Consider the following 57,671-nt stretch of genomic DNA (forward strand, 5'->3'; position numbering starts at 1 on the left):
TTCATCACCGGCCCCGACGTCGTCAAGGCGGTCACCGGCGAGGAGATCACGCAGAACGGCCTGGGCGGCGCCGACGTCCACGCCGAGACCTCGGGTGTGGCGCACTTCGCCTACGACGACGAAGAGACCTGCATCGCCGAGGTCCGCTACCTGTTGTCGCTGCTGCCCCAGAACAACCGGACGACCCCGCCGCGGGTGCGCTGCTCTGACCCCGTCGACCGTCGTTGCGAGGTGCTGGCGGACTTGGTGCCGGCGGACGGACACCAGCCGTACGACATGACGAAGGTGATCGAGGAGATCGTCGACGACGGTGAGTACCTCGAGGTCCACGAGCGCTGGGCGCGCAACGTGGTCTGCGCGCTGGCCCGGCTGGACGGGGAGGTCGTCGGCATCGTCGCCAACCAGCCGCAGGCGCTGGCCGGGGTGCTGGACATCGAGGCCTCCGAGAAGGCCGCGCGGTTCGTGCAGTGGTGCGACTCCTTCAACGTGCCGCTCGTGACGCTGGTGGACGTTCCGGGCTTCCTGCCCGGCGTCGGCCAGGAGCAGGGCGGGATCATCCGGCACGGCGCGAAGCTGCTGTACGCGTACTGCAACGCGACCGTGCCGCGCGTCTCGCTGATCCTGCGCAAGGCCTACGGAGGTGCGTACATCGTCATGGACAGCCAGCCCATCGGCGCCGACCTGACGTATGCCTGGCCGACCAACGAGATCGCCGTGATGGGCGCGGAGGGCGCGGCCAACGTCGTCTTCCGGCGGCAGATCGCCGAGGCGGACGACCCCGAGGCCATGCGCCAGAAGGTGGTCAAGGAGTACCGGGCCGAGCTGATGCACCCGTACTACGCGGCCGAACGCGGCCTGGTCGACGACGTCATCGACCCCGCGGACACCCGCGAGGTCCTCGTCCGTGCCCTGGCGATGCTGCGGACCAAGCACGCCGACCTGCCCTCCCGCAAGCACGGCAACCCACCGCAGTGAACCGACGAACGACGGGACACACGGCAGGCGCCCCCGCCCGGGAGTGCCTGCCGTGTCCCGGCCCAGGAGACGATTGATGGTCAAGCAGGAGCGCGCGGCCCGCACCCGCCAGGCTCTGATCCGTGCCGGAGCCGAAGTGTTCGCGGAGGAGGGCTTCGCCCGCGCCTCGCTGACGACGATCAGCCGTCAGGCCGGGGTGAGCAACGGCGCGCTGCACTTCCACTTCGAGAACAAGCAGGCGCTGACGCAGGCCATCGTGGCTCAGGCACTGGAGGTCGTGCGCCAGATCGTGCGGGACGCCGGGGCGCGGGACGGCGGTCCGCTGGAGGAACTGGTGGCGGCCACGCACCAGTTGATGAGCCGGATCGGGGACGACGCCGTCGTCCGGGCCGGGTTCGAGCTGTCCGACGGCCCGGGCGGGGGAGAGGGTCCGGTGCTCCGGCGCGAATGGCAGCGCTGGGTCGAGGACGTGCTGCTGCGGGCCGGCGAGGACGGCTGGCTCGCCGAGGAGGTGTCGGCGGACGACGCCGCGACCGCCGTCGTGGCCGCCACGATCGGGTTCGAGGTGCTCAGCGGCACGGACAAGACGTGGCTGTCGGAGGAGAGGGTCACGCGGTTCTGGGATCTGCTGCTGCCCCGGCTGACGGGACGGGGCCCGCGGTCCTCCTGAAAACAGTCCGAGCGGTCGTGTTTTTGGGACCTTTGTGCGGTCGTGCAGGGGTGCAGTCGTCTCGTGCGGTTCCCTGGTCCCCTGCCCGGCGGATGAAAGGCCAGCTCAAGCGGCCATCGAGCGCCAGTGGAGTGAGCCGGGAGGAAAAAAACAGCGCGTATGGTTTGGTATTGACAAACCATCCGGCCCGTTTTTTACTGGGAGCCCAGTAGCGGGACAGGGGAGACGGCATGGACATCGCAGTACTGGGCGCATTGGACGTGAGGGAGAACGGGGTCTCGGTGACCCCGACGGCACCGAAGCCGCGCCAGGTGCTGGCGCTGCTCGCCCTGCACGCCGATCAGGTGGTGCCCGTCGCCACGCTGATCGAGGAACTCTGGGGCGAGCAGCCGCCGCGCAGCGCGCGCACCACGCTCCAGACCTACGTACTCCAGCTCCGGGAACTGATCTCGGCGGCCGTCGAGCACGACCCGGAAGGCGCCCCGGCGCGCACCGCCAAGGACGTGCTCGTCACCTCGCCGGGGGGCTACCTGCTCAACACCTCGGGCGGCGCCAGCGACGTCCGCGAGTTCGAGCGGCTGGCCGGCACGGGCTACCGGGCCATGGACGCCGGAGACTTCGCGGGCGCGGCCCGGCAGCTCCGGGACGCCCTCTCCCTGTGGACCGGCTCCGCGCTCGCCGACGTACAGACCGGCGCGCAGCTCGAGATGGAGACCCGGAGGCTGGAGGAGACCCGGCTGTGCGCACTCGACCAGCGCATCGAGGCCGACCTGCGGCTGGGCCGCCACCGTGAGCTGCTGGGCGAGCTGACCGTCCTGGTCAGCCGTCACCGCACCCACGAGAACCTGCACGGCCAGTTCATGCTGGCCCTGCACCGCTCCGGCCGCCGCAGCGAGGCCCTCGACGTCTACGCGCGGCTGCGCACCGCCCTGGTCCGGGAACTGGGCCTGGAGCCCTCCGCCGGGCTGCGCCGGATGCAGCGGTCGATCCTGATGGCCGGGCCCGAACCGACCCCCGTCGCCCCCGCCGGCGGCGAGCGGCTCAGCCGGGTCGGCTGAGCCGCAGTCCCGCGTAGACGCTCCGCAGGTGAGGAGGGGGCCCGCGATGCAGGCCAGGTCGGAAAGGACGCGGCGCAGGCTCGTCCGGGCAGGCGCCCACATGTTCGATCGCAACGGCTATGCCAGCGCCACACTGGGACAGATCGCGCAGGAGGCCGGACTGACGAAGGGGGCGCTGTACTTCCACTTCGCCTCCAAGGAAGGACTGGCCGACGCCGTCCAGGAACAGGGCCGGGCCCTGCTGCGCGACTTCGTGTCGGGCCGGCGGGAGTCCGGGGTGCCGCCGGTGCAGGCGCTGATCGACATGACGCACTGGCTGGCCCGGGTGCTCCACGAGGACCCGGTGATCCGCGCCAGCTTCCGGATCACCAACGAACGCACCGGGCGGCAGCCGCCCGTCACCGACTTCCACCAGGCGTGGATCACCGAGGTGCTGCGGCTCATCGACCGGGCACGCGAGGCCGGGGACCTGCGCGACCACATCTGCGCGGACGGCCCCGAGACGCTGCTGTCCGCGGCGGTGTGCGGCATCGGCGTGCTGGCCGGCACCGGTGTCTGCCGTCCGGAACTGCGCCGCAAGGTCGCGGCGTTGTGGGACCCGCTGCTGGCGGCCCTCGTACCGGCCGAGCACATCGAGCGCTACGACGTGCGCGCCTCGGCACTGACCGCCGGGCCCGCCGGGGCCGCCGGGGCCGCCTGAGCGGCGGGCGGATCCCTCCTGCGGACCAGACGCGGCCCCGCGGTTCATGCCGTCCGGCGATGGTCCGAGGCCCCACCCCTCTTCGATACTTCCGTCGTCGGCCGGCCGGGACGGACGGACCTTTGGAGTCAAGCCATGCCCCAACACAGCGAGACATCCCCGAACGAGGTGTCCGCCGACCTGATGACCGAACTCGTGGGAATGCTCGCCACCGTGCTGCGCCTGAAGGCCGAACGGATCGACGAGACACAGACGTTCCAGGCGCTGGGCCTCGACTCGCTGCTGACCGTCGAGTTCGTCGCCACCGTCAACGCCCGTTACGGCACGGCGGTCAAACCGGACGCGCTCTTCGACCACCCCACGCTGCTCGAACTGGCCCGGCACGTGGCCCGCGAGCGGGGCATGCCCGGCGACGCCCCCTTCGACGGGCCCGTCTCCCGCCCGGCCGTGCGCACGTCCCCGCCCGCCCCCGCCCGGGCACCCCTGCCCTCCGCGGGAGCGGTGCTCGACGTGCTGCGCGAGGAACTCGCCCGCATCCTGTGCTGCGACCCCTGGGACATCGACACCAAGGCCCCCTTCAACGTGCTGGGCGTGGACTCCATCCTGGGCGCGGAGTTCGTGGCGACGATCAACGACATCTACGGCCTGCGGGAGCGCGCCGTCACCCTCTACGACCACCCGGACCTGGCCGCCATGGCCGCCCACGTCGTCTCCGCCACGCCGGCGGGCACCGCGGCCCCCCGGCCCGCCCCGACCGTGCCCGGCCCGGCCCCGGCCGCCCGCGTGATGGGCATCGACGCGCTCCTCGACGCGGTGCGCGAGGACCGGATCTCCGTCGACGACGCGCTCGGCCTGCTGCGTCCTCGGTCCTGAACGGGCGGAAGAAGAATGGACGAACGCGAGATACTCACCCGCTTCAAGGCGGGCACGCTGGAACGTACGGAGGCCACCCGGCTGCTGGCCGGCGCGACGGCCCGGACACCGGCGACGGCCCCGGCACCGCAGGAGCAGCCGCACACCGCTCCGCCCCGCACCGACGGCCCTCCCGTGACGGACGGCCGGTACGCCGTCGTCGGCCTCGCCGGACGCTACCCCCTGGCCGACGACCCGCACGCCTTCTGGGAGAACCTGCGCAAGGGCCGCGACACCGCCCGCGGCGCGCCCTCGGGACGGCCCGGCGGATCCGTGCTCGCCCCGGGACAGCGCGGGCACTTCCTGGACGGCGTCGCGGAGTTCGACGCCGAGTTCTTCGGACTCACGCCCCGCGAAGGCGCCCTGCTCGACCCCCAGGAACGGCTGCTGCTGGAGACCGCCTGGGAGGCCCTGGAGGACGCCGGCTGCACCGGTGCCCGGCTGGACGCCCTGACCGGCCCCGGCGGCGTGCCGCGCGCGGTCGGGGTCTTCGTCGGCGTCAGCTCCGCGGACTACGCGCTGCTGGCCGCCGAGGCCTGGGGACGCGGCCGGCGCGAGATGCCCCGCAGCGGTCACGGCAGCCTGCCCGGCAGGCTCGCGGCGCTGCTCGGGCTGAGCGGGCCCGGGCAGGCCGTCGACACCGGCGCCTGCTCGGCCCTCACCGCCGTCCACCTCGCCGTCGAGTCGCTGGCGCGCGGCGAGTGCGCCGCGGCCGTCGCCGGCGGCGTCGAACTGCTGCTGCACGCCTCGCGGGCCGGTGACGGCGCCGGGGAAGGGGTGGGCGCGGTGGTGCTCAAGCGGCTCGACCGGGCGCTGCGCGACGGGGACCGGGTGCACGCCGTCGTCCGGGACACCTGGAGCGGCTTCCGGCGGACGGCACCGCAGCACGGCACGGCTGACGACGGCACCCGCGGGGCCGGTGGCTTCCGGCTGCGCGAGACCCGCGACACACTCGTCCGGCGCGTCGGGGACGCCGGCGCGGCCCTGGGCATCGCGGGCCTCACCGCCGCCGCGCTCCAGGCGGGGCACGGGGTGATCGCCCCCGCAACGGAAGGGGAGGAGCCCGTGCCGTGGCAGCGGGCCCGTGACGACCAGGGACGCGAAGTGCCGCGCGGCGCCACGGTCGAGGTGGACGACGGGCAGGGGCTCGCCGCCGGGGCGGTCGTCGAGGAGTTCCCGGGCGTGCCCGCCACGGCACCGGCCGACGCGGACGGCGGCGACCAGCTCGTCCTGCTGTCCGCGCCCACCCGCGCCCACCTCGTGGCCGACGCAGCCCGGCTGGCCGACTGGCTGCAGGCGCGCGGGGAGGACCCCGACGGCGCAGTACTCGCCGAGGCGGCGCGGCATCTGCGGACCGGGCGGGCCGCCCTGCCCTGCCGGATCGCGGTCCTCGCCGCCGACGTGCCCGAACTGGTCGCCGCGCTCAGGCGGTTCGCCGAGACCGGGACCACGGGCGGGAACCTGCGCCATGCCGACCTGCGCAACGGCGCCGATCCGCTGGGACTGGGCGAGGCCCCCGAGACCCGCGACTACCTGGCAGCGCTGTGGCGCAGCGGGCGGATCGAACAGCTCGTCCGGCTGTGGCTGAGCGGCGTCGACGCCGACTGGGCCGCGCTGGAGGGCCCGGCCGCGACGAGGGGAGCGGTGCCGCCGCCGTCGGCGTTCCTGCGGCGGACACTGTGGCTGGACCCGGTGGGGGAGCGGGCCGGATGAACGGTACGCCCACGGTGCCGCAGCACCCCGCGACCCCCGGGCCGGACGAGACGGTGAAGCTGTGGTTCTGCCCCAACGACGAACTGGCCCCCGGCATCGCCGCCACCCTCGCCGCGCACTGGCTGGACGAGCACGAGCAGGAGACCGCGGGCCGGTTCCTCTTCGAACGCGACCGGCGCCAGTACCTCGTCGCCCACACCCTCGTACGGCGGGTGCTGGCGCTGGAGAGCGGGGTGCCCGAGCCCGAGGCGGTGATCTGGCGATCCTCGCGCGGACGGCCGTTCCTGCAGAAACCGCCGGAGGGACTGCCCCGCGGTGGACGCGAGCTGGACTTCAACCTCTCCCACGCCCAGGGACACAACCTGCTCGGCGTGGTGCGGCGCCACCGCATCGGCGTCGACGTGGAACGACTCGACCGCGGCGACCAGGGCCTGGACACCATCGTGGAGACCTTCGCCGAGGAGGAACGCCACTGGGTGGCCGAGGCCGCGCCGGGCCGGCCCCGCGACCGGCGGGTGCTGCGGCTGTGGACCCTGAAGGAGGCGTACTCCAAGGCGCGGGGACTGGGCCTCGGACTCCCCTTCGACTCCTTCTCCTTCACGCTCGCCGAGGACCGCGGGGTGACCGGCTTCCGGCCGCCCGACAACGACCACGAACGCTGGTGGCGCTTCGTGGAGCTGGAGCCGGTGCCCGACGTGGTGGCCGCCGTCGCCGTGCTGGCCGGCCCCGAGGCGCCGCCCGCCCTCCAGCTCCACCACGGCTTCCCCTGGGGACGCGCCGCGCCGCGCCTGGTGCCGCTGCCCGAGCCCGTGTCCGTACTGGTCTGAGGGGTCCTCGCACGATGATCGCCCCGCCGCAGACCACGCAGAAGAAGGACCCATGACGACAAGCCCCGCCCCCGGCCCCTGGCTCCGGAACTTCCGTCCCGCCCCCGGCGCCCCGGTCCGGCTGGTGTGCCTGCCGCACGCCGGCGGATCGGCCGGGTTCTTCTACCCCGTCGCCCGGGAGCTGGCCCCGCGGGTGGAGGTGCTGGCCGTGCAGTACCCGGGCCGCCAGGACCGCCTGCGGGAACCGGCCGTTCCCGACATCGGGACGCTCGCCGAGCGGATCGCCGGCGAACTGGGCCCGTGGACGGACCGGCCCTACGCCCTGTTCGGGCACAGCATGGGGGCGATCGTCGCCTTCGAGACCGCGCGCCTGCTGCAGGAGGCCGGCCGCGCTCCCGTCGGGCTGTTCGTCTCCGGACGCCGCGCCCCCGCGCTGGACCACGCCGGTGACCGGCAGCCCGTCACCGACGCCGAAGTCCTCGCGGAAGTGAGGGAGTTGAACGGCACCGGGGACGTGCTGCTCGACGACGAGGCGACGCTGCAGCTGATCCTGCCCGCCCTGCGCTCCGACTACCAGGCGGTGCGCGACTACCGCTACCGGACCGGTCCGGCGCTCGCCTGCCCCGTCACCGCGTTCACCGGCGACCGCGATCCCAAGGCCGAACTCGGCCAGGTGCGGGCCTGGCGGCAGCACACCCGGTCCGCGTTCGAGGTGAACGTGCTGCCCGGCGGCCATTTCTTCCTCGTCGACCGGGCCGCCGAGGTGTGGGGCCTCGTCGAGGACCGCCTGACCGCCCTCAGCGGCGCGCCGGTGCCCGCTCCGCTTGGCGCCGGGCGAGGGTGAGGGTGGCGGCGGTGGTGCGGCCCAGCGCCTCACGGACGTGCCGGCGGGCGTCGGCGACGGTGGCACCCGCGCCGAGGACCGGCTCGACTGCCTCCTCGCGCAGGATCACGTCGTGCCGCGCGGTCACGGTGACACCCGTGGCGTCGGGGACGACGGTCCAGGCACCGGTGTGGGCGTCCATCAGGGCCGGGGTGACGGTCTGCTTGTGGACGATGCGCAGCGCGTCGGGGAAGCAGACGCGGATGGACTCGGTGGTGTGCACCGTCCCGTCGGCGGTGCGGGTGTCCATCGACATCACCTGCACGCCGGGGCTCTCCTCGGTCAGCTCCAGGCGGTCGACGTGCGGGATCAGCCGCGGCCAGGCCGCGGCGTCGTGCAGGAAGTCGTAGACCGCACCGGCCGGGCCCGCGATCCGCACCGAGTCCTCGAAGGAGAGCGTCCGTTCCGCCAGGCCCGGCCACCGCCGCGCCAGCTCACCGACCCGGCCCAGCTCCGCGCGGCTGTTGGTGTCCGTGGCCCGCTCCACCCATGCGACGTCCTCGGGGCGGTCGCCGCCGACCGTGAAGTCGTGCAGCAGGACCAGCCGGCACGCGTGCGCGCCCCGTTCCTCGACGATCCAGCTGCCGCCCATCCCCGTGAGCGGCGCGGCCGACACCTCCTGACGGAAATCGACGCGGCGCCCGGCCGGGTCCAGCCGGCGGCGCGACGTCCACGACTTGACCGTGCCGTTGGCGGTCGCCCACATCCGCAGCCGCTCGTGCGTGCCGTCCGACGCGAGCCGTTCCACGTGCACGTTCGGCGGGAAGACCAGCGGCCACCGCCGTGCGTCCGCGATCAGCCCGTACACGACCGCCGCGGGCGCGGCGATCTCCACCTCGTGCGCGGTGCGGTGCACCCGTTCGGCCGACACCTTCGCCACCTCTTTCTCTCGAAGGTTCCCTCAGAGGTCTCCTCCAAGGGGAAGGGCAGGTCACGCCCGGCACGCCGGGAGGCCGCCGTGGTACTCCGTCATCTCCCGGAACAGCGCCGGGACGTCCAGTGGGTCGCCGGGGGCCGCGCCCCGCTCCTCCGCGTAGGCGCGGTGCAGGTTGGGCACCAGCCGTTCGGCGTCCAGCAGCCCCGCGAAGGGGCCGGGGCCGGCGGCGCGGGCCAGCTCCAGCGGGCTCACGCCGTCCGCGACGCCCTGGCGGGCCAGGTCGCGCAGCCGGCGGAAGTACGCCTCGTCGGCGTCGAACAGCTCGGGTCCGCCGACCGGACCGTGACCGGGCACGACCACCAGCGGATCGAGGCGGCGCATGCGGTCCAGGGCGGCCAGGGAGCCGCCGACCGACCCCATCAGGCAGAACGGTGTGACCCCGGACATCACCACGTCGCCGGTGAACAGCACCCGCTGCTCGGGCAGCCACACCGCCGTGTCGTTCGTGGTGTGCGCGGCCGGGCCGAGGTGCAGCAGTTCCACCCGCACCCCGCCCGCGTGCACGGTGAGCGCGTCCCGGTAGGTGACCTCCGGCAGCGCGAGTTCGATGTCGCCCCAGCACACCTCGGGCCACAGGGACGTCAGATGCAGTCCCGCCGCCGCCATGTGGGAGCGGGTCCGCTCGTGCGCGAGGACCACGGCCTCCGGGAACAGGTGGTTGCCGAAGGTGTGGTCACCGTGGAAGTGAGTGTTGACCAGCGTGCGCGGCGGTGTGCCCGCGACGCGCAGTACCTCCGCGCGCAGCCGCCGCGCCCGCGCCTCGGTCGCCGCCGTGTCGACGAGCACGCTCGCGCCCCCGTCGCCCACGACCAGGCCCGCGTTGTTCAGGCACCAGCCGCCGTCGCCCTGCACGAAGGCGTACACCCCGTCGGCCACTTCCGCCGCCACGGCACCGGCGGCACCGGCGGACACCACCGTCATCCCGGCGCCCCGCTCAGGCGGCGGTGCGCTCGGACAGCGCCCGGTTGACCAGGTCGAGAAAGGCGCGCGGGGTGTCGGCCTCGTCGATGGCCTCCTCGTCCAGCAGCACGTCCCAGTCCCGCTCGATGCGCCCGGTCGTCTGCAGCACCGCCAGCGAGTCGTAGCCCAGATCGGCGAACGGCACGTCCAGCACGTCGCCGTCCAGGTCCACACCCTCCTCCTCGCCGGCGCACTCGCGCAGCAGGGCGATCAGGTCAGTGAGTTCGAGCCGGTTCACGTCGTCCCTCTTTTCTCGGTGTCCTTCGCGTACGGGCCGGGGGGTGGGGCTTCAGGCACGGACCACGGCGGCGGCGTTGAAGCCGCCGCGTCCGCGCGCCAGGACCAGTGCCGTGCGCAGGGCGACGCCCCGGCGCGGCGTGCCGGTCACCAGGTCCACGGGGCAGTCCTCGGCCGGCTGCCGGGTTCCGGTGGTGGGCGGGATCACCTGGTCCCGCAGCGCGAACAGGGCGGCGGCCAGGTCCAGCGCGGCACCGCCGGAGGCGAGCCGGCCGGTCATGCTCTTCGGCGCGGTCACCGGGACGCCGTACGCCCCGAACAACCCGGCGATCGCCCGGGCCTCGGCGCGGTCCGCCACCCGTTCCCCGGCGCCGTCGGCGAAGACGACGTCGACCTGGTCGGGCCGTACTCCGGCGTCCGCGAGGGCGAGTTCGGCCGCGGCGGCCAGACGGGAGCCGTCGCCCGCGGCGGGGTCCGGGTCGAAGGTGGCCGCGTACCCGGCGACCGTGCCGTACACCCGGGCGCCCCGGGCGCGGGCGGCGTCGGCGCTCTCCAGAACCAGCAGCGCACCGCCCTCGCCGGGGACGTAGCCGCTTGCCTGCGCCGAGAACGGCAGGAAGGCCCGGTCGGGGTCGTCGGCGAGGCTCATGCGGCCCTCCGCCAGGTGCGCGGCCCACGCCCACGGGCACAGCGCGGAGTCGACCGCGCCGGTCACCACCAGCGAGGCGCCCCGGCGCAACTGGCGGCGGGCCTGCCCGACGGCGTCGATACCGCCGGCCTGCTCGGACACCAGCACCCCGCTGGCCCCGCGCAGCCCGTGCCGGATGGAGATCTGCCCGCTGTTGACGGCGTAGAACCAGGCGAACGCCTGATAGGCGCTGACGTGCTGGCTGCCCTTGCTCCACAGGGCCTGCAGTTCGCGCTGGCCGAACTCGAAACCGCCCGCGGACGCCCCGGTGACCGCCCCCGCCGCGTACTCGGGCAGCTCGGCCGGGTCGACGCCGGCGTCCCGCAGCGCCTCCTCGGCGGCCGTCAGCGACAGCCGTGTCACCTGGTCGGTCTGCGGCAGCAGCCGGCTCGGCACGTGCTCCTCGGCGACGAAGCCCGGGACCTCACCGGCCAGCCGGGCCGGATAGCGGGAGGCGTCGAAGCGGGTCAGCGGACGGATGCCGCTCTCGCCGCGCAGCACGGCCGCCCACCAGGCGTCGGCGCCCAGCCCGTTGGGGGCGGCGACGCCGATGCCGGTGACCACGGCGTGGGTGGTGCCGGCGCTCGCGTCACGGGCGGCGGGGGCGAGGACGGGCGTGCCGGTCATGCGCGTACCCCCAGGTGCGGGCGGGTCAGGACCATGGCGCTCTGGAAACCGCCGAAGCCGCTGCCCACGGTCAGAACCGTGTCGGTGACCTGTTCGCGGGCGACGAGCGGGGTGTAGTCCAGGTCGCAGGCGGGGTCGGGTTCGTGCAGGTTGGCCGTGGGCGGCACGGTGCCGTGCTCGATGGCCAGGGCGCTGGCGGCCACCTCGAGGGAGCCGATCGCGCCGAGCGAGTGCCCGATCATCGACTTGATGGAGCTGACGGGCACCTCGTAGGCGCGGGCCCCGAGGCTCTGCTTGAACGCCGTCGTCTCGTGCCGGTCGTTCTGCTTGGTGCCCGAGCCGTGGGCGTTGACGTAGTCGACGGCGTCGGGGGCGAGACGGGCCTCGTCCAGGGCGGCGGTGATGGCCTCGGCCATCTCCCGGCCGTCGGAGCGCAGACCGGTCATGTGGTAGGCGTTGCTGCGGCTGGCGAAGCCCGCGATCTCCGCGTACACGTGCGCGCCGCGGCGGCGGGCCCGCTCCAGTTCCTCCAGGACCAGGACGGCCGACCCCTCGCCGAGCACGAACCCGTTGCGGGTGCGGTCGAAGGGCCGCGAGGCGGTCTCCGGTTCGTCGTTGCGGGGCGAGGTGGCCCGGATCGCGTCGAAGCAGGCCACGGTGATGGGGGAGACGGGGGCCTCGGTGGCGCCCGTGACCATGACGTCGGCGCTGCCCTCGCGGATCAGCTCCACCGCGTGCCCCACCGCGTCCAGGCCCGAGGTGCAGCCCGTGGACACCAGCGACACCGGGCCCTGGGCGCCGGTCGTGCGGGCGACCTCGGCGGCCAGCGAACTGGGCACGAAGTAGTCGAACAGATGGGGGACGGCCCGTTCGTGGTCGACGAGCCAGTGCGAGCCGTTGTCGCTGACCGCGGCGTACTCGACGTCCAGGCCGGTGGTGCAGCCGAGCGCGCTGCCGAGGGTGACCCCGGTGCGCAGCGGGTCGAGCGTGCCGTCCAGTCCGCTGTCGGCCAGGGCCTCGCGGGTGCTGACCACCGCGAACTGCGCGGCCCTGTCCAGGCGTTCGGCCTCATCGGGGGTGAAGCCGTGCGCGGCGGCGTCGAAGTCCACCTCCGCGGCGATCTTCGAACGGAACTGGGCGGGGTCGAACAGAGTGATGCCGCGGGTGGCCGTGCGGCCCGCGGTGAGCACCGACCAGAACTCCTTCGTGCCCACGCCCCCCGGGGCGACCACTCCGATCCCGGTGATCACGACCCGTCTCATCGGCTGTTCCTCACAGTTGCCCTCCAGGTCTCGCCACGTTCCGCTCAGCGTGGTCGAGGTGCCTGGAGGACGGCTCGAACCCGGTGCGCGCGAGCGCCACCGGCGCCGCTCAGCCCGTCTCCGGCAGGCGGGACACCAGCGCGTCGAACCGGCTCACCAGCGCCTCCTGACGGCTCACCAGCGCGTCGATGTGCTGTTGCAGGCGGGCGATCTCACTGCCCAGTTCCAGGGCGCCGGTCAGCGGCGTCGGCCCGTTCGGGAGGCCGGGGCCGGCGGGGACGGACAGGTCGGGGGCGTGGTTCAGGATCGCTTCCAGGCGGGCGCGCAGCACGGGGCCCGGCTCGATGCCGAGGGAGTCCACGAGCCGGCGCCGGGCGCGCTCGTAGACGCCGAGCGCCTCGGCCTGCCGGCCGCTGCGGTAGAGGGCGACCATCAGCAGGTCGTAGAAGCGTTCCCGCAACGGGTGGTCGGCCGTCAGCTTCTCCAGTTCGCCGGTGATCTCACCGTGCTGGGCGCAGCGCAGACTCGCCTCGTACAGGGTCTCCAGGGCGGTCAGGCGGTGCTCCTCCAGGTGGTCCGCCTCGCCCGCGCAGAGCGGGCCGTAGCGGCTGTCCTGCAGGGCCGGGCCGCGCCACAGTGCCAGGGCGCGGCGCAGCAGTCTGGCCGCGTGGCCGGGGTCGGTGGCGACCGCCGCGCGGCCTTTGGCGGACAGCCGGTGGAAGTGCTGGACGTCGGTGGTGGCACGGCCCAGGCTCAGCAGATAGCCGGTCGGCAGGGTGGTGATCCACTCGTGGCCGGCCGACGGCACGGGCTCGCGCGGCAGCAGCCGGCGCAGCCGGGCCACGTGGGCCTGCAGCGCGTTCGCCGCGTTCGACGGGGGCCGGTCGCCCCACAGCTCCTCGGTGAGCTGGTCCACGGACAGCAGCCGGCCCGCGTGCAGCACGAGCGCGGACAGCAGGACGCGCTGCTTGGGCCCGGGCGGCACGATGCCGGCACCGGTGCCGCCGTCCCGGATCTCCACCGGGCCCAGCAGCCGGAACTCGGTCCGCTCACCGCCGGACGGCAAGGCCGCCCCGGTGGTCTCGCCGCCCGGGGAGGCGGGGAGGTCCGGCGAGGCCGGGGCGAGGACCGTGACGCCGCCCGGCGTGCTCATCGCGGCACTGCTCGGTCCGGGAGCCGGTCGTACGAGGGACGGGGACCGGCGGTGCGGGCGGGCACGAGCGGGGACTGTTCCATGGTGACTCCGATGCTCGTCGGGTGCGGCGGCCGGAGAGGTCGCGGTGGCAGACGTTCCGGTTCGGCCGTGCACGACCGCGCGGTGGAGCGGGCCGCCCTTGCGACCATAGCCGTCCCGGGCGGGCGGCCACGGCGTGCGCGAGCCCCCCTCCAGCGTTCGTGCAAGCGTTCTCGAGCGGGCCGGTCCCAGGTCGAAAGCCCGCCTGTGGAAGGTCGCTCGAACGCGGGTGGAGATTCCGAGGGGTGCCACGCCAACGGGGCTAGCGTGCTGCACGGCCGACGGCTTTGAGCCACGAGTGGAACCACCCACTCAACCGGTACGGGGAGGGAAACTGTGGAGATACAGGTTCTGGGTCCGTTGAGCGCCGACGTCAACGGGATCTCGATCGTTCCGACGGCGGGCAAGCCGAGGCAACTCCTCGCTCTGCTCGCCTTCTACCCGGGCCGGGTCATGCCTGTGCCCACGCTCATGGAGGAGATCTGGGGCACGAACATGCCCCAGAGCGCCATGACGACGATGCAGACGTACATCCTGCAGCTCCGCCGCCGCCTCGGTACCGCCATGGGGCCCGACGTCCCCGGCACCGCCAAGGAGGTGCTGGCCACCCGGCACGGCGGGTATCTGCTGCAGATCCCTCCCGAGAGCGTCGACGTGCACCGGTACGAGCAGCTGGTGACGGCCGGCCAGACCGCGTTCGAGGACGGCGACGACGCGCGGGCGGCCGGGCTGTTCCGCGACGCGCTGGCCATGTGGCAGGGGACCGCGCTCGTCGACGTACGCGTGGGGCCGATCCTGGAGATCGAGGTCATGCGCCTGGAGGAGAGCCGCCTGGTGACCGTCGAGCGCCGCATCGACGCCGACCTGCGGCTCGGCCGGCACGCCGAACTCATCGCGGAGCTGACCGACCTGATCGCCCGCCACCCGCAGCACGAGGGCCTGCACTCGCAGGCCATGGTGGCGCTCTACCGCTCCGGCCGGCAGGCCACCGCGCTGGACGTCTACCGCCGGCTGCGCAAGCGGCTGATCGAGGACCTGGGCGTGGAGCCCTCGCCGCAGCTCCAGCGGCTGCACCAGGCGATGCTCACCGTCGACCCGGCGCTGGACGTGGTGTGCGGGCCGCGCCCCACCTCCACCTTCAACCTGTTCGCCGCCTGAACCCGAACGCGGCTCGAGGCCGAGGCGTGAGCCTCGGGGCGCGGGATCCGCTGCCGGGCGCGAGAAGAAGAGGGACGGCCCATGTCCGACGTACCGCTGCACTGCTTCGCGCACGCCGGAGCCGGCGTCACCTCGTTCCACGGCTGGCCGGCTCGCCTGGGCGCCGGAGTCCGGTCCGTGCCGCACCTGCTGCCGGGCCGCGAGCGCAGGCGCCGGGAACCCCGCGCGACGAGCCGCGAGGCGCTGCTGGCGGACCTGATGGACGACTTCCGCGACCTGTCCGGGCCGTACGTGCTCTACGGGCACAGCCTCGGCGGGCTGGTCGCCTACACCCTCACCCGGGCCCTGCACGAGGCCGGGCTGCCCGGTCCGGCCCTGCTCGCCGTGGGGGCCTGCCCGCCGCCCGACGCCGTCTCCGAACTCGCCGACGCCTGCCGGGAGTCCGACGAACGACTGCTGCGGCTGCTCGACGCCTGCGGAGCCGTACCGCAGGGGGTCGTGCCCGGCGACTTCTGGTACCGGTCCGTGATGCCGGTGCTGCGGGACGACCTGCTCCTCGCCGACAGTCTGCGCCGCGCCGCCCGCACCCCGTCGCCGGGCGGGCTGCCGGACGTGCCGGTGCTGGCTGTCGCCGGCTCCGCCGATCCGCTGGCGCCGCCCGCACAGCAGGCGCGGTGGCGGCACTGGACCGCGGGACCGGTGATGACCCGCACCCTGCCCGGCGACCACTTCTTCGTCCGCGAACCCGCACTGCCCCGGCTGCTCGGGCGGGCCTGCCGTGTCGTACGGCGCCTCGGCCGGGCCGCCCCGGTGCCCGGCGGGGCGCGCGGCTGACCCTTCTGCGGGCGGTCCTCGTCCGGTCGCAGCCGACTACAGGAGGACGCACATGACCGACCAGACGAAGACCGTGCCCGGGACGGGGCGGACGCGGGAGGTACACGCCGATGTCTGCGTGGTCGGGGCGGGCCCGGCCGGGCTCGCGCTGAGCCTGATGCTGCTGCGCTCCGGGGTCGGGGTGACCCTGCTGGAGCGGTCCACCGGGCTGCGCCGCGACTTCCACGGCGAGATCCTCCAGCCCGGCGGCCAGCGGATCCTCGACGACCTGGGCGTCCTCGATGCGGCCCGGGAGCACGGGGCGTGCGCGCTCGACGGATTCCAGGTGCTCCAGGACGAGCGACTGGTCCTCGACATCGACTACCGGCGCCTGCCGGCGCCGTACGACTGCCTGCTCGCGCTGCCCCAGCGGCACCTGCTGCACGAACTGCTCGCCGCCTGCCGTGCCCACCCCGGCTTCACCCTGCTGGAGGGCTACCGGCTCAGCGGGCTGCTGCGGGACGGCGGCCGGTGCACCGGCGCGGTGGCGCAGCGCGGCGGCGGGCGTACCGCCACCGTGCGGGCCCGGGTCGTCGTCGGCACCGACGGCCGCTACTCCCGCACCCGGATGCTGGCCGGCATCGACGCCGGACGGACCGAGGCCTTCGACCAGGACGTGGTGTGGTTCGCGCTGCCCGCGCCGGGCCGGGCCACCGGGCACGTACGGGTGCACCGCACCGCACGCGGCGCCCTCCTCGTCCACGACACCCACCCCGACCGGCTGCGCGTCGGCTGGACCCTGCCGCACCGCAGCTGGAACCGGGTCGCCGCCCTCGGCATCGACGTGATCCGCGCCGAACTGGCCGCCGCGCTGCCGGGATGCGCCGACCTCTTCCACGACCACCTGCGCTCGCTGACCGACCTGACGCTGCTCGACGTGTTCGCCACGCAGGCCGACCGGTGGGTGGACGACGGGCTGATGCTGGTCGGCGACAGCGCCCACACGCACGGGCCGATCGGCGCCCAGGGCATCAACCTCGCCCTGCAGGACGCCGCGGCCGCCCATCCCGTGCTGCTCGACGCCGTCCGCGCCGGCGACGCGAGCCGGGACCGGCTGCTGCCCTACGAGCAGCGGCGCAGGCCGGTCGCGGCGAGCGTGCACCGGATGCAGCGGGTGCAGGCCAAGGCGCTCCTCGGCCGGGGCGGCCCCGTCACCACCCGGCTGCGCTCCCACGCCGCCGCCCTGGTGACGCGCTCCCGGCTCGGGGAGCGCATCACCCGCAAGGTCGCCCACGGCACCGATCCGGTCGCCGTGCGCACCGACCTCTTCGACGCCGCGCCCGCCGGGCTCAGAACGACAGGTGATCGGGTGTGACCCGCCGCTCCAGGGTCAGCAGGGCGCCGGTGGCGTGGTCGTGCACCAGGACGTCCTCGACCACCGCGCTCGGGCCGATGACCGGCGTGGCGTGCCAGGGGTGGGTGACCGCGACCAGCGTGTAGTAGTGCGTGTGCAGGGTGCCGTCCGGGGCCGGGTCCACGCGCAGCATGTTGAACCAGTGGCGGCGGCGTACCGGCTCGGTGCCGAACTTCCGCTCGTGGGCGGCCCGCAGGCCCGCCGCGATCGCCGCGCGGCCGCGCAGCACCGGAGCGTGCGGCGAGGGCACGAAGACCCCGTCGGGGGTGAACGTCGCGGCGAACTCCTCCGCCCGCAGGTCGTCCAGCAGGACGACCTGACCGGCGTAGAACTGCTGCACCCGCGCGTACAGCACGGCCGGGTCGGTGAGCACGGCCGGGTCGGCGACAGGCGCTTCCATGGCGTAGGCCGTCATGGGGGACCTCCAGGTCTGGTCGGTTGCGCGAACAGGGGCGGGCGTCAGGCCAGATCGTCGCGGGTGACGATGCGGTGGCGGGTGAGCCAGGCGCCGTCGACGCGGACGAGGACGTCCTCCATCACGCACACCCGCAGCACCGTCGAGGGACCGCCGCGCTCGGTGGCGTACACCAGGGCGTAGCAGCGGGTACGCAGCTCCTCGCCGCGCCGGGACCGGATGTCGAGCATGCCTATCCAGTGCCGCAGCCGTCGCCCGTCGCCCTCCTGCTGGGCCTTGTTGCGCCGGACGTTCGCCGCGAGACCGGCGCGGCCCCGCACGGGCTCGGCGAGGGTGGGGACGTCGAAGTGGGCGTCCTGCGTGAAGGTGGCCGCCCAGCCGTCGGCGTCGTGTGCGTCGAAGAGCTGCATCTGGTGCGCGTAGAACTGCTGCACCTGCGCGTACAGGCCGCCGGCCTCCGCCGCCGGCAGGGCGGTCCCGAAGTCCGCGGTGGGTGTGTCGGTGAGCGTGTCGGTGGTCATGGGGCGGGGCCTCTCGTCGTCGTCTGCCCCCACTGTCCGCAGCACAGATCGAGCACTCTTCGAACCTTCCTCAAGCGCTTCGGCAGAACGTGGGTTCCGCAGAGCGGTGCACGCGCCGCCCCCGCCGAGCCCCGGAGGAGAACGAGCCGTGCCCGACTTCACCTACCCCGAGCTTCCGGTGGACGGGCTGCTGCGTACGGCAGCCGAGCGCCACCCGCACCGCCTCGCCCTGCGCACCGCCGACGAGGCCGTGACCTTCGCCGAACTGGCCGCCCGGGCCGACCGGATCGCCGCGTTCGTGCGGCAGGCCACCCACGGCCGGCCCGGCGCCCGGGTCGCCGTCGCCAACGTCCTCGACCCCGCCTTCGCCGCCGCCTACTACGGCGTCATCGGCGCCGGAGCCGCGGTGGTCCTGGTCAATCCGCTGATCGGTGAGGACGGGCTGCGGCACGTGTTCGCCGCGTCCGGCGCCGAGCTGGCGCTCGTCCCGGCGGCGACCGCGGGCCCGCTGGCGAAGATGCGGCGCCTGCTGCCGTCGCTCGGCACCATCGCGGTGACGGACGCCTCGAAGGCGCTGGTGCCCCCCGGCTGCGTGGCGCTGCACACCGTCCTGGAGACGGCGCCGGCCACCTGCGGCCGGCCGCCCGTCGACCTGGACACCGTCGCCTGCGTGCAGTTCACCACGGGCACCACCGGCCTCCCCAAGGGGGTGCGGCTCACCCACCGCAACGTGGTCGCCAACGCCCGGCAGACCGCGCTCGCTCACCGGCTGCAGAGCAACTCGGTCACCGTCAACCACCTGCCGCTGTACCACGTGATGCACCTCAACTCGGCTCTCTGCGCGGGTGCCTGCCAGGTGCTGTGCACCGACCCCGACCCGCTTGTCTCGCTGGCCGTGGCCGCCGGCACCGGCGCCACCCACTACTACGGGCTGCCCGCGCGGCTGCACCGCCTCGCCGCCGACGAACGGCTGCCCGCGACCCCGCTGGATTCCCGGGGCGGCTCCCGGCTCACCGCGGTGCTCTCCGGCGGCTCGGGGCTGCGCCCGGAGGCCGCCACCACCCTGCGCGACCTGCTGCGGGTGCCCGTGATCCAGGGTTACGGCATGGCCGAGCTGTCGCCGCTCACCCACTGCCAGCAGCCCGGCCTGGACCGGCCCGGCGCGGTCGGCGTCCCGGTGCCCGGCACCGAATGCCGCCTCGTCGACCTGACCACCCGCCGCCCGGTCGACGTCTGGTCCACCGGCGAGGTGCAGGTCAAAGGACCGCAGCTGATGGCCGGCTACCTCGGCGAGGACATCAGCGCCCGCACCGACGCGGACGGCTGGTACTCCACCGGCGACATCGGCTACGTCGACGACGACGGCGCCCTGTGGCTGGTGGACCGGGTCGGCGACATCTTCAAGTACGACAACGAGATCGTCTCGCCCAGCCGGATCGAACGGATCCTCGCCACCGACCCGCGGGTCGCCGACTGCCTGGTCGCCGACTGGCCCGACGAGACCCACGGCGGCCTCGTCTGGGCGGGCGTCGTGCTGCGCGACACCCCCGGCGACGTCCACGACGTCCACGACGTGCTCGACGTCCTCGACTCAATCGCCGCCCGTGCCAACGAGCACCTCGCGCCCTTCGAACGGATCCGTCTGACGGAGGCCCTCGACGCCGTGCCGCGCACCCCCACCGGCAAACCCGCCCGGCGCCTGGTGCGCCGTCGGCTCAAGCAGCAGGCCACCTGCTGACCTCACCGATCCCGCCCGTCCCGGGCCCACGTTCCTCAGGAGCAGACCATGGTGACCTTCGTCAACAAGCTGACCGTGCACGGCGACATCGACACCTTCCTCGCCGTCAAGGACCAGCTCACCTCCTACATGTCCGCCCAGCCCGGATACGTCAGCCACCTGACGCTGCGCCACGCCGGCGAGCCCAACGTCTTCCTCGAACTCGCCGTGTGGAAGGACGCCGGCGCCCACCGCAAGGCCGTGCGCAGCGAGGCGTTCCAGTCCCTGGTCAAGGGCCTGGGCCCGCTGGCCACGCCCGAGCCGGGCCTGTACGAGATCGTCGAGGAGAGCGTGTGATGCCCGACCTCGACCGGCCGCGGGCGATCGTCGTCGGCGCGGGCCCCGTCGGCCTGACCGCCGCGCACGAACTCGCCCGCAGGGGCGTGCGGGTACGGCTGGTCGACGCCGCACCCGGGCCCGCGCCGACCAGCCGGGCCGTGGCCGTGCACCCGCGCACCCTGGAGACGTTCGCGCAGATGGGCGTCGTCGACGACCTGCTCACGCGCGGGCGGCGCAACCGCGCCTTCACCATGTACTCCGGCGGTCGCCGCCTGGTGCGGCTGGAGGCCGACTACGCGACGATGCCGACCTCCTACCCGTACACGCTGATCGTCCCGCAGACCGAGACCGAGGCCGTGCTGCGTGAGGCCGTGGCCCGTCTCGGCGTCGGCATCGAGTGGGGCGTGCGGCTGACCGGGTTCGAGCAGGACGAGGACGGAGTGAGCGTCCACCTGAGCCGGGCCGACGGCACCCGGGAAAGCGTCCGGACCTCGTGGCTGGTCGGCTGCGACGGCGGCCACAGCACCGTGCGCAAACTGCTCGGCCTGGAGCTGGTCGGCGAGTCCAGCGAGACGTGGATGCTCGCCGACGCGCCGGTCGAGACCGACCTGCCGCCCGACACCATCTACTGGACCCACACCGGCGGGCACGCCCTGATGATGGTGCCCTACGCCCGCGACGGGCACTGGCGGCTGCTGGACACCGCGCCCGTGCCGGAGGGCGGCACCGCGCGGCTCGGGGCGAAGCTGTCCAAGGGGCTCGGCTGCGAGATCCGGGTCGGCGAGCCGGAGTGGACGTCCGTGTTCACCTTCCAGCAGCGGATGGTGGAGCGGATGCACGACGGCCGCGTCTTCGTGGCGGGGGACGCCGCCCACGTGCACAGCCCCGCCTCCGGGCAGGGCATGAACACCGGTGTGCAGGAGGCGTACAACCTCGCCTGGAAGCTCGCCCAGGTCGACCGGGGCCACGCCGGACGGGCCCTGCTCGACACCTACAGCGAGGAGCGGGTGCCGATCGGCGAGGCCCTGCTGGGCTCCACCCGCACCGCGACCTTCCTCGTGCAGCTGAAGAACCTGTTCGCGTCGGCCGCGCTGCCCGTCGTCTTCGGCGTCGTGCGCTCCGTGCCCGCGCTGCGCCGGGCCATCCAGCGCAAGGTCCTCGGCGGCATGTCCGGCCTGCGCATCGGGTACGCCGGCTCCTGTCTGACCACCGAAGCGGAGCGCCTGCACCTCGAGGGCACGGGCAACGCGGCGACGTCCGCGACCGTCCCGGCCCCCGCGCCCGCCCCCGGCCGGCGGGTCACGGAGGCCCGGGTGCACCACCGTTCCTCGCCGGGCTGCCGGTCCCTGCACGACGAACTGCGCGACCCGCGCTGGTCGCTGCTGTGCGCCGCGGGCGGCACCGGAGCGGACGACGGGCCCGTCGGCGTGGCCCTGACGGCCGCCGTCCAGTACGGCGAATGGCTGTCCGTGCGGACGGTGACCGGCACCCGCACCGACGGGCCCGCCCCGCTCGCCGACCCCGACGCCCGGCTGCGGTCCGCGCTCGGCCTCGCCCCGGGTTCCTGGCTGCTGGTGCGCCCCGACGGCTACGTCGCCGCGCGCGGGGACCGGCTCACCCGGGCCGCGCTGGACCGGGCCCTGGCCCCGCTCGGGCTCGACGCCCCGCTCGCCGGGGAGGCCGTGCGGGAACCGGGCGCCGCCCTGCCTCCCCTCCCCGTCCCTCCCCCGAAGGAGTACTGATCGTGACCGACAACCAGCCCTGCGCCCTGGTGACGGGCGGGACCAGCGGGATCGGCCTGGCGGTGGCCCGCGAGCTGGGCCGCGCCGGCCGCCGCGTCTTCCTGTGCGCGCGGGACGAGCAGCAGGTCAAGCAGACGGTCGAGGACCTGCGCGAGGAGGGCCTCACCGTCGACGGCATCGCGGCCGACGTCCGCGACCGGGAGGCGGTGGTCCGCCTGGTCGCCGCCGCCGTCGAGACGTACGGCCCCGTCGGCGTCCTGGTCAACAACGCCGGGCGCAGCGGCGGCGGGGTGACCGCCGAGCTGAGCGACGAGCTGTGGGACGACGTCATCGACACCAACCTCAACAGCGTCTTCCGCGTCACCCGGGAGGTGCTGAAGAACGGCGGTCTCGCCGGGGCCCCGGGCGGCCGGATCATCAACATCGCGTCCACCGCGGGCAAGCAGGGCGTCCTGCTCGGCGCCCCCTACAGCGCCTCCAAGCACGGCGTCGTCGGCTTCACCAAGGCCCTCGGCCGGGAACTCGCCCCGACCGGCGTCACCGTCAACGCCGTCTGCCCCGGCTACGTCGAGACGCCGATGGCGCAGCGCGTCCGCCAGGGGTACGCCGCCGCCTGGGACACCACCGAGGACCACGTGCAGGAGCAGTTCGAGGCCAAGATCCCCCTTGGCCGCTACTCCACCCCCGAGGAGGTCGCCGCCCTCGTCGGCTACCTCGCCTCCCCGCCCGCCGCCTCCGTCACGGCCCAGGCCCTCAATGTCTGCGGCGGACTGGGCAACTTCTGATCCCGCCTCATCCCCTGCCGAAGCACACAGAGAACACGAAGAGAAGAGGTACCGAAGGTGTCGGCTGAGCAGATGCACCGCACCTCGCACTCGGCCGAGGTGGACGCCCCCGCCGGTGTCGTCTACGGGCTGATCGCGGACGCGCGGCAGTGGCCGTTGTTCTTCCCGGAGAACGTGCACGTGGAGCGGCTGGAGTTCGACGGCACCGCCGAGCGGCTGCGGATGTGGGCGACGGCCGACGGCCGGGTCAGGTCGTGGATCTCCGAGCGGGCCCTGGACCCCGGGACGCGGTGCGTGGAGTTCCGGCAGACCCATCCGCAGCTCCCGGTGACGGCGATGCGCGGGCTGTGGATCGTCGAGGAACGGCCGGACCAGTCCAGCCTGCTGACGCTGCGGCACGACTACACCGTGCACGGCGCCGACGACGCGGCCTGGGTGGAGCAGGTCCTCGCCGTCAACGCCAAGGCGCAGATGGCGAGCCTTCGGTCGCTCGCCGAGCGGTGGCGGCTCTTCGACGACCTGGTGCTGTCCTTCGAGGACGCCGTGCGCATCCAGGCGCCGGCCGAGCACGTCTACGACTTCCTCCACCGGGTCGACCAGTGGCCGGCGCTGGTGCCGCACGTGGCACGGCTGGACCTGACGGAGGACGTCCCCGGGGTGCAGCTCATGGCGATGGACACCCGGACCGCGGACGGGGCCGTGCACACCACCGAGTCGGTGCGCATCTGCTTCCCGCACGCCGGGCGCATCGTCTACAAGCAGACCGCGACGCCCGTTCTGATGGAGGCGCACACGGGGGAGTGGAACATCCTTCCCGACGCGGAGGGGGTGACGGCCGTCGCGCAGCACAGCGTCGTGCTGCGGGAGGAGGCCGTGGAGCGGGTGCTGGGACCGGGCGCGGACCTCGCGCAGGCCCGCCGCTACGTGCGCGAGGCCCTCGGGCGCAACTCCACCGCCACCCTCCGGCTGGCCGGGGAGTACGCGGAGCGCCTGGCCCGGCAGGGGTGAAAGGAGCCGGACCCGACCTGAGCTGCCGCGCCCCCGCCCGGGGACGCGGCAGCTCTTTCGTCGCCCGGCCCGCGGCCGCAGGGACGGTCGGGGACCGCTCGGGGAAGCGTCGCCCTCCACCGGAGCGCCGCCGGAGAACCGGTCGAGAAAAAACCGACGATGCGGTCTGTTCTGCGGCTTCGCCGGAGCGGCGGACGCTCCCGCCCCGGATTCCTGGACGGGACGTCGAGCGCCGCTCCAGCGCACCGCGAGCCGCCGCCGTCAGCGTCGGGACCAGGAGGTACGGACCGGCACGAAGGAGCTGACCACCACCGCCATGACCACCATCGCCGAGACCGCACACACCACCGGCGCCGGGCGCTGGGAGGCGGACGCGCTGGCGCGCGCCGCACGGCTGGAGGGCCTGCTCGGCGACCCGTACGACCCCGCCAACCCGCACGGCCTGCGCGCCCTGTTCGCCGCCGACGACGCGCGCACGCCGCCCGCCGCCACCGAGGCACTGCTCGCCGAGACCGGCCTCGGCGCGGAGTTCGTGCCCGCCGAGTACGGCGGCCGGCTCACCCGCGCCGACCTGCTCGCCCGCGCCCTGCGCCCCGTCTTCCGACGCGACACCGCCCTCGGCTTCGGGTACGGCATCACCTCGCTGTTCGCCACCGGCGCGGTCTGGGCCGCCGGCACCGACCGGCAGCGCCGGGACCTCGCCGGGCTGCTGCTCGGCGGTGGCCGGGCGACGATCCTGCACCACGAACTCGCCCACGCCAACGCCATCCTGCGGGACGAGTTCACCGCCCGCCCGGCGCCCGGCGGCGGACACCGGCTCCACGGCCGCAAGGACGTGATCATCAACGCGGCGCGTGCCGGCGCCCAGGTCGTCTACGCCCGTACCGACCCCGCGCGCGGGCCGCGCAGCCACTCCGTCTTCCTCCTCGACCCCGCCGACGCCGCCCCCGGCACCATGCGGCACCTGCCGCGGACCGAGACCTCCGGGATGCGCGGGGCGCTGTTCTCCGGGCTGGAGTTCGACGGCCGTCCGCTGCCCGAGGACGCGCTCGTGGGCCGGCCCGGCGAGGGCGTCGCGCTCGCCCTGCGCACCTTCCAGGTCAACCGCAGCGTGATCTGCGGGGTCGTCACCGCGGCCGCCGACACCGTCCTGCACTCCGCTGTCCGGGCCGCGACCACCGGACGCAGCGGCCCGGTCGCCCGCCGCTGGCGCGCCCCGCTCACCGGGGTCTTCGCCGACTTGCTGGCCTGCGACAGCATGGCCACCGTCGCCCTGCGCGCACTGGGCCTGATGCCCGACCGGGCCCATGTGCCGGCCGCCGCCGTCAAGTACGTGGTGCCCGACCTGCTGCGGGAGAACCTGGAAGAGCTCGCCACCGTGCTGGGCGCCCGCGGCTACGACCACGGCAGCCCGGAGTACGGCGCCCTGAACAAGCTCGTGCGGGACCTGCCGGTCGCCGGGCTCGGCCACGCCGGCACAGCCGCCTGCCAGGCCGTGATCGTGCCGCAGCTGCGCACCCTCGCCGAGAGCGCCTGGTTCGCCGAGGACGAGCCGCCGCCCGAGCTGTTCCGCAGGGGCGCCGAACTCCCCCCGCTCGACTACCGGCTGCTGGGCATCGCCGGCGGCGGCGACTTCATGGCTGCCTCGCTCATCGGGTCGGCCGACCGGCTCGCTCCCGCCCGGGGCGTCGGCGGCCAGATCACCGCGCTCGCGGAGCTGGCCGAGGCGTTCGTCGCCGAACTGCGCGCGCTGCGCGAGACCTGCCGGCTGCTGCCGCCGTACGGCGTCTCCGCGCTCGGCGATCCCGCGGTGTGCGTGCTCAGCGACCGCTACAGCCTGATCGCCGCCGCCGCCGCGGTCCTCGGCGTCTGGGAGGGCCAGGACGGCTCCGACCCGTTCCTCGCCGACGCCGCGTGGGCGGTGCTGGCGCTGTCCAGGATCGGCGAGCGGCTCGGCATCCCGGTGCCCGCGCTGCCCGACGGCTGCGTCTCCCGCGTGCTGGACGAACTGATCCGCCGGTACCGGGCCGGCCTGAGCTGCGACCTGGACGCGACGCCGCTCGCCCGGTAGGGGCCGCACACCGAACAGGCAGGGGAGTGAGGGGACATGACGAACACGCGGGCCGGGGCGGCCCTGGCGTGCGTACCGTACGACGCCGGCCGCATCGGCGAGCCGGTCCACGTCAGCGGCCCGCAGGGGCCCTGGCACCGGGTGCGCGAGGACATGCGGACGCGGGGCAACGCCGTCGTCTGCACCACCTGGGGCGAATGGCTCACCAGCGCCGTCACCGACGCCTCGCTGCGCCAACTGCTCGGCCGGGACTGGACGCGCTACCGGCGCACCGCCGACCCCGTCGTGCGCTTCCGGTTCGTGGCGTCGCGCATGGCCACCAAGTTCACGGCCGCGGCGGCGCTCGGCACCGAGGCCGCCGAACTGGACCTGGCGTACAAGATCGGGGGACGGCCCTATCTGCGCGGGCTCGACCAGATCGACATCAGCCTCACCCACACCGACGACCTCATCGCCGTCGGCGTGAGCCGCAACGGGCGGATCGGCGTGGACGCCGAACCCGCCGGGCGGCGGATGCAGTTCGACCTGATGCAGACGCAGGTGTGCACGCCCGCCGAACGCGCCGACCTGCAACGGCTGCCGGAGGCCGAGCGGTCGGCCGGGCTGCTGCGGCTGTGGACGCTGAAGGAGGCGTACACCAAGGCCCTCGGGCAGGGGCTGCGGCTCGGCTTCTCCGAGTTCGGGTTCGACGCCGACGGCGCCGGGCTGCTGGCCCCGGACGGCACGCCCGCCGCCCGCGGCGAGTGGGCCTTCAGCACGCACCGGGTGCTCGGCCGCTACCTGATCAGTGTCGCCTGCCACGACGCCGGCCTGGACACCTCCGAGGACACGGCGCCGCGCACCATGCTCGACGAAGGCTTCATGGGTGCCGTCGCCGGCCTTCTCGCGGACCCCTCCGGCCGCTGAGCCCCGCCCGGGCTCGCACGCCGGCGGAGACGGCGTCCAGGACCGGTCGAGGGGCCGCGGCCCGGGCCCGGGCGCGCACTAGGGTGCCCGGGACGGTTCGGACCCCGCAGCGAGGAGGCCGTCGTGGCAGAGCCGGGTTTCCCGACGCGGGCACCCGTGCGGCGCACCGCCCTGCAGGTGCTGCCCGGAGGCGCACCCCACCGGCCCGCCCGCACGGACACCGGCCCGGTCCGCGTGTACGTGCTCGGCAGCGACCCGCTGGCCCGGGCCGGCATCGGCGTCCTCCTCGACGGCCGGCCCGCCCTGCGCGTGGTGGGCGACGGCGACGGCGCGGACCTCGACTCCGCGCGCCCGGACGTCGTGCTGTGTCACGGCACGGTGCCGGACGGCCCCGCCGCCCGCGGCTGCCCGCTGCTGGTCGTGGGCGGCACCGGCACGGCCCGTGACGGGGCCCGCGGCCACCTGCCCGCCACCGTCACCGCCGACCAGCTGGCCTCCGCGGTCGTGCTCGCCGCCGCCGGGTACAGCGTCGTACCGCAGCGGCGGCCCCGCCGCGAACCGGTGCGCGCCGTCTCCGACGCCGACCCGGCGACGCTCACCGAACGGGAACGGCAGGTGCTCGCGATGGTCGCGCGCGGGCTGTCCAACGCGGAGATCGCCGAGACGCTGACGCTGTCCGAGCACACCGTCAAGACGCACGTGCAGAACCTGCTGGGCAAACTGCGCCTGCGCAACCGCGTCCACGCGGTGATCTACGCCTTCGAGACGGGCCTGACCGCGCCCTGACCCGGCGGGGGCGTTTGAGGAGGGTTCGAAGGAGGCTCGATCCGCGCCGCGAAGACTGGCCGTACCTCACTTTCCGAGGACACGGACGGACGCGGAGGCCGAGAGCCATGACCGTCGAGCTGATGGACACCGCCACACTGCCCGGCCGGGAGTTCGCCGCCCTGTACGCGCAGGCGCAGCAGTTCTACACCCGCCAGATGCGGCTCCTCGACACGCACGACACCGAGCGCTGGGCGGGCACCTTCACCGAGGACGCCGTCCTCGAACTGCCCTCCCGGCCCGGCCCGGTGCCGGCCCGCGCCCAGCTCGCCCGCTACGTGCGCGCCGGGGCGGAACGCCAGCGGCGGGCCGGCGGCCGCCTGGACCACTGGGTCGGCAAGCTCGACGTGCGGCCCCGGGCCGACGGGTCGCTGCACACCCGCTGCTCGGCCCTGGCGTACGTCACCGCGCGCGACGGCGGTTCCCGGGTGCTGTCCGTGTGCGTCATGGAGGACGTCCTGGTCCGCACCGGCGGCGAGTGGCGCATCGCGCACCGCCGGGTGAGCCGCGACGACCTGGCCTGAACGGCCGTGCCGGCCTTGCCGCCCGAGGGCGGACCGGACGGATCGAGCGGCACGTCAGGGCCGTGTCAGGGGTTTGTGGAGGGCGGCGCGCATGCTGGTGCCAGCGCCTTCCGAGGAAGAGGAGGGGGCTTCGCCGGCGCGCGCCCCGGACTGCCGATGACCACCAGCCGCTTCGCACGTCTGCCACAGGGCGAGCCGATCGCCGTCGTCGTGGACCTCGGCCGCGGCCCGCTGCCCGTACTGGAGCTGCACGGGCCGGTCGAGACCGCCCGCGTCGAGGCCGCCCTCGACAGCATCGCCGCACGCCACCCGGACGCGCCCGCCTGGACCGCCGACCTCGTGAGCCGGGGGCCCGGCCGGCACACCCTGCGCCTGGTCGACGAGGCGGACGGCGAACGGGCCGAGTTCCCCCTCGGCGCACTCGCCGACCTGCTCACCCACCGAGGCCGCGGGCCCTTCGCCACCCGTCAGGTGGCCGCGACGCCGCTGCAGCGCGAACTCCTCGCCGGCGCCGACGCCCACCCCGGCCCGGGCCGCCAGGTCGAACAGGCCTCCTGGGACTGGTACGGGCCCCTCGACGTGGCCCGCTTCACGGCCGCCTGGCGGTCGGTGTCGGCCCACGAGTCCGTGCTGCGCACCGCCTTCGACGACCGGGCCGAACCGGGCCTGGTCGTCCACGAGGAGGCCGAGCCGGAGGTCGTACGGCTGCCGCACGGCAGCGCCGAGTGGGCGTCCGTCGTCGAGGCCGACCGGCGCCGCGGCATCGACCCGCGCCGCCCGGCCCCGCTGCGCGTCACCCTGCTCGGCGGCGGGCCGGCCCCGGACGCCGGGGCGCCGCCCGCCCGGGTGCTGATCACCTACCACCACGCGCTGCTCGACAGCTGGTCCGTGCGGCTCCTGGTGCACGCGTTCTACCGGGCCTACCTCGCCGGCGGGCGACTGCCGGGCGGGGAACGACGGCCCGACATGGGCGACTACGCCGCCTGGCTCGCCGCCCAGGACACCACGGCCGCCGAGGACTTCTTCAGCCGCGCCGACACCGGCGACGCGGTGTCCGTACCGCCGCTGTTCGCGGGCACCGGACACCGCGCCGAGGGCCGCTCCCGGCTGCGCCTGACCGAGGAGGAGACCGCGCGGCTCACTCACTGGGCCGCCGTCTGGGGCGGCAGCGAGTCCACCGCCCTGCAGGCCGTGTGGGCGCTGCTGCTGTACCGCGCCGGCCGGGCCGAAGGGCCCTCGCGGGTGCGCTTCGCCACCACGGCCACGGGCCGCGGCATCCTCTTCGAAGGGGTGGAGCGGACCCCCGGGGCGCTGGCCGGGCCGCTGCCGCGGTCCGTGCTCGTCGACCCGGACGCCACGGTGCCCCGGCTCATCGCCGCCCTGCGCGACCGCTGCCTGGACCAGGCCGCCCACGAATGGGTGACGGCGGGCCAGGTCCAGGCCTGGTCCCGCCGTCCGCACCCGCCCGCCGACACCCTGCTCACCTTCGAGGCGCCGCCGCGCGCCCTGACCGGGCTGGAGGCCGAACTCGCCGCCTGTGGCATCGCGGTGGAGCCGCCGCAGACCCTCGGTGCCTGCACCGCCTTTCCGGTCACGCTGATCGCCCACCACGACGTGGCGGGCCGCCTCACGCTCACCGCCTCCCACGACCAGGCGCGGCTGGCGGAGATCACCGACCTGCTCGCGCACGCCGCGCTGCTGCTGCGCGAACTCCCGCGCGGCGCCGGGCCGGACACCACCGTCGGCGAGGTCCTCGCCCTGCTGTCCGGCCTGGGCACCGCCGCCGCGTCCGCGCCGACCGGTCCCGGGGAGACCGGCGCCCCGCCGACCGTGCTGCGCCGGCCCGCCCGCGCGGACGCCGGCACCGTCGGCCTGCTGCAGGCGCCGGGCGTCTCCCGCGCCTTCTACGACCGGCTCGCCGCCGCCTACCCGGGCCCGGAGGAACTCCTTCTGCTCGACGCCGTCCCCGTGGGCGGACCCCGGGTCGAGGCCGCGGCACGCGCCGTGTACGACGTGCTCGGCTCCCGGCTGCGGCCGGGCGGCGGGCCGTCCCTCGCCGCGTTCTCCGGCGACGGCGTCGCCGCGTGCGCCGTGGCCCGGCTCGCCGCGGCGGACGGTCACCGGGCGCTCGCCGTCGTCCTGGACGCGGCCGGCACCGAACCCGACGACCTGGCCCGCACGCTCGCGTCGGCCGTCGCCCGCCGCTCCTGACCCGCACCCGTCGCACCCCGCACCCATCGCACCCCGACCACGAGCACCAGGGAAGTACCGGAACCGAGCACAGCCGGACGCCGAGGAGGCAGCCATGCCGGACCCCGAAACGCACACGGCGGCACACCCGGGCACCAAGGACGAGTTCGCCTCCCGGGCGAGAGCGGAGGCGCTGGCGATGACCGGCCAGGACACCGGCCAGGCCCACCGCCCGGCGGGCGAACTGGTGGCCGCCGCGCTGAAGGCGCACCGCACGCTGGTGCGGGGGCTCGGACGGAGCGTGCCGCTGACGGCCCTCGGGCCGGACGCCGGCGTGCGCGGCCTCACCGCGTTCCTCGCGGTGTACGCCGCCCGGCACCCGGCGCCCGGGGACGGCCCGTCAGAACAGGCCGGTGAACGCGGCGAAGACGTCGTCGAGTTCGTGAGTGTGCACGGTCAGCGCCTCGGGCGTGAGGGCCGCCGCGTCGAGGACCGCGAGGACGCCCCGCAGGGTCTCCGCACCGGCGTCGCCGGGGATCTCCAAGGTGAGCGTCTCCGGATCGCTGCGCGCCTCACCGAGGCCCGGGCCTGACCCGGCGACGAAGGCGGCACCGGCCCGTTCGAGGTCGAGCGCGTCGGCGAACCGCATGCGGATGAGAGCGTCGGGCGGAGCGTTCACGGGAGACTCCTTCGGTCGGGGGCACGGCCGGGGGCCGGGCCGGGGGATGGCCGGAGCCCCGGCGCTGCGGTCACAGCACCGGGGCCCCCGCACCGCGGTGTCGCCCGCCTCACGCGACCGAGGACGCTTCCTCCAGGGGCCGGCTGCGCCCCAGTTCCCGCTCGGCGCGCCGCAGCACGATCGAGTCGGCGATCTCCCCGCTGCGCACCGCGATGTTCGACAGCAGCGCCGACGACAGGCCGTGGGTGTGCTCGGTCCCGCCCTGCAGATAGACACCGCAGGCCAGTCCCGAGGAGGGGACGAGGCGGTAGTCGCGCTCCACCCGGTGCCTGCCGGTCGCGTCGCGCAGGAAGTGCCGGTCGAAGTCGCCGAGCAGGTGGGCCGGGTCCAGGCCGTCGTAGCCGCTGGCGAACACCAGCGCGTCGACGGCGAGTTCCTCCGTCCGCTCGTCGAGCACCGAGCGCAGCGTCACCTGCGTCTCGTTCTCGACGCGCTTGACCTCCGACACCCGGGTGAGGTTGCGGAAGTGCAGCCGCTGGACGCCGCGCACCTGCTCGTCGTACACCCGCTGGTACAGGGCCCGGATGACGTCGGCGTCGACCACCGAGTAGTTGGTGTTGCGGTGGTAGCGCCAGAACGCGTCCCGCCCCTGCTCGGTGCCGAAGTAGTACTCGTCCACCGCGCCGGGGTCGAAGACCTGGTTGGCGAAGGGGGTGTCGTCGGCGACGGAGTAGCCGTACGACGGGATGACCGCGCTGACCTCGGCGTGCGGCAGCGAGTCGTAGAGGAACCGGGTGATCTCGGCCGCGCTCTGGCCGGCGCCGACCACCGCCACGCTCCGCAGGTCCGCCGGGTCCTGCTCGCGGAACCTGCCGAGGAACTCCGAGCTGTGCCAGACCCGGTCGTCGGCCGTCACGCCCTCCGGCAGGCGCGGCACCAGGCCCGTGGAGACGACCACGTTGCGCGCGGTGACCGTGCTGGTCGCGCCGTCGCCGGTGCGCACCTCGATCTCCAGCAGCTCGGGCGTTCCCGAGCCGTCGGCGACGGGCCGGATCGAGGTGACCTCGGTGCCGTAGGTGACCCGGTCGCGGAATGCGGTGGCCGCCCACTCCAGGTACTGGTGGAATTCCTGGCGGGTCGGGAAGAAGTCCTGGTTGTTCACGAACTGCACGAGCCGGTTCTGGGCGTGCAGATAGGAGACGAAGCTGAACCGGGACATCGGGTTCCGGAAGGTCGCCAGGTCCTTGAGGAACGAAATCTGCATCGTCGTCGACGGCAGCAGCATGTTCCGATGCCAGCCGAATGTGGACTGGCGCTCGAAGAAATGGGATCTGACCGGCTGTTGCGGAGCGATCGCCCCATGCTCCTCCAGGGCGATCGCGAGCGACAGGTTGGACGGGCCGAACCCGATGCCGACCAGGTCGTAGATCTCTTGGTCACGCCTACCCGTTATGCCCATAGAAAACTCTCCCGATTGCGTCTGGAAAACTCGGCCGGTGGCCCGAGAGATCGTTCTGCAGTGTCACCCGGAGAGCATCTCAAAGGCAACTAGAAGATGGCCTGAAGAACGTTCGAGAGCTTCTCCGGAGGTGCTTGGCATTCGAAAGCGTTGTCCTGCCGGCGGGACATGGATATGGTCGGCGCGGATTCTCGAAATCGTACGGAAGAAGCCTTTACGAAAGGGGCTCCGGATGTTCGTTCCCGACTTCTACCGCGAACCGGGCAGCTCGTGGATGGTGGACCTGCTCCGTGAAAATCCGCTGGCGCTCGCCGTGTCCAACGGCACCTTTGAGGACGGTCCCTTCGCCACGCACCTGCCCGTCATCTTCGACCCCGAGACATCGGGCGCCTGGTCCGGCGACCTGCCGGGTGCCACGCTGCTGGGGCACATGAACCGGGCCAACCCGCACTGGGCGGCGCTGGAGAGCGGCTCAGTCCTGCTGCTGACCTTCACCGGCCCGCACTCCTATGTCTCGCCCACGGTGTACGGGACGACCCCGGCGGCCCCGACCTGGAACTTCACCGCGGTGCACGTCCGCGGCGTGGTGGAGAAGATCGAGTCGATCGAGGAGACGCTGGGCGTGGTGCAGGACACCGTGCGCGCCTTCGAGGGAATGTTCGGCGACGGCTGGGACATGACCGAGTCGCTCGGCTACTTCCGCAAGATCGCGCCCGCCGTGGGGGCCTTCCGGTTCACGGTGACCGGGGCCGAGGGCATGTACAAGCTCAGCCAGGAGCAGCCGGGCGAGGTGCGCGAGCGGGTGCGGGAGTCGTTCGGGCAGAGCGGATGCACGTACAAGCGCCAGACCGCCGAGCTGATGAGCCGGCTGCCGTGACGCGCCGCGGGCGCCGGGCGCCCGGCGCTCACGCGCCGACGGCCACGGGCCGGGTCCGCCCGGCGAGCCCCTCGGCGGCGGCGCCCGTGGCCGGCGCGGGCAGGACCTTGAGGCCCGCCGGCCCGGGAAGCTCCGCGCGCTCCTCGCGAGGGCCGAGGTCCTGAAGCGCGCTCGCGGCGGCGCTGTCCAGCGTGGCCGTCACCCACTGCTCGAAGTCGACGCCGAGCTGCTCCGCGGCTCTGTGCCACTGCTGAAGACGGCTGCCGCGCACCTCCAGGCGGCCGATCGGCTCGGCGGGCGCGCACGGCTGCTGCGCGCCGCGGCGCTCGGCGCGGACGGCACCGCGCAGCTGCTTGGTGGTCCACTGCCCCTGCTCGGCGCGGTCCAGCCACCGGTCCTGCTCCTCGACCGTCATGGAGGCCAGCTCGGCGTGGTGCTGGAAGCTCAGCGCGGCCCGGCGCCTGCTGAGGTCGAAACGCCGGGAGACCCAGGCGTAGTTGCGCAGGGTCTGGTACGACAGGCCGGCGGCGCGGATGCCGCGCTGGTACCGGTCGGTGTAGTGGTCCTTGCCGTAGACGAGCCAGTCGCCCAGCCACCAGGACGACGAGTCGAGGACGTCGGCGAGCTGCCGTCCCGCCCGTTCCCACTCCTCGTAGGCCATCCGGGCCGGCATCTGCAGGCCCACCTTGGTCGTCAGCACCTGGCCCCGGCGCGGCCCGGCCACCGCGGTACGCGGCTGCCGGGGCGGGAGAGCCGTTGCCGAGCCGCCGTGCGGCTGTGCGGTCTGACCGGCCTGACGCGCCATCATGCCTCCAGGAGAAAGGTGCACTCGACTGGCCAGAATTCTCGCCCGGCGGGCTGGAGCGGCACTCGAACGGTTGCACGCCGAACGTCTCTGTGGCATGGCGGGCCCCTACGGGCCGTCCCCCGGCCGGCCACCGGCCCCGGAACGCTGTCCCGTCGGCGGGACGCAGACGCGCCGAGCACGGCCCGGGCGTGCGGGACCGTGCTCGGCGCGCAGCGGCGTCCGGCCGGTTTCAAGCCGTCGTCAGCGCCTCCTCGAGGGTCTCGGACAGCGCGGCCCGGAAGCCGTCGACGAAGGTGTCCACCTCGCCGTCGGTCACGGTCAGCGGCGGGGCGAGCCGGATGACGTCCGGCGCCACCGCGTTCACCAGCAGGCCCCGGTCCTGCGCCGCCCGCTGCACCCGCGCCGCCACCTCGCCGTCGAGCACGACGCCCAGCAGCAGACCGGCGCCGCGGATCTCGCGCACCAACGGGTGGTCCGGCGCCCGCAGACCCCGCCGCAGCCGCTCGCCCGCGCGGGTCACGGCGTCGAGGAGACCCTCCTCCTCGACGGTGTCCAGGACGGCCAGGGCCGCCGCGCACACCACGGGGTTGCCGCTGAAGGTGGAGCCGTGCGTGCCGGGCGTGAGCAGCGTCGCCGCCGTGCCGAAGGCGAGCGTCGCGCCGATCGGCAGGCCGCCGCCCAGGCCCTTGGCGAGGGTGACGACATCCGCCTCGACGCCCTCGGCCTCGGCCGCGAACCAGCGCCCCGTGCGCCCGATGCCGGTCTGGATCTCGTCCAGCACGAGCAGGGTGCCGGTCGCCGCGGTGATCTCGCGGGCGGCCCGCAGATAGCCGGGCGGCGGCACGATCACGCCGTTCTCCCCCTGGACGGGCTCCAGCACCACCAGCGCGGTGCGCTCGGTGACGGCGGCACGCAGCGCCCCGGCGTCGCCGTACGGCACGTGCGTGACGTCGCCCGGCAGCGGCCGGAAGGGCTGCTGCTTGGCGGACTGGCCGGTGAGGGCCAGGGCGCCCATGGTGCGGCCGTGGAAGCCGCCGGTGGCCGCGACCATGTGCGGGCGTCCGGTCAGCCGGCCGATCTTGAAGGCGGCCTCGTTGGCCTCGGCGCCCGAGTTGGAGAAGTACACCCGCCCCTCGCGCCCGGCCAGCCGCAGCAGGCGTTCGGCCAGGCGCACGGTCGGTTCGGCGAGGAACAGGTTCGACACGTGCCCGAGCGAGGCGATCTGCTCACCGACGGCCCGGACGACCGCGGGGTGCGCGTGGCCGAGCGCGTTGACCGCGATGCCGCCGACGAAGTCGAGGTACGCGACGCCCTCCGCGTCCCACACCCGGGTGCCCTGTCCGCGCACCAGCGGCAGCCGGGGGGTGCCGAAGTTGTCCATCAGGGCGCCCTGCCAGCGGCGGGTCAGCGCCGCGTTGGCCCCGGCGGGGTCCGCGCCGCCGCTCATGCCGTCGCCCTCTCGGCACCGGCACCGGCGCCGATGCCGGCGTCGGCGTCCGGCACGACGACCGTGCCGGTGCCCTCGTCGGTGAACAGCTGCAGCAGCAGCGAGTGCTTGACCCGGCCGTCGACGACGCGGGCGCTGTGCACCCCGTTGTTCACGGCGTGCAGGCAGCCCTCCATCTTCGGGACCATCCCGGAGGCCAGGCCGGGCAGCAGCTTGGCCAGTTCGCCGGCGGTCAGGCGGGGGATCACCTCGTCGCTGTGCGGCCAGTTCCGGTACAGGCCCTCGACGTCGGTCAGGATCAGCAGCATCTCGGCGCCGAGCGCGGCGGCGACGGCCGCGGCGGCGGTGTCGGCGTTGACGTTGAACACCCCGCCCTCGGCGGCGTCCTTGTCGTCCTCGGGCCGGGCGATGGAGGAGATGACGGGGATGCGCCCGTTGTCGATGAGGTCCCGCACGATCCCGGCGTCGACCCGGGTGACCTCGCCGACGCGGCCGATGTCGACGGGCGTGCCGTCCTTGTGCGCGTAGCGCTTGACGGCGGTCATCAGGCGGGCGTCCTCGCCCGTGAGGCCCACCGCGTGCGCACCGTGCACGTTGAGCAGCCCGACCAGTTCGCGCTGCACCTGCCCGGCGAGCACCATGCGGACGACGTCCATGGCCTCGTCGGTGGTGACCCGCAGCCCGTTCTCGAACCGGGACTCCAGGCCCAGGCGGTCGAGCTGCGCGTTGATCTGCGGGCCGCCGCCGTGCACCACGACCGGATGCAGCCCCGCGTGCCGCAGATACAGCACGTCCATGGCGAAGGCCGTCTTCAGGTCGTCGTCGACCATGGCGTTGCCGCCGAACTTGATGACGACCGTCTTGCCGTGGTGGCGCGCCATCCAGGGCAGCGCCCCGACGAAGGAGTGGACCGGCGAGGGAGACGGTGAGGCGCTCATGAGGAGTACTCGCTGTTCTCGTGGACGTAGTCGGCGGTGAGGTCGTTGGTCCAGATGACGGCGGAGTCCGTGCCGGCGGCGAGGTCCACGGTGATGCGGACCGCGCGGCCCGACATGTCGACCAGCGCGCGGTCCTCGCCGACGCCGCCGTTCTTGCAGACCCACACGTCGTTGATGGCGACGCTCAGCCGGTCCGGATCGAAGGCGGCGGAGGTGGTGCCGACGGCGGACAGGACGCGGCCCCAGTTGGGGTCCTCACCGTGCACGGCGCACTTGAGGAGGTTGTTGCGGGCGACGGAGCGGCCCGCCTCGACGGCGTCGTCCTCGCCGGCGGCGCCCACGACCTCGATGCGGATCTCCTTGCTCGCGCCCTCGGCGTCGCCGACGAGCTGAGCGGCCAGATCGGCGCACACGCTCCGCACGGCCTGCGCGAACACCTCGTACCCCGGGGTGGTTCCGGAGGCGCCGGACGCCAGCAGCAGCACGGTGTCGTTGGTGGACATGCAGCCGTCGGAGTCGACCCGGTCGAAGGTGACCCGGGTGGCCTCCCGCAGCGCCCGGTCCAGCGCCTCGGACTCCACGTCGGCGTCGGTGGTGATCACCACCAGCATGGTGGCCAGGCCCGGGGCGAGCATCCCGGCGCCCTTGGCCATGCCGCCCACCGTCCAGCCGTCCCGGGTGACGGCGGCCGTCTTGTGCACGGTGTCGGTGGTCATGACGGCGCAGGCCGCGTCCTCGCCCCCCGACACCGACAGCCGGAGCACGGCCTCGTCGATGCCGGGCAGCAGCCGGTCCATGGGCAGCGGTACGCCGATGAGGCCGGTGGAGCAGACCGCCACGTCGGCGGCGTCCAGCCCGAGGCGCTCGGCGGCCCGTTCGGCGGTGGCGCACGTGTCCTGGAAGCCCTGCGGTCCCGTGCAGGCGTTGGCGCCGCCGGAGTTGAGCACGACCGCGCGCAGCGAGCCGTCCGCGAGGACCTGCCGCGACCACTGGACGGGCGCGGCCTGCACCCGGTTGGAGGTGAACACGCCCGCCGCCGCGCGGCGCGGGCCGGTGTTGACGACGAGGGCCAGGTCCCGGTCGCCGTTCTGCTTGATGCCGGCGGCGAGGCCCGCCGCCGTGAAGCCTCGTGCTGCTGTGACGCTCACGGTGCGACTCCGATCGTCGAGAGCCCCAGGTGCTCGGGGAGGCCCAGGGCGATGTTCATGCTCTGCACGGCCCCGCCCGCGGTGCCCTTGGTGAGGTTGTCGATGGCGCTGATCGCGATGATCCGCCCGAGAGCCGGGTCGAGAGCCACCTGGATCTGCGCGGTGTTCGATCCGTACACGGCCGCGGTGCTCGGCCACTGCCCCTCGGGCAGCAGCCGCGCGAACGGCTCGTCGGCCAGCGCCTTCTCGTACGCGGCCCGCACGTCGTCCGCACCGACCCCGGGCCGCGCCGCGGCGGAGCAGGTGGCGAGGATGCCGCGCGGCATGGGAGCCAGGGTCGGCGTGAAGGAGACGGCGACCCGGCGGCCCGCCACGGCGCCGAGGTGCTGCGCCATCTCGGGTGTGTGCCGGTGGCCGCCGCCCACGCCGTACGGCCGCATGGAGCCCATGACCTCGCTGCCCAGCAGGTCCGCCTTCGGCGTCTTCCCGGCGCCGGACGTGCCGGACGCCGCGACGACCACCGCCTCGGGCTCGGCCAGCCTGCCCGCGTACGCCGGGAACAGCGCCAGCAGCACCGCGGTCGGGTAGCAGCCCGGCACCGCGACGCGCCGGGAGCCGGCCAGCGCGGCGCGGGCGCCGGGCAGTTCGGGCAGGCCGTAGGGCCAGGTGCCCGCGTGCGGGGTGCCGTAGAAGGTCTCCCAGTCGGCCGCGTCCGCCAGACGGAAGTCCGCGCCGCAGTCGATGACGAGGGTCTCGTCGCCGAGTTGCTCCGCGACCGCCGCCGACCGGCCGTGCGGCAGGGCCAGGAAGACCACGTCGTGCCCGGCGAGGGCGTCGGCGGTGGTGGGCAGCACCTCCCGCCCGGCCAGCGGGGCCAGGTGCGGCTGCAGCGTGCCGAGCCGCCGGCCCGCGCTGGACTGGCCGGTCAGCGCACCGATCTCCACGCCGGGATGGGCCAGAAGCAGGCGCAGGAGCTCGCCTCCCGCATAGCCGCTGGCTCCGGCGACGGCTGCTCGCACTGTCATGAGACCTCCTGGGGGACAGGCATCGTTCTCACACGTCGTGAGGGTGGTGTCGCGGCGTCAGCCGGACGTCGTGTCGCAGAACTCGGCGTTCAGGGTGGGCAGGAGCTGGGAGACCTCCCAGTCGCCGTTGTAGTTGAACGTGAACTGGTGGCGGCCGTCCTCGGTGGTGGCGACGAACGTGAGTGAGCCGACGGTGCCTCCGTCGTGGTACCAGAGGGCCTTGCCGCAGCTCATCTCGAGCCGCTCGATGCCGAGCCCGTAGGACGAGATCGGCAGGTCGGGGTTGACGACGGTCGTCTTCAGTTCCGCGAGCTGCCGCGGCGCCAGCAGCTTGCCGCGCATCAGCGCCTGGTAGAAGCGGTTCAGGTCGCCGGTGCTGGAGATGATGTCGCCGTCGCCCCAGACCTGGGAGCCGTGGAACTCGGTGACGTCGTCGATCCGGTCCGGCTGCGTGTCGAAGAAGAGCTTGGAGTACCCGCGCCCGCTCGGCCGGGGCAGGCCGGTGCTCGCGCCGGGGTGGGACGTCGCCCGCAGCCCCAGCGGTTCGATGATGCGCTTGCGCACCTCGTTCTCGTACGAGGTGCCGCCGGCCTTCTCCACGATCAGCGCGGCCAGGAGGTCGTTGGTGTGGGAGAAGGCGTGCCGGGCGCCGGGCGCGAACTGCGGCGGGTGGGAGAGGGCCACCTCCAGGCGTGGCCCGGGCGTCAGGGTGTCGTAGCGGTGCTTCAGGAAGCCGTCGCCCAGGACGTACTTCTGGTAGTAGGCCGGCTCGGCGAGGTAGTCGAACAGGCCGCTGGTGTGGTTGAGGAGCTGCCGTACGGTGATCGCGCGCCCGTCGTTGCCGTTGCCCGTGACCACGCCGGGCAGGTGGCGCTCGACGGTGTCGTCCAGCGACAGCTTCTTCTCCGCCGCCATCTGCAGCAGGACCGTCGCCACGAAGGTGTTGGTGATGCTGCCGACGCGGAACCGGTCGCCCGCGCCGCGCGCCGCGCCCGTGCGCAGGTCGCCCACGCCCACCGCCGTCCGCCAGACCCCGTCGGCGTCCCGCGCCTCGGCGGCGACACCGGGGACCCCGGCCTCGACGGCCGCCTCGATGGCCTGCCGGGTCGCCTCGTGGCCGGCCGCCGGGGCTCCCGCGTCCTGCGCCGCCCCGGCGGGGCCCGTCAGGGCCGTGGCCGTGATCAGGACGGCTGCCAGACCGGCCAGGCCGGCTCTCGGCCTCATCCGTATCGTCATTTCCCCGCTCCCCGTTGCTGTGCATGGTCTGTCATTGGCTGACGCCGTAACTGTGCGGTCCGTCGGCGGCACCGTAGGCCGCCCGTGTCGGGCGCGGGTGGACGTACGCTCGGGCGCACGTGGGGCCGGCGGGCGCCGCCCTGCGCGACGTGCCCTATCCGGCGCCGACCCGCTCCACCGGCGAGCTGCCCGCGGTCAGCTCGGCGAAGCGGTGCAACAGGTGGTGCTGCTCCAGCTGGAGCTGTTCGATGCGGCGGTGCAGGCGGGTGATCTCCTCGTACAGGGGCAGCATCTCGGCGACGGCCGCCGGGCCGGCCGCCGCGTCCGCCGCCACGGGTGGCCCGCCGGCCGGAACGGGCCGCGTCGACGCGGTGAGGGACGGGTCGTGGCGCAGGATCGCCTGCCGCAGGCCGCGCAGCGCGGGGCCCGGCTCGACGCCGAGTTCGCGCACCATGCGGCCGCGCGCCCGCTCGTACACGCCCAGTGCCTCCGCCTGCCGGCCGCAGCGGTAGAAGGCGACCATCAACAGGTCGTAGAACCGCTCCCGCAGGGGGTGATCGGTGGTCAGCTCCACCAGCTCACCGGTGATCTCACCGTGGCGCCCGGTGCGCAGACAGGCGTCGTACATCGACTCCAGGGCCACCAGACGGTGTTCCTCCAGCTGGGCCGCCCGGCCCGCGCAGATGTCGCCGAGCACGCCGCCCTCCAGGGCCGGGCCGCGCCACAGCGACAGCGCCCGGCGCAGCAGCTCGCCGGCCCGCCCCGGGTCCTGGTGCAGCAGCCGGCGGCCCTGGTCGGCCAGGTGCTGGAAGCGCGCGGCGTCCGTGTCGACGCCGGTGCGCCCGAGGGCGTAGCCGCGCGCGGTGGTCACCAGCCACGAGTGCTCCGCGGGCGCGGCGGAGCCCCGGCCGGCGGGGCCGGACAGCAGGCGGCGCAGCCGGGCCACGTGGACGTGCAGCGCGTTGGCGGCGTCGGCGGGCGGTTGTTCGCCCCACAGTTCGTCGATGAGCCGGTGCGCCGAGACGTGCTGCCCGGCCATCACCACCAGCGTGGCCAGCAGCGCGCGCTGCTTGGCACCCGTGGGCAGGATCCGCAGGCCCGTCTGCTCGTCCCAGACGTCCACGACACCGAGGATGCGGAACTGCATGCTTTCCTCCCACGTCGGCCAGGGGGTCAGGCGGACCGCGCCGCGCCCGCCGCGTCGAGGGCCGTGGTCGCGTCCCGTTCGATCTGCCGCAGCAGCGGCCCGGGGTCGTCCTGGAAGTGGAAGTGGCCGCCGTCGAAGACCCGCAGGCCCAGGAAGCGCTCGGTGTGCTCCGCCCAGCCGGTCATCCGCGGCGGCGGGGCGGAGTGGTCCTCGCGGCCCGCGTACGCGGACAGCGCCACGGGCAGCGGAGCGGCGCCGGGCACCGGGCGCCAGGTGTCCACCAGCCGCAGGTCGGCCCGGATGATCGGGTCGAACAGCGCCCACAGCTCGGGGTCGGCGAAGATCGCGTCGGGCGTGCCGCCGAGCAGTCGCAGGCGCGTGCGCAGTTCCTCGTCGGACGGCTCGCGGTAGGCGGCGACCGGCCGTTCGGGCTGCGGCGCCGTACGCGCGGAGAGGCCGAGCCACACCGGCAGCGGCAGGCCCCGGTCGACGATCCGCCGGGTCATCTCGTACGTCACGAGGGCGCCCATGCTGTGCCCGAACAGGGCGTAGGGGCCCGTCAGATGGGGCTCGATGCCGCGCAGCAGGTGGTCGGCGAGAGCGCCGGCGTCCGGGATCTGCGGCTGGTCGAGCAGCAGGCCGTGGCCCGGGGCATCGAGCAGCCGCACGTCCCAGGTGTCCGGGAGAGCGGCCGGCCAGGTGCGGTACAGCAGGTGCGAACCCCCCGCGTGGTGCATGACGAACAGGCGCAGGGCGGGTCGGGTGCTGTCCATCGCTCTCCCTCGGCTCGGGCCACGCGTCCTCGCACCCTAGGGCGCGGGGCGCGGCCGGCGGGGCGCGGGCACCGGGCGTCCCCGACCGCGGCTGCGGCGGTTCTCGAGCGGTCCTCCGGCGGCGCGGCGCGGACCTGCGGCGGCGCACCCGGGACGCCGCGCCGCCTCCAGCGGATGTCGAGCGGATCTCGAACCGGCCCCGCCACGGTGAGCGGGTCGGCAACCGGCAAGACGGGACGCCAAGCCCGTACGACGGTCGCGGCCCCGCCCACAAGGCCCCGGGCCACGCGCCACCGCTCGAACCGGGGCGGGCCCGCGCGTACGGGCTGAGCGGCTGCCCCGCGTTCCCATCCCGGAACGCGGGGCAGCCGCTGTCGTCTTCCGGCCGCCTGCGCGGGCCGCCCGTGTGGGAAAAGGGCGGCATGCTGGCACAGGAGCCCGGCGAAGTACAGGCGATCCGGGCGGCTGCGGCCCCGGTCGGACGGCCTGTCGCCGAGGGCCCGTCCGGCCTTGAAGCGCCGATGGCCGAGTCCCTACGGTGACGTGGCAACGCCGGGGCCGCCCCCGATGTCCGATGTCCCGTCGACCGGACAGCCGAGTGTCCCGTCGACCGGACACGCCGGCCGGCGGCCCCCTGCCCGGTGCCGTCCCGCACCGGTCCGGCGACATCCCATCCCGAGTCACACCATGACGGTTAAGGACGGTGCCCAGGTGAGCACGAACCCCTTCGACGACGAGAACGGCCGCTTCAACGTCGTGGTCAACGACGAGGAGCAGCACTCCCTGTGGCCGGCGTTCGCCGAGGTGCCCGCCGGCTGGCGGGTCGTCTTCGGCGAGGCGGCCAGGTCCGAGTGCCTGGAGTACGTCGAGCAGAACTGGACCGACCTGCGCCCCAAGAGCCTGCGGGAGGCCATGGCGGCGGACTGACGCCGCGGCGCGGGCCCGCACGTTCCAGGCAAGCACTCTGAGTGGGGAGATGAAGGTTGTGAGGGGCGCTGTGAAAACCGCGAGCGCGGGGCCTGCGGCAGGCGGCGGTGAGCCCGCGCAGCGCGATGTGGTCCTGTCCTTCGTGGGGTCCCAGGCCACGGTGCGGAAGTCGGGAATGGTCTTCCCGGAGAACCTGCCGGAGCGGTCCTGGGAGCGGATCGGCAGCAATCTGCGCGAGTTGGTGAACTCCTCCGCGTGGTGGCTCGCCGACTGGCTGATCTACGGGGAGACCACCTACGGCTGGCGGCGGTACAAGGAGGCCATCGAGCGGACCGGGCTGGACTACCAGACCCTGCGCAACTACGCGTGGGTGGCCCGGCGGTTCGAGCACCACCGCAGGCGCGACGGCCTCAGCTTCGCCCACCACGCCGAGGTGACCCGCCTGTCGCCGCCGGAGCAGGACTACTGGCTGCGCAAGGCCGAACAGCAGAAGTGGTCGCGCAACGAGCTGCGCCGGGCGGTCCGCGCCAGCCTGGCCGTGCAGAGCGACACCGCCGAGGTCCCCGCGGGCGGCGCCGACGAGCAGCGGGAGGTGCCGCGGCTGGCCGAGTCGGCCGCCGAGAAGCGGCGGCAGAAGGTCACCACGCTCACCATCGAGCTGTCCGCGGACCAGCTCGAGCACTACTCGAAGGCGGCTGCCGCGCACGGCATGCCCGTCGACAAGTGGGTGGCCCGGATGCTCGAGACCGCCGATCTCCCCGCCGCCGAACGGCGCACCGCCTAGCGGCGTCCCGCCCGGCGCCCCGCGCCCGGCGGCCCGCCCCACCGGACACCTCTCACATCGGAGCCAGTTGATGATCCTTCAGGGAAAGCGGGTCGCCCTGCCCTCCGCGCCCGTCGTCCACAAGCAGTTCGAGTCGCACGTGGCGGCCACCCCCGACGCCGTCGCCGTCGTCCACGCCGGCCGGCAGCTGACGTACGCGGAGCTGGACGCGAAGGCGAACCGTTTCGCGCACTTTCTCCTCGCCCGCGGACACGGCCGGGGCGCGAAGGTCGGCGTCTGCCTCGACTACTCGCCCGACATGCTCGTCGCCATCCTCGGCACGCTGAAGGCGGGCGCGGCCTACGTGCCGTTCGACCCCGCCTACCCGGCGGCGCGCCTGCAGTTGCTGCTGGGCCAGGTCCCCGGCCTCGCCCTGATCGCGGTCTCCCCGGCGACCGCCCGGATGGTCGAGTCGGCGGGCGTCGAGACCGTCGACCTGGAACAGCTCGCCGGCCACCTGGCGGACCTGCCGGCCACCGCGCCCGACACCGACGTCACCGGGGACGACGTGTGCTACGCCGTCTTCACCTCCGGGTCGACCGGGACGCCGAAGCTGACGGCGGTGCGGCACGAGGGCTGGTTCAACCTCATGAACTGGCTGAAGATCGAGTACGGCCTGCACAGCGGCTCGCACAACCTGGTCGTCAGCGCCTTCGGCTTCGACCTCTCCCAGCGCGCCCTGATGACGCCGCTGTTCTGCGGCGCCACCCAGTACCTCCTGGCCAGCCGCAACTTCGACGCCATGATGGCCTACCGCGTCCTGACCGAGCACGACATCCGCGTGGTGCACTGCGCCTCCAGCACCCTGTACGTGCTCGTGGACTGGGAGACCGCCCGCGGCGGCGACGCCCTCACCCGGCTCGACTACGTCCTGTTCGGCGGCGAAGCGCTCAAGGCCGAACGGCTCACCGACTGGGCGCGGCGCGAGGGCAACACCTGCACCCTCCTGCACCAGTACGGCGTCGCCGAGTGCACGGACGTCGCGACCTCCTACGACCTCGCCGGCCACCGCCCCGGGGAGCAGGACGTCCCGCCCGTCGGCCGGCCCGCCTACAACACCGACATCCACCTCCTCGACGAGGACCTGCGCCACGTCGCGCCGGGCGAGCAGGGCGAGATCTGCATCGCCGGCGCCGGCGTCGGCGCGGGCTACCTCAACGCGGGCCCCGAGAACCGGAAGTTCACCACCGTCGAGGCCGGCGGCGAACAGGTCGGGATCTACCGCACGGGCGACCGCGGCTATGTGACCGAGGCCGGCGACCTCGTCGTCCTCGGCCGGATCGACGCCCAGGTCAAGGTGCGCGGCATGCGCATCGACCCCACCGACATCGAGCGCGCCCTCGCCCGGCTGGACGGCGTCCGGGAGGCCGCCGTGGTGGTCACCCCCACCGACGCCGGCGACGCCGAGCTGACCGCGTTCCTCGTCCCCGCCGGGGACGACCTCGACACGGACGACGTGCGCGCCCGTCTGCTGCGGACGCTGCCGCGGAACATGGTGCCCGCCCGCTTCCTGACCATCGCCCGGCTCCCGCTCAGCCCGCACGGAAAGGTCGACCGCGCGGCGCTGGCCGATGCCCGCCGCGAGCAGTACGCCGGCAGCGGCACGGCGGCCTGACCGGCGACCGGCGACGACAACCGAGAGGACAGCGATGATTGCCGACCGCGTGCGTGCCATCTGGTGCCGGGAGTTCCAGCGCGACGACATCTCCGTCGACGACGACTTCTTCGCCCTGGGCGGCCAGTCCCTGGTCATGGTGAGGATCCAGGGCGCCTACATCGAGGAACTGGGCGTGGAGGTCCCGATGGACCAGTTGTTCCTCAACCCGACGGTGGCGTCCATCTCCGCGTACATCGAATCCCAGGCTGCGACGACCGCGCCGTAGCCGCCCCGTGTCGAAAAACTACTGGTAAGAGAGGCGCGCCATGTACGACGTCATTGTCATAGGTGCCCGTTGTGCGGGATCGCCGACGGCCATGCTGTTCGCGCAGCAGGGCTACCGCGTCCTGCTCCTGGAGAAAGCGCGCTTCCCGCAGGACACGCTCTCCTCGCACTACCTGCACATGCAGGGCGTGGCGTTGCTCAACCGGTGGGGACTGCTCGACCGGATCCGCGAGTCGGGCGCCCAGCCGATCACCCACCAGATCTACCAGGGGCCCGACGTCCGCATCGAGGGCTTCTCCCTGCCCATCGACGGCCTGACGACCACCTACGCGCCGCGTCGGTACGTGCTCGACCCGATCCTCGCCGAGGGCGCGGTGGCGGCCGGCGTGGAGTTCCGCCAGGGCTGCGCGGTCAAGGACCTGGTGTGGGAGGACGACCGGGTCGTCGGAGTGCGGTACACGACGCCCGGCGGCACCGAGGCGACGGACCGGGCCCGCCTGGTCGTCGGCGCGGACGGCATGCGCTCACTGGTGGCCCGCAAGGCCGGCGCCGAGAACGTCATCGAGCACCCGCGCATGACCACCACCTACTACAGCTACTGGTCGGGGGTCCCCGCCGACTTCGAGCTGTACGAGCGTCCGGGCCGCTGGATCGGCGTGCTGCCCACCAACGACGACCTGACGCTGCTCATGGCGTACTTCCCGCAGGCCGACTACAACCAGGTCCGCAAGAACGTCGAACCCGCCTACCTCGACGCGTTCCGCACCACGGCCCCCGAGCTGTACGAGCGGATGCAGTCGGGCAAGCGCGAGGAGCAGCTCTACGGCACGGGCCACCAGGAGAACTACTTCCGCAAGGCCTACGGCCCCGGCTGGGTGCTGGTCGGCGACGCCGTGAACCACAAGGACTCCATCACTGCCCGCGGCATCACCGAGGCCTTCGTGCAGGCCCAGTCCCTCACCGACCTCATCGGGGACCGGCTGCACGAGGACGCCGCGCTCGGTACGGCGCTCAGGCGCTACGAGAACGAGCTGGGCAACGAGGCCCTCAACCACTACCAGGGCGCGCTCAACGTCGCCGAACTGAAGCCCGAGGGACGCACGGAGATGCTCCGCAAGCTGGTCGGACACCAGGAGCACATCAACCGGTACTTCTCGACGCTGTCCGGGGCCATTTCCATCGACGACTTCTACAACGACGAACTCCTGACCCTCCTCGACCAGAGCTGAGCGACGACCCCGCTTGTCTGGTTCGCCGATTTTGGAGACACAATGATCCCGTTGTCGTTCGCGCAGCGCCGGCTGTGGTTCGTGGACCGGTTCGAAGGCCCCTCGCCGACCTACAACGGCGCGTTCGCCCTGCGGCTGACCGGTGAGCTGGACGTGGACGCCCTCACTGCGGCGCTCCGCGACGTCATCGACAGGCACGAGGTCCTCCGCACGGTGATCGTCGAGGGCGACGACGGCGTCCCGCACCAGCAGGTGCTGACGACCGGGGAGAAGCCGTTCGACCTGCCCGTCGTCGAGGCCGCCGAGGCCGGGCGGGCGGCAGCCGTCGAGGAGGTGGCCACCGAGACCTTCGACCTGGCCGCCGACGTACCGATCCGCGCCCGGCTGGTGCGCAGCGCACCGCAGGACCACACCCTCGTCGTCGTCGCGCACCACATCGCCGTGGACGGCGAGTCCTTCGGGCCGCTCTTCAGCGACCTCACCACGGCCTACGCGGCGCGCAGGGAGGGCCGGGCCCCGGCATGGGAGCCGCTGCCGGTGCAGTACGCGGACTACACGCTGTGGCAGCTCGACCTGCTGGGCGACGAGTCCGACCCGGAGAGCCTGGCGGCCCGGCAGCTGGAGTACTGGCGCGAGGCGCTGGCCGACCTGCCGCAGCCGCTGCCCCTGCCGACGGACCGCCCGCGCCCGAGGGTGATGAACCCCGACGGCGACCGGATCCCCTTCTCCCTCGACCCCGGCCTGCTGGAGGCCGTGGAGAAGCTGGCCGCCGAGCTGGACACCACGGTGTCGATGGTCATGCACTCGGCGCTCGCGGTGCTCCTGCAGCACCTCGGCTGCGGCGACGACGTGCCCATCGGCGCGCCGATCACCGACCGCACCGACGAGGACCTGCGCGACCTGGTCGGGTTCTTCGTCAACACCTGGGTGCTGCGCGTCGACCTGAGCGGCACCCCCACCTTCCGCGAGCTGCTCCAGCGGGTGCGGGAGCGGTCCCTGGCCGCCTACGACAACCAGGACATGCCGTTCGAGCGGCTGGTGGAGCTGCTCAACCCGCACCGCTCCACCGCCTACAACCCGTTCTTCCAGGTCATGCTCTCCTGGCAGCCTCCCGTGCCGCCGCTGCAACTGCCCGGCCTCGGCGTCCACGTCGAGCGGCTGGAGACCGGCACCGCCAAGTTCGACCTCTTCTTCGACCTGCTGCCCAACAGCGCCGGCGGGGCCGACTGCCGACTGGAGTACGCCACCGGCCTCTTCGACCGGGAGACCGCCGAGAGCATCGCCGAACGGTTCGTCCGCGTCCTGGGCCGGCTCGTGGCCGACCCCGAGCGCGCCGTCGCCACCGTCGACGTCCTCGACCCGGCCGAGCGGGACCACTGGCTCACCCGGGCCGCCGACACCGCGGCCGAGCTGCCCGAACTGACGGTCCCCGAGCTGTTCGAGCGGCAGGCCGCCGCCACGCCCGGCGCCCCGGCGCTCGTGTGCGACGGCCGGGCCCTGACCTACCGGGAGCTGGACGAGCGGGCGAACGGTGTCGCCTGGGAGCTGATCCGGCGCGGAGCCGGCCCCGAGGACCTGGTGGTCCTCGCGCTGCCGCGCACCGAGGACCTCGTCGCCGGCCTGCTCGGCATCCTCAAGTCCGGCGCCGGATACGTGCCGATGGACCCGCAGTACCTCAGCGGACGGGCACAGACCGTGCTGTCCGAGGCCCGCCCGCGGTTCGCGGTCACCGACACCGCGACCTGGCGGGAGCTGCCGCCGAGCGACATCACACCGGTCGTTCTCGACGACCGCGCCCAATGGAACACCCCCGCCGGGGCCCCCGACGACACCGCCCGGACCGCGCCACTGGGCCCGGACAACCTGGCGTACGTGATGTACACCTCCGGCTCCACCGGCAAGCCGAAGGGCGCGGCGATCACCCACCGCAACGTCGTCAACGGCGTGCGGGAACTGGTCCGCGTCCTCGACACCCCGCCCGGCTGGCGGATGCCGGCCGGCACCTCGGTCAACTTCGACGTGTCGGTCTTCGAGCTGCTGACCACCCTGACCACCGGGGGCACGGCCGAGATCCTCCCGAACGCGCTGGCGCTCGGAGAACGGGACCGCATCGACGGCCACATCGTCAGCGGCGTGCCCTCGGTGCTGGGGGAACTGGTCGGCCACCTGGACAAGGCGGCCGACGTGCGCACCGTCGTCTTCGCCGGCGACGTGCTCCCGGCCCGGCTGGTCCGGCAGGTCCGCGAGGCCCTGCCCGGCGCCCGGATCGTCAACTCCTACGGCCAGAGCGAGAGCTTCTACGCCACCACCTACTCCCTCGCCCCCGACGAGGAGTGGCCCGACGGCGACGTCGCTCCCATCGGAACCCCGCTGGGCAACATGCGCGCCTACGTCCTCGGCCCGGGCCTCGCCCCCGCACCGCAGGGCGTGGTCGGCGAGCTGTACGTGGCCGGGGCCTGCGTGGGCCGCGGCTACCACGGCCGGCCGGGCCTGACCGCCGAACGCTACGTACCGAGCCCCTTCGGCCCGGCCGGCGAGCGGATGTACCGCACCGGCGACCTGGCCCGCTGGAACGCGCGCGGCCGGCTCGAGTGCGTCGGCCGCGGCGACGGCCAGGTGAAGGTGCGTGGCTTCCGTATCGAGACGGCCGAGGTCGAGGCGGTCATCGCCGGGCACCCCGGCATCAGCGAGGCCGTCGTGATCGGCCGGGAGCTGCCCTCGGGCGGCAAGCAGCTCGTCGCGTACGTGGTGCACACCGGCGAGGGAGCCGTCGGCGACGACGGCGTCGGCGGCATCGGCGACGTCGACGTGCAGTCCGGGGCCTCCGCCGCCGAGCTGCGCAAGTTCACCGCGGCACGGCTGCCCGACTACATGGTGCCGTCGGCGTTCGTCGCCCTCGGCAGGCTGCCGCTCGGGCCGACCGGCAAGCTGGACCGCTCGGCACTGCCCGAGCCGGAGTTCCTCGGCGAGACCTACCGCGAGCCCCGCACCGAGGCCGAGAAGATCATCACGGGCGCCTACGCGGACGTCCTCGGCGTGGACCGGGTCGGCGCCGACGACGACTTCTTCGCGGTCGGCGGGGACAGCCTGCGCTCCATCCAGGTGGTGGCGCGGGCCCGCGCCAAGGGCCTGGAGCTGACCACCCGGGAGATCTTCGAGTGCCGCACGGCGGCCCGGCTGGCCGAGGTGGCCGCCGACCGACGCGACCGGGCGCCCGTGCTCGCCGAACTCGACGGCGGCGGCGTCGGCCCGATGCCGCTGCAGCCGGTGGCCCGGCAGGTGTTCGAGCACGGCGGCGGCACCGACCGGTTCGCCATGTCGATGGTGCTGGAACTGCCCGAGGGCATCGATGCCGACGGCCTCGCCGCGACCCTGGACGCCGTACTCGAACGGCACGACCTGCTGCGCGCCCGGCTGGTGCGCGGCGACGAGCCCGCCCTCCTCGTAGGGGAGCCCGGCACCGTCCGCGCCGCGGACCTGATCCGCCGGGTCGACTGCGACGGCCGCTGGGACGAGCCGGCCGCGCTCGATGCGGCCAGGGCGGAACTGGACGACGCCGTCGGGCGCCTGGCCCCCGAGTCCGGCACCATGGCGGACTTCGTCTGGTTCGCCCCCGGCACCGGCCGGGGCCGACTGCTGGTGGTGCTGCACCACCTGGTCGTGGACGGCGTCTCCTGGCGCATCCTCATGTCGGACCTCGCCGAGGCCTGGCAGCAGGTCCGCTCCGGCAGGGCACCCGAGCTGCCGGCGGTCGGCACGTCGGCCCGGCGCTGGGCGTCGGCGCTGGAGGACGAGGCGTACTCCCCGGAGCGGGAGGCGGAACTGGCCCACTGGCAGAACGTACTGGAGCAGTCCGACCCGCCGCTGGGCACGCGGCCGTTCGACCCGGAGGTGGACGTCTGGTCCACGGTCGACACCGTGCGCGTGGAGCTGCCCGCCGACGTCACCGAGGCGGTGCTGAGCACCCTGCCCACGGCGTTCCGGGGCACCGGCACCGACGTGCTGCTCGCCGCGCTCGCCCTGGCGATGAACCGGTGGCGCGGCGCGGACGCCTCGACCCTGGTCCGCCTGGAGGGCCACGGCCGCGAGGAGGACGCCGTCCCCGGCGCCGACCTCTCCCGCACCATCGGCTGGTTCACCAGCATGTACCCGGCCCGCGTCGACGTCCGGGACGTGGACCTGGCCGACGTGCTGGCGGGCGGTGCCGCCGCCGGCCGGGCCGTCAAGCTGGTCAAGGAGCAGCTGCGCGCGGTCCCCGGCAAGGGCATCGGGTACGGGCTGCTGCGCTGGCTGAACGAGGAGACCGGCGAACAGCTCGCCGACTGCCCGGTGCCGCAGATCGGCTTCAACTACCTCGGCCGGATCTCCGACTCCGACGTCCCCGAGCACCTGCGCGCCGAGGGATGGGGACCGGCGTCCTGGTCCGCGGAGCTGATCGCCCTGCCCGACCCGGACCTGCCGGCCCTGTCCGCGCTGGAGGTCAACTCGGTCGCCACCGACACCCCCGAGGGCCCCCGGCTGCAGGCGGCCTTCATGTTCCCCACCGGCGTCCTCTCCCGCGAGCGGACCACGGAACTGGCCGAGCTGTGGACCGAGGTGCTGCGGGGCATGGCCGCGTACGCCGCGCGCCCCGGCATCGGAGGGCTCACCCCCGCCGACGCCCCGCTGGTCCCGGTGCGGCAGTACGAGATCGAGGCGTGGGAGGAGCGGTACGGCCGGCTGACCGAGGTGTGGCCGCAGGCCCCCGGACAGTCGGGCATCCAGTTCCAGGCCGCGCTCGCCGAGGGATCGTTCGACGTCTACCACATGCAGTTCGCGCTGCACCTGTCCGGGCACGTCGACCCCGACCGCATGCGGGCCGCCGGGCAGACGCTGCTGGAGCGGTACCCGAACCTGCGCGCCGCGTTCCTCACCACCGACGAGGGCGACCCGGTGCAGGTCGTGCCGGAGCACGTCGACATCCCCTGGCGGCACCTGGACCTGACCGGCCTGAGCGAGGCCGAGCAGGACGCGGCGCTCGACCGTGCCCTGGCCGACGACCGGGCCGACCAGCTCGACCCCGCCCGGCCGCCGCTGATCCGCCTGGCGCTGCTGACCTGCGGGCCGCAGCGGGCCAAGCTCATCGTCACCGCGCACCACACCCTGTTCGACGGCTGGTCCTCGCCGATGGTGATCACGGACCTGATCCGGCTGTACTCCGGCACCCAGGAGCTGACGCCGGTCCGCAACTACGGCGACTACCTGGCCTGGCTGTCCACGCAGGACCAGACGGTCTCCGAGGCGCGGTGGAAGGCCGAGCTGGACGGGTTCGACCAGCCGACCCTCGTCGCCCCGAACGCCGCCCTGAAGGGCACGGCGTCCGCCCTCGGCCGGGTCGAGGTACCGCTGTCGATCGACAAGGGCCGCGAACTCGCCCGCCGCGCCGCCGAGCTGGGCGTCACCCTGAACACGCTGCTGCAGGGCGCGTGGGCGATCCTGCTGTCGCAGCTCACCGGGCAGCACGACGTGGTCTTCGGCGCCGCCGTCAACGGCCGTCCGGCCGACCTGGTCGGCTCCGACGAGATGGTCGGCCTGTTCATCAACACCCTGCCGACCCGCGTCGTCTGCGGCGCCGACCACACCATGGGCGAGGTCATCACCGACCTTCAGGACCGGCAGACCGCCCTGCTCGACCACCACCACTACGGACTGGCCGACATCCAGCGCAGCGTCGGACTGCCCGCCCTGTTCGACACGCTGATCGTGTTCGAGAACTACCCGATCGACCGCGAAGGCATGGTCGAGGCCAACACCTCGGCGGGCTTCACCATCGACGGCATCCGCCCCTTCGCGGGCTCGCACTACCCGCTCACCCTCAACTCCTCAGACCCCTACCTGCGACTCTCCCTCGACTACCAGAACAACCTCTACGACCGCGAGGCGGCCGAGGAGATCGCCGCCCGGCTCGTGCGGGTCCTCGACCAGCTCCTCGCCGACCCGGCCACGCGCCTCGGCGACATCGACGTCCTCGGCGAGCAGGAGCGCGACTGGCTGTTGCGCGAGGTGAACGACACCGCCGAGCCGGCCCTGGACGCGGGCGGCCTGATGGAGGCGGTGCGCCGGCAGGCGGAGGCCACCCCCGAGGCCCTCGCCGTCGCCGCCGAGGACACCTCGCTCACGTACGCGGAACTGGAGGAGCGCGCCAACCGGCTGGCGCACTGGCTGATCGACCGCGACGTCCGGCCCGAGTCGCTGGTGGCCGTGCGGCTGCCGCGGTCCGCGCAGCTCGTCGTCGCGCTGCTGGCGGTGCTGAAGACCGGCGCCACCTACGTCCCGATCGACCCGGACCACCCGCGCTCCCGGATCGATCACATCCTCGAGGACGCCCGCCCCGCGCTCGTGCTCGACGCCGACACGCTCGCCGGGGCCGACTGCTCGGGCCACCCGGCCACGGCGCCCGCCGTGACCGTCCGCCCGGACAACGCGGCGTACGTCATCTACACCTCGGGCTCGACGGGCAAGCCCAAGGGTGTGTCGGTCACCCACCGGGGACTCGCCAACTTCCTGGCCACCATGCGGCGGCGGTTCCCGCTGGCCCCCTCCGACCGGCTGCTCGCCGTGACGACGGTCTCGTTCGATATCGCGGGACTGGAGCTGTACCTGCCGCTGATCTCCGGGGCGGCGGTGGTGCTGGCGGGCAAGGAGACCGTCTCCCAGCCCTCGGCCGTGCGGGAGGTGATGCGCCGTCACCAGGTGACCGTCGTCCAGGCGACACCGGCGTTCTGGCAGATCCTGCTGATGGAGGAGCCCGACGGCGCCACGGGCCTGCGGATCCTGGTCGGCGGGGAGGCCCTGCCGCCGCAGCTTGCCGAGGCCCTCGCCGGACAGGCGGCCGAGGTGGCCAACGTCTACGGCCCGACCGAGACGACGATCTGGTCCACCAGCGCCCCGGTCGAGACCGGAGGCGTCCCCTCCATCGGGACGCCGATCGGCAACACCCAGGTGTACGTGCTCGACGCCCGGCTGCAGCCCGTCCCGCGCGGGGTGCGGGGCGAGCTGTACATCGCCGGCGACGGCCTGGCCCGCGGCTACCAGGGCCGGCCGGACCTCACCGTGGGCCGGTTCGTGGCCTGCCCGTTCGGCGCGCCCGGCACGCGGATGTACCGCACCGGTGACCTGGTGCGCTGGCGCGAGGACGGCCGGCTGGAGTACATCGGGCGCACCGACTTCCAGGTGAAGATCCGGGGCTTCCGCATCGAGCTGGGCGAGATCGAGCACGTCCTGGCCGAGCACCCCGCCGTGGCGCAGGCGGTCGCCCTGGTACGGGAGGACCGCCCCGGCGACCAGCGGCTGGTCGCGTACGTGGTGCCGGCCGGCAAGGCCCACCCGGACGGGCTCGACCTCGCGCCCCTGGCGGAACTGCTGCGCCGGCGCCTGCCGGAGTACATGGTGCCGTCGGCGATCGTGCCGCTCGCCGAGTTCCCGACCAACCCGAGCGGAAAGCTCGACCGCGGCGCGCTGCCCGCCCCCGACCAGGGCAGGGCCGAGCCCGGACGACGGCCCCGCAACGCCACCGAGGAAGCCCTGTGCCGCCTCTTCGCCGACCTGCTCGGCAGGGAGGAGATCGGCATCGACGACGACTTCTTCGGCAACGGCGGCCACTCCCTGCTGGCCACCCGGCTCAGCGGGCGCATCCGCAACCAGTTCGGCGTCGACTCCAAGGTCACGATGGTGTTCCGCAACCCGACCGTCGCTCAACTGGCGGCGCGTATCGAGGAACTGACCGCGGACGATTCCCGGCCGCGCAAGAAGAACCGCCCCCAGCTGCGCCAGATGACCGTGTAGGAGTTTGCGCCGATGATTCCGCTGTCGTTCGCCCAACGCCGGCTGTGGTTCCTCCACCGTCTGGAAGGCCCGTCCGCGACCTACAACATCCCCTTCGTGCTGCGTCTGGAAGGGCCGCTGGACACGGCGGCCCTGGCCGCGGCCGTGACGGATGTCGTGACCCGGCACGAAACGCTGCGCACCCTCGTCGCCGAGAACGCCGACGGCACGCCCGAGCAGCGGATCCTGCCCCCGCAGGAGGCGGCCGTCCCGTTCCGGGTGCTCGACGTGGCGGCGGGCGCGGTGGACGCCGCGCTGGGCGAGGTGCTGCGCGAGGGGTTCGACCTGGAGACGGAGCTGCCGCTGCGCACCACCGTCTTCCGGGTCTCCCCGCAGGAGCACGTCGTCGCGTTCGTGTTCCACCACATCGCGGTGGACGGCGCCTCCATGGCGCCGTTCCTCGAGGGGCTGGTGTCGGCGTACGCGGCCCGTCACCGGGGCGGTGCCCCGCAGTGGGCGCCGCTGCCCGTGCAGTACAAGGACTACACGCTGTGGCAGCGGGAGGTGCTGGGCGACGAGGCGGACCCGGAGTCGGTGGCCGCGGCGCAGATCGACTACTGGCGCCAGGAGCTGGAGGGGGTGCCGCAGCCGGTCCAGCTCCCCCTGGACCGGCCCCGCCCGACGATGTCCGACCACCGCGGCGGACACGTTTCCTTCGAGCTGGAACCCGAGCTGCTCACCGGGCTGGGGAGGCTGGCCGCCGAGCGCGGTGCCACGCCGCCGATGGCGGCCCAGGCCGCGTTGGCGGTGCTGCTGCACAAGCTGGGCGGCGGCACCGACCTGACGATCGGCAGCCCCATCGAGGGGCGCGCCGACGAGCAGCTCGACGATCTGATCGGGTTCTTCGTCAACACCTGGGTGCTGCGCGCCGACCTGTCGGGCAACCCGTCGTTCGGCGAGCTGCTGGAGCAGGTGCGGGACAAGGCCCTCGCCGCCTACGACAACCAGGACATCCCGTTCGAGCGCCTGGTGGAGCTGCTGGGCCCGGAACGCGCCACCTCCTACCAGCCGCTGTTCCAGGTCATGCTGGCCTGGCAGTTCGTGTGGCCGCCCATCGAGATGCCGGGGCTGCGGGCGACGCCCGTCGCGGCGGATACCGGGACCGCCAAGTTCGACCTGTTCCTCAACGTCGTCCCGCACGCGGACGGGGGCGCCTACGGGCGGCTGGAGTACGCGACGGGACTGTTCGACCCCGCCACGGCCCGGGCGATCGTCGACCGCTTCGTGCGCGTGCTGCGCCAGGTGGTCGCCGACCCCGGGGCACCGCTGGCCTCCGTGGACGTCCTCACCGACGCCGAACGGGACCTGCTGAGGCGGGTCAACGACACGGCGGGCCCGGTGCGGGGATCCACGGTGCCGGAGCTGGTCGCCGCCCAGGCGGCCCGTACCCCCGACGCGACCGCTGTGGTGTCCGCGGACACCACACTGACGTACCGGGAACTGGACGACCGCGCCGGCCGGCTCGCCGCGGTGCTGCGGGAGCACGGCGTCGGACCGGACGTCCTGGTCGCCGTGGCCCTGCCGCGCTCCGCCGACCTGGTGACCGGGATGCTCGCCGTGCTCAAGGCCGGCGGCGCCTACCTGCCGGTCGACCCCGGCTACCCGTCCTCGCGGATCGGCCTGCTGCTCGACACCGCCCGTCCCGCGTTGGTGCTGACCGGCGGTGAGGCGGCGGCCGGCGTGGCCGGCTGCCCGGCGCCGGTGCTCCGCCTGGAGGGCCTGAGCCTCGACGGCCCCGGCCCCGAGGCCCCCGGCGTCCGCGTCTCGGCGGACGACCTGGCCTACGTGATGTTCACCTCCGGCTCGACCGGCACCCCCAAGGGCGTCGCCGTCACGCACGGCGCCGTCGTCAACGGTGTGCGGGACCTGCGCCGCACCGTCGGCGTCGAGGCGGGGTCCCGGATGCTCGCCGCGACGTCGGTGAACTTCGACGTCTCCGTCTTCGAGATCTTCACGGCCCTCACCACCGGGGCGACCGTGGAGGTCGTCCGCGACGTGCTCGAACTCGCCGAACGCGGCTCCTGGTCGGGCACCACCGTCAGCGCCGTCCCCACGGTCTTCTCCGCGCTGCTCGACCAGCTCGCCGCCGGCCCCGGCGGCGGACTCGACGTGGAGACCGTCGTCTTCGCCGGCGAGGCCCTCACCGCCGACCTGGTGCGCAAGGTGCGCGACGCCCTGCCCGGCGTCCGCGTCGTCAACGCCTACGGGCAGACCGAGAGCTTCTACGCCACCACCCACACCCTCCCCGCGCAGCCGGACGGGACCGGCGCCGTCCCCGTCGGACGGCCCCTGGCCAACATGCGCGCCCACGTCCTCGGGCCGGATCTCGCCCCGGTGCCGCCCGGCGTCATCGGCGAGCTGTACGTCGCCGGCCGGCTCGCCCGCGGCTACCACCGGGGCGGCCGGGCCACCGCGGAGCGGTTCGTGCCCTGCCCGTTCGGCGAGCCCGGCGCGCGGATGTACCGCACCGGCGACCTCGCGCGGTGGGACGGCGACGGCCGGCTCCACTACGCGGGCCGCGCCGACACCCAGGTGAAGGTCAACGGCATCCGCATCGAGCCGAGCGAGATCGAGACCGTCCTCGCACAGCACCCCGCGGTCGGCCAGGCCGTGGTCACCGTGCGTCGGGACCCCGCCGGCACCGCGCGGCTCGTCGGCTACGTCGCCCCGTCCCGTGCCGCGGACGGCGGCACGCAGACGGGCCCCGTCCCGGCCGCGGAACTGCGGCGGTTCGCCGCCGGGCGGCTGCCGGACTACATGGTGCCCGCCGTGCTCGTGGTGCTGGACCGGCTGCCGCTGACCGCGAGCGGCAAGCTGGACCGGACCGCGCTGCCCGAGCCGGAGTTCACCGGCGCCGAGTACCGGGAGCCGCGCACCGAGACCGAGCGGATTTTGACCGAGGTGTACGCGGACGTGCTCGGCGCCGAACGCGTCGGCATCGACGACGACTTCTTCACCTGCGGCGGCGACAGCATCCGCTCCATCCAGGTCGTCGCGCGGGCCAAGGGGCGCGGCGTCGTGGTCAGCACGCGGGAGATCTTCGAGCACCGCACGGTCGTCCGGCTCGCGGAACTCGTCGAGGGCCGCGGTGAGGAGGAGCCGGTGCGCCTGGCCGAGCTGCCGGGCGGCGGCACCGGCTGGGCCCCGCTGCCGCCGACCGCGGCCCACGTCCTCGAACTCGGCGGTGGCATCGGCCGGTTCTGCATGTCGGCGCTGCTGACCCTGCCCGAGGGCATCGACCGCGCGGGGCTGGCCGCGACCCTGCAGGCCGTGCTGGACCGCCACGACGTCCTCAGGTC

At 74.0% G+C, this 57,671-nt stretch carries 47 protein-coding genes (1 of these 47 running past the window's edge); 30 read left to right on the forward strand and 17 right to left on the reverse strand.

Annotated features, from left to right (window positions below; genetic code table 11):
• The 8 genes from AB0G20_RS36205 to AB0G20_RS36240 form a co-directional block, all read left to right on the forward strand.
• The coding region (locus AB0G20_RS36205; RefSeq protein ID WP_361310215.1) for a carboxyl transferase domain-containing protein at nucleotides 1–975 on the forward strand (975 nt) is incomplete at its 5' end.
• Nucleotides 976–1,051: 76 nt separating this feature from the next.
• Nucleotides 1,052–1,645: a ScbR family autoregulator-binding transcription factor gene (locus AB0G20_RS36210; RefSeq protein ID WP_361310218.1), complete on the forward strand. Its 594-nt coding sequence runs from the start codon at nucleotides 1,052–1,054 to the stop codon at nucleotides 1,643–1,645.
• 230 nt (nucleotides 1,646–1,875) lie between these two features.
• Entirely contained in the window at nucleotides 1,876–2,703 is an 828-nt protein-coding gene (locus AB0G20_RS36215; protein ID WP_361310221.1) for an AfsR/SARP family transcriptional regulator, read from the forward strand.
• Between the two features lie 46 nt (nucleotides 2,704–2,749).
• Nucleotides 2,750–3,403, forward strand: a complete 654-nt coding sequence (locus AB0G20_RS36220) for a ScbR family autoregulator-binding transcription factor (protein WP_361310224.1) — start codon at nucleotides 2,750–2,752, stop codon at nucleotides 3,401–3,403.
• Between the two features lie 135 nt (nucleotides 3,404–3,538).
• Nucleotides 3,539–4,276 carry an acyl carrier protein gene (locus tag AB0G20_RS36225; protein ID WP_361310227.1) on the forward strand — a complete coding sequence of 246 codons (738 nt, stop codon included), beginning with the start codon at nucleotides 3,539–3,541 and terminating at the stop codon, nucleotides 4,274–4,276.
• A 15-nt stretch (nucleotides 4,277–4,291) separates the two neighbouring features.
• On the forward strand, nucleotides 4,292–6,028 hold the full coding sequence (locus AB0G20_RS36230; protein WP_361310229.1) for a beta-ketoacyl synthase N-terminal-like domain-containing protein: 1,737 nt from the start codon (nucleotides 4,292–4,294) through the stop codon (nucleotides 6,026–6,028).
• Entirely contained in the window at nucleotides 6,025–6,855 is an 831-nt protein-coding gene (locus AB0G20_RS36235; protein ID WP_361310232.1) for a 4'-phosphopantetheinyl transferase superfamily protein, read from the forward strand. The genes AB0G20_RS36230 and AB0G20_RS36235 overlap by 4 nt, the downstream gene beginning before the upstream one ends.
• A gap of 52 nt (nucleotides 6,856–6,907) precedes the next feature.
• Nucleotides 6,908–7,699: an alpha/beta fold hydrolase gene (locus AB0G20_RS36240; protein WP_361310235.1), complete on the forward strand. Its 792-nt coding sequence runs from the start codon at nucleotides 6,908–6,910 to the stop codon at nucleotides 7,697–7,699.
• On the opposite strand, the gene AB0G20_RS36245 is transcribed toward AB0G20_RS36240, so the two are convergent.
• The 6 genes from AB0G20_RS36245 to AB0G20_RS36270 form a co-directional block, all read right to left on the reverse strand.
• Nucleotides 7,653–8,609 (reverse strand): aromatase/cyclase, encoded by a 957-nt coding sequence (locus AB0G20_RS36245; protein WP_361310238.1) that lies wholly within the window; start codon nucleotides 8,607–8,609, stop codon nucleotides 7,653–7,655. The genes AB0G20_RS36240 and AB0G20_RS36245 overlap by 47 nt on opposite strands.
• A gap of 60 nt (nucleotides 8,610–8,669) precedes the next feature.
• Nucleotides 8,670–9,596 (reverse strand): MBL fold metallo-hydrolase, encoded by a 927-nt coding sequence (locus AB0G20_RS36250; RefSeq protein WP_361310240.1) that lies wholly within the window; start codon nucleotides 9,594–9,596, stop codon nucleotides 8,670–8,672.
• Between the two features lie 13 nt (nucleotides 9,597–9,609).
• The gene (locus tag AB0G20_RS36255) at nucleotides 9,610–9,873 is read right to left on the reverse strand and encodes an acyl carrier protein (protein ID WP_361310243.1); all 264 of its coding nucleotides are present in this window, start codon (nucleotides 9,871–9,873) and stop codon (nucleotides 9,610–9,612) included.
• 51 nt (nucleotides 9,874–9,924) lie between these two features.
• A complete protein-coding gene (locus AB0G20_RS36260) occupies nucleotides 9,925–11,187 on the reverse strand; it encodes a ketosynthase chain-length factor (RefSeq protein ID WP_361310246.1) in 1,263 nt (420 codons plus the stop codon).
• On the reverse strand, nucleotides 11,184–12,449 hold the full coding sequence (locus AB0G20_RS36265) for a beta-ketoacyl-[acyl-carrier-protein] synthase family protein (RefSeq protein WP_361310249.1): 1,266 nt from the start codon (nucleotides 12,447–12,449) through the stop codon (nucleotides 11,184–11,186). The genes AB0G20_RS36260 and AB0G20_RS36265 overlap by 4 nt, the downstream gene beginning before the upstream one ends.
• A gap of 109 nt (nucleotides 12,450–12,558) precedes the next feature.
• Entirely contained in the window at nucleotides 12,559–13,602 is a 1,044-nt protein-coding gene (locus AB0G20_RS36270; protein ID WP_361310252.1) for an AfsR/SARP family transcriptional regulator, read from the reverse strand.
• A 417-nt stretch (nucleotides 13,603–14,019) separates the two neighbouring features.
• Here AB0G20_RS36270 and AB0G20_RS36275 point away from each other — a divergent pair, with 417 nt between their 5' ends.
• The 3 genes from AB0G20_RS36275 to AB0G20_RS36285 all read left to right on the forward strand — a co-directional run bounded on the left by AB0G20_RS36275 (nucleotide 14,020) and on the right by AB0G20_RS36285 (nucleotide 17,029).
• Nucleotides 14,020–14,841: an AfsR/SARP family transcriptional regulator gene (locus AB0G20_RS36275; RefSeq protein ID WP_361310255.1), complete on the forward strand. Its 822-nt coding sequence runs from the start codon at nucleotides 14,020–14,022 to the stop codon at nucleotides 14,839–14,841.
• An 81-nt stretch (nucleotides 14,842–14,922) separates the two neighbouring features.
• On the forward strand, nucleotides 14,923–15,675 hold the full coding sequence (locus tag AB0G20_RS36280; RefSeq protein WP_361310258.1) for an alpha/beta fold hydrolase: 753 nt from the start codon (nucleotides 14,923–14,925) through the stop codon (nucleotides 15,673–15,675).
• 52 nt (nucleotides 15,676–15,727) lie between these two features.
• Nucleotides 15,728–17,029, forward strand: coding sequence for an FAD-dependent monooxygenase (locus tag AB0G20_RS36285; RefSeq protein ID WP_361310260.1), 1,302 nt, complete (start codon nucleotides 15,728–15,730; stop codon nucleotides 17,027–17,029).
• On the opposite strand, the gene AB0G20_RS36290 is transcribed toward AB0G20_RS36285, so the two are convergent.
• Together AB0G20_RS36290 and AB0G20_RS36295 are read right to left on the reverse strand one after the other, a co-directional pair.
• Nucleotides 17,004–17,483, reverse strand: coding sequence for a nuclear transport factor 2 family protein (locus tag AB0G20_RS36290; RefSeq protein ID WP_361310263.1), 480 nt, complete (start codon nucleotides 17,481–17,483; stop codon nucleotides 17,004–17,006). The two genes, AB0G20_RS36285 and AB0G20_RS36290, sit on opposite strands and share 26 nt — an antisense overlap.
• A 44-nt stretch (nucleotides 17,484–17,527) precedes the next feature.
• Entirely contained in the window at nucleotides 17,528–18,004 is a 477-nt protein-coding gene (locus tag AB0G20_RS36295) for a nuclear transport factor 2 family protein (protein ID WP_361310265.1), read from the reverse strand.
• Between the two features lie 148 nt (nucleotides 18,005–18,152).
• On the opposite strand from AB0G20_RS36295, the gene AB0G20_RS36300 reads away from it, so the two are divergent.
• The 11 genes from AB0G20_RS36300 (at nucleotide 18,153) to AB0G20_RS36350 (ending at nucleotide 30,703) form a co-directional block, all read left to right on the forward strand.
• Complete coding sequence (locus AB0G20_RS36300) at nucleotides 18,153–19,742, forward strand: AMP-binding protein (RefSeq protein WP_361310267.1); 1,590 nt, start codon at nucleotides 18,153–18,155, stop codon at nucleotides 19,740–19,742.
• A 48-nt stretch (nucleotides 19,743–19,790) separates the two neighbouring features.
• Nucleotides 19,791–20,078, forward strand: coding sequence for an antibiotic biosynthesis monooxygenase family protein (locus AB0G20_RS36305; RefSeq protein WP_361310270.1), 288 nt, complete (start codon nucleotides 19,791–19,793; stop codon nucleotides 20,076–20,078).
• Nucleotides 20,078–21,802, forward strand: coding sequence for an FAD-dependent oxidoreductase (locus AB0G20_RS36310; RefSeq protein WP_361310273.1), 1,725 nt, complete (start codon nucleotides 20,078–20,080; stop codon nucleotides 21,800–21,802). Before AB0G20_RS36305 ends, AB0G20_RS36310 begins: the two co-directional genes overlap by 1 nt.
• Nucleotides 21,802–22,587, forward strand: coding sequence for a 3-oxoacyl-ACP reductase FabG (gene fabG / locus AB0G20_RS36315; protein WP_361310388.1), 786 nt, complete (start codon nucleotides 21,802–21,804; stop codon nucleotides 22,585–22,587). The genes AB0G20_RS36310 and fabG overlap by 1 nt, the downstream gene beginning before the upstream one ends.
• Before the next feature lie 57 nt (nucleotides 22,588–22,644).
• Nucleotides 22,645–23,595 (forward strand): aromatase/cyclase, encoded by a 951-nt coding sequence (locus tag AB0G20_RS36320; protein ID WP_361310275.1) that lies wholly within the window; start codon nucleotides 22,645–22,647, stop codon nucleotides 23,593–23,595.
• A 316-nt stretch (nucleotides 23,596–23,911) separates the two neighbouring features.
• Complete coding sequence (locus tag AB0G20_RS36325; RefSeq protein WP_361310278.1) at nucleotides 23,912–25,666, forward strand: acyl-CoA dehydrogenase family protein; 1,755 nt, start codon at nucleotides 23,912–23,914, stop codon at nucleotides 25,664–25,666.
• A 36-nt stretch (nucleotides 25,667–25,702) separates the two neighbouring features.
• A complete protein-coding gene (locus AB0G20_RS36330; RefSeq protein ID WP_361310280.1) occupies nucleotides 25,703–26,572 on the forward strand; it encodes a 4'-phosphopantetheinyl transferase superfamily protein in 870 nt (289 codons plus the stop codon).
• 123 nt (nucleotides 26,573–26,695) lie between these two features.
• Nucleotides 26,696–27,358, forward strand: coding sequence for a response regulator transcription factor (locus AB0G20_RS36335; RefSeq protein WP_361310282.1), 663 nt, complete (start codon nucleotides 26,696–26,698; stop codon nucleotides 27,356–27,358).
• A 107-nt stretch (nucleotides 27,359–27,465) separates the two neighbouring features.
• Nucleotides 27,466–27,921 carry a nuclear transport factor 2 family protein gene (locus tag AB0G20_RS36340; RefSeq protein WP_361310285.1) on the forward strand — a complete coding sequence of 152 codons (456 nt, stop codon included), beginning with the start codon at nucleotides 27,466–27,468 and terminating at the stop codon, nucleotides 27,919–27,921.
• Nucleotides 27,922–28,077: 156 nt separating this feature from the next.
• Nucleotides 28,078–30,132: a condensation domain-containing protein gene (locus AB0G20_RS36345; RefSeq protein ID WP_361310288.1), complete on the forward strand. Its 2,055-nt coding sequence runs from the start codon at nucleotides 28,078–28,080 to the stop codon at nucleotides 30,130–30,132.
• A gap of 94 nt (nucleotides 30,133–30,226) precedes the next feature.
• Nucleotides 30,227–30,703 carry a hypothetical protein gene (locus AB0G20_RS36350; protein WP_361310291.1) on the forward strand — a complete coding sequence of 159 codons (477 nt, stop codon included), beginning with the start codon at nucleotides 30,227–30,229 and terminating at the stop codon, nucleotides 30,701–30,703.
• 196 nt (nucleotides 30,704–30,899) lie between these two features.
• Here the strand turns inward: AB0G20_RS36350 and AB0G20_RS36355 are convergent, their stop codons facing one another.
• A complete protein-coding gene (locus AB0G20_RS36355; protein ID WP_361310294.1) occupies nucleotides 30,900–32,249 on the reverse strand; it encodes a lysine N(6)-hydroxylase/L-ornithine N(5)-oxygenase family protein in 1,350 nt (449 codons plus the stop codon).
• A gap of 232 nt (nucleotides 32,250–32,481) precedes the next feature.
• Here AB0G20_RS36355 and AB0G20_RS36360 point away from each other — a divergent pair, with 232 nt between their 5' ends.
• Complete coding sequence (locus tag AB0G20_RS36360) at nucleotides 32,482–33,126, forward strand: FMN-binding negative transcriptional regulator (RefSeq protein WP_361310297.1); 645 nt, start codon at nucleotides 32,482–32,484, stop codon at nucleotides 33,124–33,126.
• A gap of 28 nt (nucleotides 33,127–33,154) precedes the next feature.
• On the opposite strand, the gene AB0G20_RS36365 is transcribed toward AB0G20_RS36360, so the two are convergent.
• From AB0G20_RS36365 to AB0G20_RS36400, 8 genes are all read right to left on the reverse strand, one after another.
• Complete coding sequence (locus tag AB0G20_RS36365) at nucleotides 33,155–33,934, reverse strand: LmbU family transcriptional regulator (RefSeq protein WP_361310300.1); 780 nt, start codon at nucleotides 33,932–33,934, stop codon at nucleotides 33,155–33,157.
• A gap of 229 nt (nucleotides 33,935–34,163) precedes the next feature.
• Nucleotides 34,164–35,381 (reverse strand): acetylornithine transaminase, encoded by a 1,218-nt coding sequence (locus AB0G20_RS36370; RefSeq protein ID WP_361310303.1) that lies wholly within the window; start codon nucleotides 35,379–35,381, stop codon nucleotides 34,164–34,166.
• The gene (gene argB / locus AB0G20_RS36375; RefSeq protein ID WP_361310306.1) at nucleotides 35,378–36,319 is read right to left on the reverse strand and encodes an acetylglutamate kinase; all 942 of its coding nucleotides are present in this window, start codon (nucleotides 36,317–36,319) and stop codon (nucleotides 35,378–35,380) included. The genes AB0G20_RS36370 and argB overlap by 4 nt, the downstream gene beginning before the upstream one ends.
• A complete protein-coding gene (gene argJ, locus AB0G20_RS36380; RefSeq protein WP_361310309.1) occupies nucleotides 36,316–37,467 on the reverse strand; it encodes a bifunctional glutamate N-acetyltransferase/amino-acid acetyltransferase ArgJ in 1,152 nt (383 codons plus the stop codon). The genes argB and argJ overlap by 4 nt, the downstream gene beginning before the upstream one ends.
• Nucleotides 37,464–38,492: an N-acetyl-gamma-glutamyl-phosphate reductase gene (gene argC, locus AB0G20_RS36385; protein WP_361310311.1), complete on the reverse strand. Its 1,029-nt coding sequence runs from the start codon at nucleotides 38,490–38,492 to the stop codon at nucleotides 37,464–37,466. The genes argJ and argC overlap by 4 nt, the downstream gene beginning before the upstream one ends.
• 57 nt (nucleotides 38,493–38,549) lie before the next feature.
• Nucleotides 38,550–39,728, reverse strand: a complete 1,179-nt coding sequence (locus AB0G20_RS36390) for a serine hydrolase domain-containing protein (protein WP_361310313.1) — start codon at nucleotides 39,726–39,728, stop codon at nucleotides 38,550–38,552.
• A 154-nt stretch (nucleotides 39,729–39,882) separates the two neighbouring features.
• A complete protein-coding gene (locus AB0G20_RS36395) occupies nucleotides 39,883–40,875 on the reverse strand; it encodes an AfsR/SARP family transcriptional regulator (protein WP_361310316.1) in 993 nt (330 codons plus the stop codon).
• Between the two features lie 26 nt (nucleotides 40,876–40,901).
• Nucleotides 40,902–41,648, reverse strand: coding sequence for an alpha/beta fold hydrolase (locus AB0G20_RS36400; RefSeq protein WP_361310319.1), 747 nt, complete (start codon nucleotides 41,646–41,648; stop codon nucleotides 40,902–40,904).
• A gap of 687 nt (nucleotides 41,649–42,335) precedes the next feature.
• Here AB0G20_RS36400 and AB0G20_RS36405 point away from each other — a divergent pair.
• The 7 genes from AB0G20_RS36405 to AB0G20_RS36435 all read left to right on the forward strand — a co-directional run.
• Nucleotides 42,336–42,575 (forward strand): MbtH family protein, encoded by a 240-nt coding sequence (locus AB0G20_RS36405; protein WP_361310321.1) that lies wholly within the window; start codon nucleotides 42,336–42,338, stop codon nucleotides 42,573–42,575.
• Between the two features lie 70 nt (nucleotides 42,576–42,645).
• On the forward strand, nucleotides 42,646–43,359 hold the full coding sequence (locus AB0G20_RS36410; protein WP_361310323.1) for an LmbU family transcriptional regulator: 714 nt from the start codon (nucleotides 42,646–42,648) through the stop codon (nucleotides 43,357–43,359).
• A 70-nt stretch (nucleotides 43,360–43,429) separates the two neighbouring features.
• Complete coding sequence (locus AB0G20_RS36415) at nucleotides 43,430–45,013, forward strand: amino acid adenylation domain-containing protein (RefSeq protein ID WP_361310325.1); 1,584 nt, start codon at nucleotides 43,430–43,432, stop codon at nucleotides 45,011–45,013.
• 34 nt (nucleotides 45,014–45,047) lie between these two features.
• A complete protein-coding gene (locus AB0G20_RS36420; RefSeq protein WP_361310328.1) occupies nucleotides 45,048–45,281 on the forward strand; it encodes a phosphopantetheine-binding protein in 234 nt (77 codons plus the stop codon).
• Between the two features lie 40 nt (nucleotides 45,282–45,321).
• Entirely contained in the window at nucleotides 45,322–46,509 is a 1,188-nt protein-coding gene (locus AB0G20_RS36425; protein ID WP_361310330.1) for an NAD(P)/FAD-dependent oxidoreductase, read from the forward strand.
• 42 nt (nucleotides 46,510–46,551) lie between these two features.
• Complete coding sequence (locus AB0G20_RS36430; protein WP_361310332.1) at nucleotides 46,552–54,333, forward strand: amino acid adenylation domain-containing protein; 7,782 nt, start codon at nucleotides 46,552–46,554, stop codon at nucleotides 54,331–54,333.
• Nucleotides 54,334–54,345: 12 nt separating this feature from the next.
• Nucleotides 54,346–57,671 carry the 5' end (the start) of an amino acid adenylation domain-containing protein gene (locus AB0G20_RS36435; protein WP_361310335.1) on the forward strand. It continues 4,420 nt past the right edge of the window, so the window shows 3,326 of its 7,746 coding nt (coding positions 1–3,326); the start codon lies at nucleotides 54,346–54,348; its stop codon lies off the right edge, out of view.

This window comes from Streptomyces sp. NPDC024017, from assembly GCF_040638895.1.
Taxonomy (GTDB): Bacteria; Actinomycetota; Actinomycetes; order Streptomycetales; family Streptomycetaceae; genus Streptomyces.

Bases quoted from the DNA above. Each gene is read 5' to 3' on its own strand.
- AB0G20_RS36280 (WP_361310258.1), top strand. From the start codon at position 14,923: ATGTCCGACGTACCGCTGCACTGCTTCGCGCACGCCGGAGCCGGCGTC.
- AB0G20_RS36390 (WP_361310313.1), bottom strand. From the start codon at position 39,728: ATGACGATACGGATGAGGCCGAGAGCCGGCCTGGCCGGTCTGGCAGCC.
- AB0G20_RS36235 (WP_361310232.1), top strand. From the start codon at position 6,025: ATGAACGGTACGCCCACGGTGCCGCAGCACCCCGCGACCCCCGGGCCG.
- AB0G20_RS36305 (WP_361310270.1), top strand. From the start codon at position 19,791: ATGGTGACCTTCGTCAACAAGCTGACCGTGCACGGCGACATCGACACC.
- AB0G20_RS36230 (WP_361310229.1), top strand. From the start codon at position 4,292: ATGGACGAACGCGAGATACTCACCCGCTTCAAGGCGGGCACGCTGGAA.
- AB0G20_RS36365 (WP_361310300.1), bottom strand. From the start codon at position 33,934: ATGATGGCGCGTCAGGCCGGTCAGACCGCACAGCCGCACGGCGGCTCG.
- AB0G20_RS36425 (WP_361310330.1), top strand. From the start codon at position 45,322: ATGTACGACGTCATTGTCATAGGTGCCCGTTGTGCGGGATCGCCGACG.
- argC (WP_361310311.1), bottom strand. From the start codon at position 38,492: ATGACAGTGCGAGCAGCCGTCGCCGGAGCCAGCGGCTATGCGGGAGGC.
- AB0G20_RS36285 (WP_361310260.1), top strand. From the start codon at position 15,728: ATGACCGACCAGACGAAGACCGTGCCCGGGACGGGGCGGACGCGGGAG.
- AB0G20_RS36395 (WP_361310316.1), bottom strand. From the start codon at position 40,875: ATGCAGTTCCGCATCCTCGGTGTCGTGGACGTCTGGGACGAGCAGACG.
- AB0G20_RS36210 (WP_361310218.1), top strand. From the start codon at position 1,052: ATGGTCAAGCAGGAGCGCGCGGCCCGCACCCGCCAGGCTCTGATCCGT.
- AB0G20_RS36350 (WP_361310291.1), top strand. From the start codon at position 30,227: ATGCCGGACCCCGAAACGCACACGGCGGCACACCCGGGCACCAAGGAC.
- AB0G20_RS36240 (WP_361310235.1), top strand. From the start codon at position 6,908: ATGACGACAAGCCCCGCCCCCGGCCCCTGGCTCCGGAACTTCCGTCCC.
- AB0G20_RS36310 (WP_361310273.1), top strand. From the start codon at position 20,078: ATGCCCGACCTCGACCGGCCGCGGGCGATCGTCGTCGGCGCGGGCCCC.
- AB0G20_RS36405 (WP_361310321.1), top strand. From the start codon at position 42,336: ATGACGGTTAAGGACGGTGCCCAGGTGAGCACGAACCCCTTCGACGAC.
- argB (WP_361310306.1), bottom strand. From the start codon at position 36,319: ATGAGCGCCTCACCGTCTCCCTCGCCGGTCCACTCCTTCGTCGGGGCG.
- AB0G20_RS36215 (WP_361310221.1), top strand. From the start codon at position 1,876: ATGGACATCGCAGTACTGGGCGCATTGGACGTGAGGGAGAACGGGGTC.
- AB0G20_RS36370 (WP_361310303.1), bottom strand. From the start codon at position 35,381: ATGAGCGGCGGCGCGGACCCCGCCGGGGCCAACGCGGCGCTGACCCGC.
- AB0G20_RS36340 (WP_361310285.1), top strand. From the start codon at position 27,466: ATGACCGTCGAGCTGATGGACACCGCCACACTGCCCGGCCGGGAGTTC.
- AB0G20_RS36420 (WP_361310328.1), top strand. From the start codon at position 45,048: ATGATTGCCGACCGCGTGCGTGCCATCTGGTGCCGGGAGTTCCAGCGC.
- AB0G20_RS36295 (WP_361310265.1), bottom strand. From the start codon at position 18,004: ATGACCACCGACACGCTCACCGACACACCCACCGCGGACTTCGGGACC.
- AB0G20_RS36290 (WP_361310263.1), bottom strand. From the start codon at position 17,483: ATGACGGCCTACGCCATGGAAGCGCCTGTCGCCGACCCGGCCGTGCTC.
- AB0G20_RS36430 (WP_361310332.1), top strand. From the start codon at position 46,552: ATGATCCCGTTGTCGTTCGCGCAGCGCCGGCTGTGGTTCGTGGACCGG.
- AB0G20_RS36330 (WP_361310280.1), top strand. From the start codon at position 25,703: ATGACGAACACGCGGGCCGGGGCGGCCCTGGCGTGCGTACCGTACGAC.
- AB0G20_RS36345 (WP_361310288.1), top strand. From the start codon at position 28,078: ATGACCACCAGCCGCTTCGCACGTCTGCCACAGGGCGAGCCGATCGCC.
- AB0G20_RS36400 (WP_361310319.1), bottom strand. From the start codon at position 41,648: ATGGACAGCACCCGACCCGCCCTGCGCCTGTTCGTCATGCACCACGCG.
- AB0G20_RS36220 (WP_361310224.1), top strand. From the start codon at position 2,750: ATGCAGGCCAGGTCGGAAAGGACGCGGCGCAGGCTCGTCCGGGCAGGC.
- AB0G20_RS36415 (WP_361310325.1), top strand. From the start codon at position 43,430: ATGATCCTTCAGGGAAAGCGGGTCGCCCTGCCCTCCGCGCCCGTCGTC.
- AB0G20_RS36260 (WP_361310246.1), bottom strand. From the start codon at position 11,187: ATGACCGGCACGCCCGTCCTCGCCCCCGCCGCCCGTGACGCGAGCGCC.
- AB0G20_RS36355 (WP_361310294.1), bottom strand. From the start codon at position 32,249: ATGGGCATAACGGGTAGGCGTGACCAAGAGATCTACGACCTGGTCGGC.
- AB0G20_RS36325 (WP_361310278.1), top strand. From the start codon at position 23,912: ATGACCACCATCGCCGAGACCGCACACACCACCGGCGCCGGGCGCTGG.
- AB0G20_RS36360 (WP_361310297.1), top strand. From the start codon at position 32,482: ATGTTCGTTCCCGACTTCTACCGCGAACCGGGCAGCTCGTGGATGGTG.
- AB0G20_RS36250 (WP_361310240.1), bottom strand. From the start codon at position 9,596: ATGACGGTGGTGTCCGCCGGTGCCGCCGGTGCCGTGGCGGCGGAAGTG.
- AB0G20_RS36270 (WP_361310252.1), bottom strand. From the start codon at position 13,602: ATGAGCACGCCGGGCGGCGTCACGGTCCTCGCCCCGGCCTCGCCGGAC.
- AB0G20_RS36265 (WP_361310249.1), bottom strand. From the start codon at position 12,449: ATGAGACGGGTCGTGATCACCGGGATCGGAGTGGTCGCCCCGGGGGGC.
- AB0G20_RS36225 (WP_361310227.1), top strand. From the start codon at position 3,539: ATGCCCCAACACAGCGAGACATCCCCGAACGAGGTGTCCGCCGACCTG.